Source organism: Blastococcus sp. SYSU D00669 (assembly GCF_054050715.1).
In genome coordinates, this window is record NZ_JBJGZV010000034.1 from 1 (window position 1) to 56,397 (window position 56,397).

55 protein-coding genes and 1 riboswitch (1 of these 56 only partly in view) are annotated in these 56,397 nt (G+C 75.1%); of the genes, 26 read left to right on the forward strand and 29 right to left on the reverse strand.

Translation table 11 applies throughout. From position 1 onward, the window contains the following. Positions 1–154 precede the first annotated feature (154 nt). Entirely contained in the window at positions 155–976 is an 822-nt protein-coding gene (locus tag ACI8AF_RS20525; protein ID WP_456541603.1) for an HAD family hydrolase, read from the reverse strand. Positions 977–1,035: 59 nt separating this feature from the next. Continuing rightward, positions 1,036–1,156: riboswitch (SAM riboswitch) on the forward strand. Positions 1,157–1,168: 12 nt separating this feature from the next. Between ACI8AF_RS20525 and thrC the strand changes: the two genes are divergently transcribed. The 3 genes from thrC (at position 1,169) to groL (ending at position 4,849) form a co-directional block, all read left to right on the forward strand. Then, positions 1,169–2,443: a threonine synthase gene (thrC, locus tag ACI8AF_RS20530; protein ID WP_456541604.1), complete on the forward strand. Its 1,275-nt coding sequence runs from the start codon at positions 1,169–1,171 to the stop codon at positions 2,441–2,443. A gap of 210 nt (positions 2,444–2,653) precedes the next feature. Continuing rightward, the gene (locus tag ACI8AF_RS20535) at positions 2,654–2,854 is read left to right on the forward strand and encodes a cold-shock protein (RefSeq protein ID WP_456541605.1); all 201 of its coding nucleotides are present in this window, start codon (positions 2,654–2,656) and stop codon (positions 2,852–2,854) included. 366 nt (positions 2,855–3,220) lie between these two features. Next, on the forward strand, positions 3,221–4,849 hold the full coding sequence (gene groL, locus ACI8AF_RS20540) for a chaperonin GroEL (protein ID WP_456541606.1): 1,629 nt from the start codon (positions 3,221–3,223) through the stop codon (positions 4,847–4,849). A 198-nt stretch (positions 4,850–5,047) separates the two neighbouring features. Here the strand turns inward: groL and ACI8AF_RS20545 are convergent, their stop codons facing one another. Then, positions 5,048–5,458 carry a VOC family protein gene (locus ACI8AF_RS20545; RefSeq protein ID WP_456541607.1) on the reverse strand — a complete coding sequence of 137 codons (411 nt, stop codon included), beginning with the start codon at positions 5,456–5,458 and terminating at the stop codon, positions 5,048–5,050. On the opposite strand from ACI8AF_RS20545, the gene ACI8AF_RS20550 reads away from it, so the two are divergent. Next, positions 5,445–6,236, forward strand: a complete 792-nt coding sequence (locus tag ACI8AF_RS20550) for a DUF72 domain-containing protein (protein ID WP_456541608.1) — start codon at positions 5,445–5,447, stop codon at positions 6,234–6,236. The two genes, ACI8AF_RS20545 and ACI8AF_RS20550, sit on opposite strands and share 14 nt — an antisense overlap. Before the next feature lie 3 nt (positions 6,237–6,239). Here the strand turns inward: ACI8AF_RS20550 and ACI8AF_RS20555 are convergent, their stop codons facing one another. Further along, entirely contained in the window at positions 6,240–7,235 is a 996-nt protein-coding gene (locus ACI8AF_RS20555; protein WP_456541609.1) for a Gfo/Idh/MocA family protein, read from the reverse strand. A gap of 33 nt (positions 7,236–7,268) precedes the next feature. Between ACI8AF_RS20555 and ACI8AF_RS20560 the strand changes: the two genes are divergently transcribed. Further along, positions 7,269–7,547, forward strand: coding sequence for a DUF4031 domain-containing protein (locus tag ACI8AF_RS20560; protein WP_456541610.1), 279 nt, complete (start codon positions 7,269–7,271; stop codon positions 7,545–7,547). Here the strand turns inward: ACI8AF_RS20560 and ACI8AF_RS20565 are convergent. After that, positions 7,486–8,142: an HD domain-containing protein gene (locus tag ACI8AF_RS20565; RefSeq protein ID WP_456541611.1), complete on the reverse strand. Its 657-nt coding sequence runs from the start codon at positions 8,140–8,142 to the stop codon at positions 7,486–7,488. The two genes, ACI8AF_RS20560 and ACI8AF_RS20565, sit on opposite strands and share 62 nt — an antisense overlap. Next, positions 8,139–9,410 (reverse strand): ArgE/DapE family deacylase, encoded by a 1,272-nt coding sequence (locus ACI8AF_RS20570; protein ID WP_456541612.1) that lies wholly within the window; start codon positions 9,408–9,410, stop codon positions 8,139–8,141. Before ACI8AF_RS20570 ends, ACI8AF_RS20565 begins: the two co-directional genes overlap by 4 nt. Before the next feature lie 61 nt (positions 9,411–9,471). Here ACI8AF_RS20570 and ACI8AF_RS20575 point away from each other — a divergent pair, with 61 nt between their 5' ends. Further along, entirely contained in the window at positions 9,472–10,305 is an 834-nt protein-coding gene (locus ACI8AF_RS20575) for an LURP-one-related/scramblase family protein (protein WP_456541613.1), read from the forward strand. A 236-nt stretch (positions 10,306–10,541) separates the two neighbouring features. Here the strand turns inward: ACI8AF_RS20575 and ACI8AF_RS20580 are convergent, their stop codons facing one another. Beyond that, positions 10,542–10,775 (reverse strand): DUF6458 family protein, encoded by a 234-nt coding sequence (locus ACI8AF_RS20580; protein ID WP_456541614.1) that lies wholly within the window; start codon positions 10,773–10,775, stop codon positions 10,542–10,544. Between the two features lie 233 nt (positions 10,776–11,008). On the opposite strand from ACI8AF_RS20580, the gene ACI8AF_RS20585 reads away from it, so the two are divergent. From ACI8AF_RS20585 to ACI8AF_RS20595, 3 genes are all read left to right on the forward strand, one after another. Beyond that, on the forward strand, positions 11,009–12,313 hold the full coding sequence (locus ACI8AF_RS20585) for an MFS transporter (RefSeq protein ID WP_456541615.1): 1,305 nt from the start codon (positions 11,009–11,011) through the stop codon (positions 12,311–12,313). A gap of 357 nt (positions 12,314–12,670) precedes the next feature. Then, a complete protein-coding gene (locus ACI8AF_RS20590; RefSeq protein WP_456541616.1) occupies positions 12,671–12,799 on the forward strand; it encodes a hypothetical protein in 129 nt (42 codons plus the stop codon). Between the two features lie 62 nt (positions 12,800–12,861). Further along, a complete protein-coding gene (locus ACI8AF_RS20595) occupies positions 12,862–15,846 on the forward strand; it encodes a helix-turn-helix transcriptional regulator (protein ID WP_456541617.1) in 2,985 nt (994 codons plus the stop codon). A 140-nt stretch (positions 15,847–15,986) separates the two neighbouring features. Here the strand turns inward: ACI8AF_RS20595 and ACI8AF_RS20600 are convergent, their stop codons facing one another. After that, positions 15,987–17,783, reverse strand: coding sequence for a DEAD/DEAH box helicase (locus tag ACI8AF_RS20600; protein ID WP_456541618.1), 1,797 nt, complete (start codon positions 17,781–17,783; stop codon positions 15,987–15,989). 350 nt (positions 17,784–18,133) lie between these two features. Here ACI8AF_RS20600 and ACI8AF_RS20605 point away from each other — a divergent pair, with 350 nt between their 5' ends. Continuing rightward, positions 18,134–19,330 (forward strand): aminotransferase-like domain-containing protein, encoded by a 1,197-nt coding sequence (locus ACI8AF_RS20605; protein WP_456541619.1) that lies wholly within the window; start codon positions 18,134–18,136, stop codon positions 19,328–19,330. A 40-nt stretch (positions 19,331–19,370) separates the two neighbouring features. Here the strand turns inward: ACI8AF_RS20605 and ACI8AF_RS20610 are convergent, their stop codons facing one another. From ACI8AF_RS20610 to ACI8AF_RS20625, 4 genes are all read right to left on the reverse strand, one after another. Continuing rightward, complete coding sequence (locus ACI8AF_RS20610; protein ID WP_456541620.1) at positions 19,371–21,044, reverse strand: DNA repair helicase XPB; 1,674 nt, start codon at positions 21,042–21,044, stop codon at positions 19,371–19,373. 104 nt (positions 21,045–21,148) lie between these two features. Continuing rightward, positions 21,149–21,532: a nuclear transport factor 2 family protein gene (locus ACI8AF_RS20615; RefSeq protein WP_456541621.1), complete on the reverse strand. Its 384-nt coding sequence runs from the start codon at positions 21,530–21,532 to the stop codon at positions 21,149–21,151. Between the two features lie 284 nt (positions 21,533–21,816). After that, positions 21,817–22,374, reverse strand: coding sequence for a dihydrofolate reductase family protein (locus ACI8AF_RS20620; RefSeq protein WP_456541622.1), 558 nt, complete (start codon positions 22,372–22,374; stop codon positions 21,817–21,819). Between the two features lie 103 nt (positions 22,375–22,477). Beyond that, the gene (locus tag ACI8AF_RS20625) at positions 22,478–24,736 is read right to left on the reverse strand and encodes a helicase-associated domain-containing protein (protein ID WP_456541623.1); all 2,259 of its coding nucleotides are present in this window, start codon (positions 24,734–24,736) and stop codon (positions 22,478–22,480) included. A gap of 171 nt (positions 24,737–24,907) precedes the next feature. Between ACI8AF_RS20625 and ACI8AF_RS20630 the strand changes: the two genes are divergently transcribed. Beyond that, positions 24,908–25,120 carry a hypothetical protein gene (locus ACI8AF_RS20630; protein WP_456541624.1) on the forward strand — a complete coding sequence of 71 codons (213 nt, stop codon included), beginning with the start codon at positions 24,908–24,910 and terminating at the stop codon, positions 25,118–25,120. 10 nt (positions 25,121–25,130) lie between these two features. Then, positions 25,131–26,786 carry an AMP-binding protein gene (locus ACI8AF_RS20635; protein WP_456541625.1) on the forward strand — a complete coding sequence of 552 codons (1,656 nt, stop codon included), beginning with the start codon at positions 25,131–25,133 and terminating at the stop codon, positions 26,784–26,786. A 51-nt stretch (positions 26,787–26,837) separates the two neighbouring features. Here ACI8AF_RS20635 and ACI8AF_RS20640 read toward each other — a convergent pair whose 3' ends face one another. Beyond that, the gene (locus ACI8AF_RS20640; protein ID WP_456541626.1) at positions 26,838–27,152 is read right to left on the reverse strand and encodes a hypothetical protein; all 315 of its coding nucleotides are present in this window, start codon (positions 27,150–27,152) and stop codon (positions 26,838–26,840) included. Between the two features lie 45 nt (positions 27,153–27,197). Next, the gene (locus tag ACI8AF_RS20645; RefSeq protein WP_456541627.1) at positions 27,198–27,965 is read right to left on the reverse strand and encodes an endonuclease/exonuclease/phosphatase family protein; all 768 of its coding nucleotides are present in this window, start codon (positions 27,963–27,965) and stop codon (positions 27,198–27,200) included. 74 nt (positions 27,966–28,039) lie between these two features. On the opposite strand from ACI8AF_RS20645, the gene ACI8AF_RS20650 reads away from it, so the two are divergent. From ACI8AF_RS20650 to ACI8AF_RS20660, 3 genes are all read left to right on the forward strand, one after another. Beyond that, complete coding sequence (locus ACI8AF_RS20650) at positions 28,040–28,606, forward strand: hypothetical protein (RefSeq protein ID WP_456541628.1); 567 nt, start codon at positions 28,040–28,042, stop codon at positions 28,604–28,606. A gap of 117 nt (positions 28,607–28,723) precedes the next feature. Next, positions 28,724–29,131, forward strand: coding sequence for a hypothetical protein (locus ACI8AF_RS20655; protein WP_456541629.1), 408 nt, complete (start codon positions 28,724–28,726; stop codon positions 29,129–29,131). A 140-nt stretch (positions 29,132–29,271) separates the two neighbouring features. Continuing rightward, positions 29,272–29,667 (forward strand): cold-shock protein, encoded by a 396-nt coding sequence (locus tag ACI8AF_RS20660; RefSeq protein ID WP_456541630.1) that lies wholly within the window; start codon positions 29,272–29,274, stop codon positions 29,665–29,667. Between the two features lie 7 nt (positions 29,668–29,674). Here ACI8AF_RS20660 and ACI8AF_RS20665 read toward each other — a convergent pair whose 3' ends face one another. Both ACI8AF_RS20665 and ACI8AF_RS20670 read right to left on the reverse strand, forming a co-directional pair. Beyond that, on the reverse strand, positions 29,675–30,163 hold the full coding sequence (locus ACI8AF_RS20665; protein WP_456541631.1) for a DUF2771 family protein: 489 nt from the start codon (positions 30,161–30,163) through the stop codon (positions 29,675–29,677). After that, complete coding sequence (locus tag ACI8AF_RS20670; RefSeq protein WP_456541632.1) at positions 30,154–31,878, reverse strand: MFS transporter; 1,725 nt, start codon at positions 31,876–31,878, stop codon at positions 30,154–30,156. The genes ACI8AF_RS20665 and ACI8AF_RS20670 overlap by 10 nt, the downstream gene beginning before the upstream one ends. A gap of 105 nt (positions 31,879–31,983) precedes the next feature. Here ACI8AF_RS20670 and ACI8AF_RS20675 point away from each other — a divergent pair, with 105 nt between their 5' ends. After that, complete coding sequence (locus tag ACI8AF_RS20675) at positions 31,984–32,778, forward strand: DUF3027 domain-containing protein (protein WP_456541633.1); 795 nt, start codon at positions 31,984–31,986, stop codon at positions 32,776–32,778. Between the two features lie 60 nt (positions 32,779–32,838). On the opposite strand, the gene ACI8AF_RS20680 is transcribed toward ACI8AF_RS20675, so the two are convergent. Further along, on the reverse strand, positions 32,839–33,060 hold the full coding sequence (locus ACI8AF_RS20680) for a DUF2530 domain-containing protein (RefSeq protein ID WP_456541634.1): 222 nt from the start codon (positions 33,058–33,060) through the stop codon (positions 32,839–32,841). A 96-nt stretch (positions 33,061–33,156) separates the two neighbouring features. Here ACI8AF_RS20680 and ACI8AF_RS20685 point away from each other — a divergent pair, with 96 nt between their 5' ends. Genes ACI8AF_RS20685 through ACI8AF_RS20695 form a run of 3 tightly spaced genes read left to right on the forward strand, consistent with a single transcriptional unit; the run spans position 33,157 to position 36,512 of the window. Further along, positions 33,157–34,698: an NCS2 family permease gene (locus tag ACI8AF_RS20685; protein ID WP_456541635.1), complete on the forward strand. Its 1,542-nt coding sequence runs from the start codon at positions 33,157–33,159 to the stop codon at positions 34,696–34,698. A 15-nt stretch (positions 34,699–34,713) separates the two neighbouring features. Next, positions 34,714–35,148, forward strand: coding sequence for a MarR family winged helix-turn-helix transcriptional regulator (locus tag ACI8AF_RS20690; RefSeq protein WP_456541636.1), 435 nt, complete (start codon positions 34,714–34,716; stop codon positions 35,146–35,148). A gap of 41 nt (positions 35,149–35,189) precedes the next feature. After that, the gene (locus ACI8AF_RS20695; protein ID WP_456541637.1) at positions 35,190–36,512 is read left to right on the forward strand and encodes an MFS transporter; all 1,323 of its coding nucleotides are present in this window, start codon (positions 35,190–35,192) and stop codon (positions 36,510–36,512) included. 4 nt (positions 36,513–36,516) lie between these two features. Here the strand turns inward: ACI8AF_RS20695 and ACI8AF_RS20700 are convergent, their stop codons facing one another. Next, a complete protein-coding gene (locus tag ACI8AF_RS20700) occupies positions 36,517–37,308 on the reverse strand; it encodes a VOC family protein (RefSeq protein ID WP_456541638.1) in 792 nt (263 codons plus the stop codon). A gap of 104 nt (positions 37,309–37,412) precedes the next feature. Here ACI8AF_RS20700 and ACI8AF_RS20705 point away from each other — a divergent pair, with 104 nt between their 5' ends. Both ACI8AF_RS20705 and thpR read left to right on the forward strand, forming a co-directional pair. Beyond that, the gene (locus ACI8AF_RS20705) at positions 37,413–37,835 is read left to right on the forward strand and encodes a hypothetical protein (RefSeq protein ID WP_456541639.1); all 423 of its coding nucleotides are present in this window, start codon (positions 37,413–37,415) and stop codon (positions 37,833–37,835) included. Further along, entirely contained in the window at positions 37,832–38,395 is a 564-nt protein-coding gene (thpR, locus tag ACI8AF_RS20710) for an RNA 2',3'-cyclic phosphodiesterase (RefSeq protein WP_456541658.1), read from the forward strand. Before ACI8AF_RS20705 ends, thpR begins: the two co-directional genes overlap by 4 nt. Before the next feature lie 28 nt (positions 38,396–38,423). On the opposite strand, the gene ACI8AF_RS20715 is transcribed toward thpR, so the two are convergent. Next, entirely contained in the window at positions 38,424–39,392 is a 969-nt protein-coding gene (locus tag ACI8AF_RS20715) for an aldo/keto reductase (protein WP_456541640.1), read from the reverse strand. A gap of 27 nt (positions 39,393–39,419) precedes the next feature. On the opposite strand from ACI8AF_RS20715, the gene ACI8AF_RS20720 reads away from it, so the two are divergent. Further along, positions 39,420–40,235, forward strand: a complete 816-nt coding sequence (locus ACI8AF_RS20720) for a thioesterase family protein (RefSeq protein WP_456541641.1) — start codon at positions 39,420–39,422, stop codon at positions 40,233–40,235. Between the two features lie 72 nt (positions 40,236–40,307). Here ACI8AF_RS20720 and ACI8AF_RS20725 read toward each other — a convergent pair whose 3' ends face one another. Genes ACI8AF_RS20725 through ACI8AF_RS20750 form a run of 6 tightly spaced genes read right to left on the reverse strand, consistent with a single transcriptional unit; the run spans position 40,308 to position 46,630 of the window. Beyond that, complete coding sequence (locus ACI8AF_RS20725) at positions 40,308–42,953, reverse strand: hypothetical protein (protein WP_456541642.1); 2,646 nt, start codon at positions 42,951–42,953, stop codon at positions 40,308–40,310. Next, a complete protein-coding gene (locus tag ACI8AF_RS20730; RefSeq protein ID WP_456541643.1) occupies positions 42,950–43,615 on the reverse strand; it encodes an ABC transporter ATP-binding protein in 666 nt (221 codons plus the stop codon). The genes ACI8AF_RS20725 and ACI8AF_RS20730 overlap by 4 nt, the downstream gene beginning before the upstream one ends. Continuing rightward, positions 43,612–44,367, reverse strand: coding sequence for an ABC transporter ATP-binding protein (locus ACI8AF_RS20735; protein ID WP_456541644.1), 756 nt, complete (start codon positions 44,365–44,367; stop codon positions 43,612–43,614). Before ACI8AF_RS20735 ends, ACI8AF_RS20730 begins: the two co-directional genes overlap by 4 nt. 12 nt (positions 44,368–44,379) lie before the next feature. Next, the gene (locus tag ACI8AF_RS20740; RefSeq protein ID WP_456541645.1) at positions 44,380–45,117 is read right to left on the reverse strand and encodes a TetR/AcrR family transcriptional regulator; all 738 of its coding nucleotides are present in this window, start codon (positions 45,115–45,117) and stop codon (positions 44,380–44,382) included. After that, positions 45,033–45,830, reverse strand: coding sequence for an ABC transporter permease (locus tag ACI8AF_RS20745; protein WP_456541646.1), 798 nt, complete (start codon positions 45,828–45,830; stop codon positions 45,033–45,035). The genes ACI8AF_RS20740 and ACI8AF_RS20745 overlap by 85 nt, the downstream gene beginning before the upstream one ends. Beyond that, positions 45,827–46,630: an ABC transporter ATP-binding protein gene (locus tag ACI8AF_RS20750; protein WP_456541647.1), complete on the reverse strand. Its 804-nt coding sequence runs from the start codon at positions 46,628–46,630 to the stop codon at positions 45,827–45,829. The genes ACI8AF_RS20745 and ACI8AF_RS20750 overlap by 4 nt, the downstream gene beginning before the upstream one ends. Positions 46,631–46,744: 114 nt before the next feature. Here ACI8AF_RS20750 and ACI8AF_RS20755 point away from each other — a divergent pair, with 114 nt between their 5' ends. Further along, on the forward strand, positions 46,745–47,545 hold the full coding sequence (locus ACI8AF_RS20755; protein WP_456541648.1) for a TrmH family RNA methyltransferase: 801 nt from the start codon (positions 46,745–46,747) through the stop codon (positions 47,543–47,545). Positions 47,546–47,642: 97 nt separating this feature from the next. Here ACI8AF_RS20755 and ACI8AF_RS20760 read toward each other — a convergent pair whose 3' ends face one another. After that, the gene (locus ACI8AF_RS20760; RefSeq protein WP_456541649.1) at positions 47,643–48,596 is read right to left on the reverse strand and encodes a helix-turn-helix domain-containing protein; all 954 of its coding nucleotides are present in this window, start codon (positions 48,594–48,596) and stop codon (positions 47,643–47,645) included. A gap of 190 nt (positions 48,597–48,786) precedes the next feature. Between ACI8AF_RS20760 and ACI8AF_RS20765 the strand changes: the two genes are divergently transcribed. Together ACI8AF_RS20765 and ACI8AF_RS20770 are read left to right on the forward strand one after the other, a co-directional pair. Then, positions 48,787–49,614 carry an alpha/beta hydrolase gene (locus ACI8AF_RS20765; protein WP_456541650.1) on the forward strand — a complete coding sequence of 276 codons (828 nt, stop codon included), beginning with the start codon at positions 48,787–48,789 and terminating at the stop codon, positions 49,612–49,614. Next, complete coding sequence (locus ACI8AF_RS20770; RefSeq protein WP_456541651.1) at positions 49,611–50,420, forward strand: MBL fold metallo-hydrolase; 810 nt, start codon at positions 49,611–49,613, stop codon at positions 50,418–50,420. The genes ACI8AF_RS20765 and ACI8AF_RS20770 overlap by 4 nt, the downstream gene beginning before the upstream one ends. Here the strand turns inward: ACI8AF_RS20770 and ACI8AF_RS20775 are convergent. From ACI8AF_RS20775 to sepH, 4 genes are all read right to left on the reverse strand, one after another. After that, positions 50,417–50,890: a general stress protein gene (locus tag ACI8AF_RS20775; RefSeq protein ID WP_456541652.1), complete on the reverse strand. Its 474-nt coding sequence runs from the start codon at positions 50,888–50,890 to the stop codon at positions 50,417–50,419. The two genes, ACI8AF_RS20770 and ACI8AF_RS20775, sit on opposite strands and share 4 nt — an antisense overlap. A 59-nt stretch (positions 50,891–50,949) precedes the next feature. Continuing rightward, the gene (locus ACI8AF_RS20780; protein WP_456541653.1) at positions 50,950–52,764 is read right to left on the reverse strand and encodes an ABC transporter ATP-binding protein; all 1,815 of its coding nucleotides are present in this window, start codon (positions 52,762–52,764) and stop codon (positions 50,950–50,952) included. Beyond that, positions 52,761–54,545 carry an ABC transporter ATP-binding protein gene (locus tag ACI8AF_RS20785; protein WP_456541654.1) on the reverse strand — a complete coding sequence of 595 codons (1,785 nt, stop codon included), beginning with the start codon at positions 54,543–54,545 and terminating at the stop codon, positions 52,761–52,763. The genes ACI8AF_RS20780 and ACI8AF_RS20785 overlap by 4 nt, the downstream gene beginning before the upstream one ends. Positions 54,546–54,689: 144 nt before the next feature. After that, positions 54,690–55,589, reverse strand: a complete 900-nt coding sequence (gene sepH / locus ACI8AF_RS20790) for a septation protein SepH (protein WP_456541655.1) — start codon at positions 55,587–55,589, stop codon at positions 54,690–54,692. A 266-nt stretch (positions 55,590–55,855) separates the two neighbouring features. Between sepH and ACI8AF_RS20795 the strand changes: the two genes are divergently transcribed. Beyond that, positions 55,856–56,397, forward strand: partial view of a prolyl oligopeptidase family serine peptidase gene (locus tag ACI8AF_RS20795; RefSeq protein WP_456541656.1) — the 5' portion only. Its footprint extends 1,348 nt past the window's final position; 542 of the gene's 1,890 nt are visible here — the first part of the coding sequence; the start codon lies at positions 55,856–55,858; its stop codon lies beyond the right edge, outside the window.

Below are 56,397 nucleotides of genomic sequence, written 5' to 3' on the forward strand. Positions count from 1 at the left end.
CTGCAGCGTGGCATCCAGCAGTTTCATGACTGCCGCTCGCTTCCCCACACCACCTCAACGGCGGCGTGATGATCAAGCGACACATGTCATGAGACTTCAGGACTGACACATCTCCTGAGACTGGACACGCGGGAAACGCCGTCGTGGGACTCCGCTAGAGCGACGCGCGGACGGCCTGGGCCCAGCCCTCGCCCATCGGGGCGGCGGTCACGGTCGCGTTGGGGACGGCGGCCACCAGCTCGTCCATGCCCTCGACCGCGGCGCCGTTCGCGGTGACCCACAGCCGGCCCACCGCGGGCGCCATCTCCAGGTCGCTGACGCTGTCGCCGATCGCGACGGCGTCGGCGGGGTCGATGCCGCGCCGCTCCAGGTCCCAGGCGATGGCCGCGCCCTTGGAGATGCCGCGCGGCATCAGGTGGTAGACCCGCGGCGGCAGCGCCTCCGCGGCCAGGGTCATCCGCGGGACGACGGGCAGCGCGCCGTTGTCCTTGATCGTCAGCCAGCCGGCGCCCTGCTCGGCCAGCCACGCGTCGACGGCGAGCGGGTCGACGCGGCCGCGGAGCATCGCGTCGGCGGTGTGGGTGGCGTGCCAGGGGGAGTGCCACTCCAGCCGGCCGGCGTGCTCGGCGAACAGCCGCTCGACGATCCCGAGCTCGGCCATGACCTCCATCGGCGCCCGCCCGGCGTAGCGCTCGGGGAACTCGCCGGGCAGCAGCTGCGTCGTCCGGCCGCCGTCCCAGCTGACCAGCGCACCCAGCTCGGCGATGGCGCCGTCGGCGGAGAACAGCCGCGCCGCCTCGACCAGCTGGGCGTGCGTCCGGCCGCTGACCAGCACCAGCGGGACGCCGGCGCGGTGCAGCTCCAGCAGGGCGGTGGCCGGTTCCGCGGTCAGCTCTCGGTCGGCGGTGTGCCAGAAGGAACCGCGCGGCCCGACCATCGTGCCGTCGAGGTCGGTGTAGACGATGCGGGCTGCCACGCCGTCCATCCTGGTCGGGCGCGGGCCGGCCGAGCGCACTGGGTACAGTCGGTCCCGTTCACTCATCCAGAGGGGCAGAGGGACACGGCCCGGTGAAGCCCCGGCAACCGCCGCCTGCGGGCGGGGAGGTGCCAATTCCGTCCCGCGCGGCTCGACGGCCCGACGCGGGGAAGATGAGGAGGTAGTCGTCGCATGACCCTGACCGCTCCCAGCCCCACGGTCGCCCAGAACCCCGCCAAGGGCCTCGTCTGCCGCAACTGCGGGGCGACCTTCGGGCTGGTCGCCCAGCACGCCTGCGCCGAGTGCTTCGGCCCGCTCGAGGTCGACTACGACCACGACCTGCTCAAGGCGGTCACCCGCGAGCAGATCGAGGCGGGCCCGCAGAACATCTGGCGCTACGCCGCGCTGCTGCCGGTCGGCCACGACCCGGCCGACCGCGTCTCCCTCGACCCGGGCATGACGCCGCTGATCCGCGCCGACCGGCTGGCCGAGGAGCTCGGCATCACCGGCGGGCTGTGGGTCAAGGACGACTCCGCCAACCCCACGCACTCGTTCAAGGACCGCGTCGTGAGCCTCGCCGCCACCGCGGCCAAGGGGCTGGGCTACCGCAAGATCGCCGCCGCGTCGACCGGCAATCTGGCGAACTCCGTGGCCGCGCACGCCGCGCGCGCCGGCATCCCGTCGTTCGTGTTCATCCCGAGCGACCTCGAGCCGGGCAAGGTCGTCCAGTCGGCCGTCTACGGCCAGACCCTCGTCGCCGTCGACGGCAACTACGACGACGTCAACCGGCTGACCAGCGAGCTCGGCGAGACCGACGAGTTCGAGGACACCGCCTTCGTCAACCAGAACGTGCGGCCGTACTACGCCGAGGGCTCCAAGACGATGGGCTACGAGATCGCCGAGCAGCTCGGCTGGCGGATCCCGGCCCAGGTGGTCATCCCGATGGCGTCGGGCTCGCTGCTCACCAAGGTCGACAAGGCGTGGCGCGAGCTGACCGCCGCCGGGATCGTCGCCGACACCGGCTGGACCGTCTTCGGCGCCCAGTCGGCCGGCTGCGACCCGATCGCCACCGCCTTCGACAACGGCTGGGACGTCGTCAAGCCGGTCAAGCCGACCGGCATCGCCAAGTCGCTGAACATCGGCAACCCGGCCGACGGCCCGTACGCCCTCGACGCGATCCGGCGCACCGGTGGCGCGGTGGGCCGGGTCGGGGACGACGCCATCGTCCAGGGCATCCGCGACCTCGCGCGCACGACCGGCGTCTTCGCCGAGACCGCGGGCGGGGTGACCGTCGCGGTGCTGCGGCAGCTGGTCGCCGACGGCCGGCTGGACCCGACCAGGGAGACCGTCGTCCTCAACACCGGCGAGGGGCTCAAGACCCTCGACCCGCTGGAGCCGGTCGTCGGCTTCACCCACCGGGTCGACCCCTCGCTGAGGTCGGTGCGGGCTGCGGGGCTCATCGGCTGAGGGCGTAGGCTGGGACCCGACCGGTCACCCGGGGGCGGGAATTCGCCCCGGAACCGGGAATCTGCCGTGCGTGGAGTTGCTGTCTCCACGCACTCTGTGCTGTACCTTTCTGCGCGGTTCGAGTTCCACGCACGTGTCCACGGGCGGAAGAGCTAGACCCGGTCCCTCCACAGGAGGGGTCGTCCGCACGCAGGAGACGTGGGAGCACACGTGGCACAGGGCACCGTGAAGTGGTTCAACGCCGAGAAGGGCTTCGGCTTCATCGCCGTCGACGGCGGCCAGGACGTCTTCGTCCACTACTCGGCCATCCAGATGGACGGGTACAAGACCCTCGACGAGGGCCAGCGGGTCACCTTCGAGGTCGTCCAGGGCGAGAAGGGTCCGCAGGCCGACGCGGTCCGCAGCGCCTGAGCACCACCTGAACACCGGCGGGGCCCGGTCCTCCTCTCGGAGGGCCGGGCCTCGCTGCGTCCGCAGCCCCGGGCTCGGGGGAGGCATAGGTACCTATACGGGCGTTCTGGGCCCTGGAACGCACGTATAGGTACCTATGCCACGACGGCCCACGCTCGGGGAACAGGCGCGGGATCGTGACCGTTCTTGCACTCGCATGGGTCGAGTGCCAGACTTCTGGTTGGCACTCGTACCATCCGAGTGCCAACTCAGGTCGGGCGGTGAGGCACCGTCCGCGGGCCGACGGAGTGCCCGTGGATCCGGTGTCGTCCGTCGCGGGCGCCGAACCCGGCCGTGCAGCGATCAACGCATGGAGGACATCGCCACATGGCCAAGATGATCGCCTTCGAGGAGGAGGCGCGCCGCGGCCTCGAGCGGGGCATGAACACCCTCGCCGACGCCGTCAAGGTGACCCTCGGCCCGAAGGGCCGCAACGTCGTCCTCGAGAAGAAGTGGGGCGCGCCGACCATCACCAACGATGGTGTGAGCATCGCCAAGGAGATCGAGCTCGAGGACCCGTGGGAGAAGATCGGCGCCGAGCTGGTCAAGGAGGTCGCGAAGAAGACCGACGACGTCGCGGGTGACGGCACCACCACCGCCACCGTGCTGGCCCAGGCGCTCGTCCGCGAGGGTCTGCGCAACGTCGCCGCCGGCGCCAACCCGATGTCCCTGAAGAAGGGCATCGAGAAGGCCGTCGAGTCGGTCACCGAGTACCTCCTCTCGACCGCCAAGGACGTCGAGACCAAGGAGCAGATCGCCGCGACCGCGTCGATCTCCGCCGCCGACACCGCCATCGGTGAGCTCATCGCCGAGGCGATGGACAAGGTCGGCAAGGAGGGCGTGATCACGGTCGAGGAGAGCAACACCTTCGGCCTGGAGCTCGAGCTCACCGAGGGCATGCGCTTCGACAAGGGCCACCTGTCGGCCTACTTCGTCACCGACCCCGAGCGCATGGAGACCGTGCTCGACGACCCGTACATCCTGGTCGTCAACAGCAAGATCAGCTCGGTCAAGGACCTGCTCCCGCTGCTGGAGAAGGTCATGCAGTCGGGCAAGCCGCTGGCCATCATCGCCGAGGACGTCGAGGGCGAGGCCCTGGCGACCCTGGTCGTGAACAAGATCCGCGGCACCTTCAAGTCCGTCGCCGTCAAGGCCCCGGGCTTCGGTGACCGCCGCAAGGCCATGCTGCAGGACATCGCGATCCTGACCGGTGGCCAGGTCATCAGCGAGGAGGTCGGTCTCAAGCTCGAGAACGCCGACCTGTCGCTGCTGGGCCGCGCGCGCAAGTTCGTCACCACCAAGGACGAGACGACGATCATCGAGGGTGCGGGTGACGCCGACCAGATCCAGGGTCGCGTCAACCAGATCCGCTCCGAGATCGAGAAGTCGGACTCCGACTACGACCGCGAGAAGCTGCAGGAGCGCCTCGCCAAGCTGGCCGGCGGCGTCGCCGTCATCAAGGCCGGCGCGGCCACCGAGGTCGAGCTCAAGGAGCGCAAGCACCGCATCGAGGACGCGGTGCGCAACGCCAAGGCCGCCGTCGAGGAGGGGATCGTCGCCGGTGGTGGCGTCGCCCTCGCGCAGGCCACGGCCGTCGCGTTCGACAAGCTCGAGCTCGAGGGTGACGAGGCCACCGGTGCCAACATCGTGCGCGTCGCGCTCGAGGCGCCGCTGAAGCAGATCGCCGTCAACGCCGGCCTCGAGGGCGGCGTCGTGGTGGAGAAGGTCCGCAACTCCGACACCGGCTGGGGCCTCAACGCCGCCAGCGGGGAGTACGTGGACATGGTCGGCAGCGGCATCATCGACCCGGCCAAGGTGACCCGGTCGGCGCTGCAGAACGCCGCCTCCATCGCGGGTCTGTTCCTCACCACCGAGGCCGTCGTCGCCGACAAGCCGGAGAAGGCCGCCCCGGCCATGCCCGGTGGCGACGGTGGCATGGGCGGCATGGACTTCTGATGAAGGACCCCGTCCTCCCCACCCCTCGCTAGCTCGGGGCGGGACCCGGGACGGGGCCGTTCCAGTCCGTCACCTGCAGGGGCGGTCCGCTTCGGCGGGCCGCCCCTGTCGGCGTCCCCGGCCTGTTCGCCCGCTTCCCACCCGCACCGCCCGCGCGGCAGCGCGGGCAACGGGCGTGGAGAGCGGGCAGGAGGGGTGTCAGTCCCCCGGCGGGAAGACGCAGAACTCGTTGCCCTCGGGGTCGGCGAGCACGTCCCAGTGGACGTCGTCGCGCCGGCGCAGCAGCGTGGCCCCCGCGGCGAGCAGCTCGTCGGTGTCGCCGTCCACGTCGAAGTGCACGCGGTTCTCGACCGTCTTCGGTTCCGGCACCTGGTTGAACCACAGCAGCGGCCCGCGCCCGGTCGGGTCCTCGATCGCCACGGGGTCGGACGGCGGACCGTCGGCGTCCCGGCGCACGTACCCGAGGGCGGCGCACCACCAGTCGGCCAGCGCCCGGTGGTCGCGGGCGTCGACGCAGATGTCCGTGATGCGGGCGGTCACCCGCTCAGCTGACCACGGCGAGCGGACCGGCGGCATCCGGGCGACGATCACGGTCGTGGCGGTGCTCATCGGGACGTCGGGGTGGCAGTACCGCGACTGGCGCGGCCGCTTCTACCCGCAGCGGCTGGCCCAGCGGCGGTGGCTGGAGCACTACGTCGAGCACTTCGCCACGGTCGAGAGCAACAACGCCTTCTACCGCCTGCCCGAGCTCGAGACGTTCGTGAAGTGGCGGGAACGCACCCCGCCCGACTTCCGGTGGGCGGTCAAGGCCAGCCGCTTCCTCACGCACATCAAGCGGCTGCGGGACCCGGAGGAGCCGGTGGCCCGGCTCATGGAGCGCGCGGCCGGGCTCGGCGCCAAGCTCGACGTGGTCCTGCTGCAGCTCCCACCCACGCTGCGGGCCGACGCCGACCTGCTGCGCGAGTGCCTGTCCCGGTTCCCGGCCGGTGTGCGGGTGGCGGTGGAGCCGCGGCACGACTCCTGGTGGACCGACGAGGTCCGGGCGCTGCTGGAGCGCTACGGCGCGGCGCTGTGCTGGGCCGACCGCGAGGAGCGGCCGATCGCCCCGCTGTGGCGCACCACCGACTGGGCGTACCTGCGCCTGCACACCGGTACCGCCGAGCCGTGGCCGCGCTACACCCCACAGACCCTGCAGCTGTGGGCCGAGCGGCTCGCCGCCACCTGGAGCGACGACGAGGACGTGCTCGTCTACTTCAACAACGACCCCGGCGGCGCGGCGGTCATCGACGCCGTCGCCTTCGCCGAGGCGGTCCACCGCACCGGGCGGACGACGACCCGGGTCCCCACGCCGGAGCAGGCGTCCGGGCTGGCCTGGGCCGCCGCGTGAGGGTCACAGCGCCGCCGGGTCCTCCGCGTGCCGCACGCCCAGCTGCCGGGCGGCCTCCTCCAGCACGGCCTGCACCGCCAGGGTGTCCGACAGCGGCATGACGCCGCTCTCCGTGGCCCCGGCCCGCAGGCAGGCGCCGACCTCGTCCAGCTCGTGCGCGTAGCCGCCGCCGCGGTGCGGCCGGGCGATGTGCTCGGGCTCCGAGCCGTTGCGGTGGAGCACGATCGTGTCGGGGTGGTGGAAGCGCGGCAGGACGTCGATCCAGCCCGCCGTCCCGAAGACGCGCGCCTGACCGGGCAGGCCGCAGCGCAGCGACGTCGTCAGCGTGGCGCTGCGGCCGTCGTCCCACCCCAGGAGCAGCGACGCCTCGGCGTCGGCACCCGAGTCGAACAGCGACCCCGTCGCGGTCACCGAGTCCGGCGCGCCGAGGAGCATCTGGGCGAAGCTGACCACGTAGACGCCGAGGTCGAGCAGCGCGCCGCCGCCGAGGGCCAGGTCGAACAGCCGGTCGCTCGGCTCGTACTCGCGCAGCACGCCCAGGTCGGCCTGCACCGAGCGGACCTCGCCGATGGCGCCGTCGGCCACCAGCTCGCGCAGCCGCACCACCGCCGGCTGGAAGCGGGTCCACATCGCCTCCATGACGAAGACGCCGTTCTCGCGGGCGGCGTCGACGACCTCCTGCGCGCCGGCCAGCGTCGCGGTGAACGCCTTCTCCACCAGCAGCGCCTTGCCGGCGCGCACGGCGCCGAGCGCGACCGCGTGGTGCTGCGGGTGCGGGGTGGCCAGGTACAGGACGTCGACGTCGGGGTCGGCGAGGATCGCCGCGTACGAGCCGTGCGCCCGCTCGATGCCGTGCCGGGCGGCGAAGTCCTCCGCCCGCGCCTGCGAGCGGGACGCGACCGCCACCGCCCGGGCTCCCTCGACGACCGCGAAGTCGCCGACCAGCTTCTCGGCGATGCGGCCCGGCCCGACGACGCCCCAGCGGATCTCCTCCGTCACGCAGCTGACGCTAGCGGGCGGCAGACTGCAGCCGTGACGGTGCTGATCGACACCCCCGTGTGGCCGTGGCGGGGGCGGAAGTGGTCGCACCTGGTCAGCGACGTCTCCTACGAGGAGCTGCACGACTTCGTCGCCGCCGAGCTCGGCATCCCGCGCCGCGCCTTCCAGGGCGACCACTACGACGTCCCCGAGGACCTGTACGACGTCGCGGTCGCGGCGGGCGCGCAGCCCGTGGGCGCGCGGGAGCTGCTCAGCCGGCTGCGGGCGGCGGGTCTGCGGCGGCCGAAGCCGCGCGCGACCTCAGCAGGCTGATCTCCGCCGTCAGGTTGGCCCGCGCGCGCCCGGTCAGCTGCTCGGCCACCTGCGGCAGCCGGTAGAGCCCGGGCAGGGCCAGCAGCTGCTCCAGGACGGCGATGCGGCCGGCGGTGAACACGTCGTCGGGCAGGTGCGCGTACTCCTCGCGGATCGCCGACGCGTACGCCGCGTAGGCCTCCGGCGGGCTGGCGAGGACGGCGAGGTCGGCGTCGCAGAGCACGGCGCCGTCGGCGTCGCCCGGCTCGGGGTCGTGCCCGGCGGTGAGCAGCACCAGCCGGACCACCTCCTCGACGCGGGCCTCGTCGACCAGGCCGCGCAGCCCGGCCCGGGCCCGCTCGGCGCTGACCGCCTCGTTGTCCCGGCGGGTCGGGTCGTAGACGACGTCGTGGTACCAGGCGGCCAGCCGGACGGCGTCGGGGTCGTCGGCCGCCGCCGCCAGCTCGCCGACGATGCCGAGGACGGCGGCCAGGTGCGCGAGATCGTGGTAGCGGCGGTGCGGCTCGCTCCAGGCCGCGACGAGGGCGGCCCACTCGGTGCGGGAGGTGGGGGAGTCGCCGGCCAGCGCGGCCCAGGCCTCGAAGGTGACGCTCACCGGACACCCGCCGTGCGCACCACCAGCAGCGCGAGGGCGCGGGCGGCGGTGACCAGCTCGGCCACCGGGACCCGTTCGGCGGGGCCGTGCGCCAGCCGCAGGTCGCCCGGTCCGTAGTGCAGCGTGGGGATCCCGGCCGCGGCGTAGAGCCGCAGGTCGGTGCCCGCCGCGAGCGCCCGCTCGGCCGGCGGCGCCCCGCCCGCGTCGACGACCGCCCGGCCCACGTCGTCGCGCAGCCGGTGCCCGGGCGGCAGCTGCCCGCTGGCGAAGCTGCCGCCGGTCCAGGTCACCCGCACCGGGTGCGCGGACAGCCACGGGTGCCCGGCGCAGAATCCCCCCACCCGCTCCTCGAACAGCCGGCGGGCGTCGTCGACCGGCTCGCCGACGGCGACGCCGTAGCGGCCCTCGGCGACCAGCCGGTCGGGCACCGAGCTGGCCCAGTCGCCGGCCCGCACGGTGCCGACGGAGAGCCCGTAGGGGAACCGCGCGCCGGCGAACCGCGGGTCGGCGCCCCGCTGCCGCTCCACCTCGAAGGCCCGCAGGTCGGCGTGCAGCTCGGCGAACAGCTCCACGGCGCTGACGCCCTCGTCGCGGCAGGCGGCGTGGGCCGCCCGGCCGGTCACCTCCAGCCGGAAGGTCAGCGCCCCGGCGCACGCCGTGACGACGGCGCCCGCGGTCGGCTCGGGGACGACGCACACGTCGCCGCGGTGCCCCCGCCGCAGCGCCGCCCACGCGCCGAGCCCGCCGTCCTCCTCCCCGACGACGCCGTGCACGGCGACCGGCCGCACCAGGCGGATCCCCGCCGCGCGGACCGCGGCCAGCGCGCCGAGGCAGGCGACGACGCCGGCCTTCATGTCGCATGCGCCGCGGCCGTGCACCGCCCCGTCGGCGACCCGCGGGTCGAACGGGTCGGCCGGCCAGAGGTCGCGGTCGCCCGGCGGGACGACGTCGGTGTGCCCGGCCAGGACCAGGGCGGGGGAGCCCTCCGTCGCACCGGGCAGCGTGCCGACGACCCCCCACGCCTCGGTGCGGACCACCTCCTGGCCCGGGGCGTCCGGCGCGCGGGCGGCCTCGTCGAGGTCGATCCGCCACCGGTCGACGTCGCAGCCGAGCTGCTCGAGCTCGTCGCCGAGCAGGTGCTGGACCTCGCTCTCGGCGGCGGTGCCGCCGATCGAGGGGACGGCGACCAGCGCCCGCAGGCGGTCGACCAGCCACGCCTCGTCGACGGCGTCGAGCACCGCGGTCTCCGCCGTCGTCAGGTCCGCCACGACGGCCGAGTCTGGCACGGGGTACCGCGGCGACCCGGGTCGGCGGGCTACCTTGGCCGCCGTGACGCAGCCGCCACCTCCGCCGGGCTGGTACCCGGACCCCGCCGGCAGCGGGGGCACCCGCTGGTGGAACGGCCAGGGCTGGACCGACCACGTCCAGGCGCCCGCCGCCCCACCGCCGCCCCCGCCACCGCCGGTCCAGCAGCAGGCCCCGCCGCCCCCGCCGCCGGTCCAGCCCCAGGTCCACCAGCAGGTCCCGCAGCAGCACGCGCCCGCGCCGCAGCAGACCGTCGCCGGGCCCTCGCTGTACGAGCAGTCGGTGCTCGTGGTCAGCCAGCGGACCAAGCTCATCGAGCTCACCAACGAGTACGCGGTGTACGACGGCCAGGGCCAGCAGATCGGCGCGGTCGTGCAGGTGGGGCAGAGCGCGGCCAAGAAGGCGCTGCGGTTCGTGTCGAACCTCGACCAGTTCCTCACCCACCGCCTGGAGGTGCGCGACTCCGGCGGGGTGCGGCTGGTGCTCACCCGGCCGGCCAAGCTGGTGAAGTCCCGGATCATCGTGCAGCGCCCCGACGGCACGCCGGTCGGCGAGATCGTCCAGGGCAACGTCTTCGGCAAGATCCGCTTCGACTTCGTGGTCGGTGGCCAGGTCGTCGGCGGCATCCAGGCGGAGAACTGGCGGGCGTGGAACTTCTCGGTCACCGACGCCGGCGGCACCGAGGTCGCGCGGATCACGAAGACCTGGGAGGGGCTGGCCCGGACGCTGTTCACGACGGCCGACAACTACGTCGTCCACGTGCACTTCCGGCTGCCCGAGCCGCTGGCCAGCCTGGTCATCGCCTCGGCGCTGACGGTCGACACCGCCCTCAAGCAGGACGACCGAGGATTCAATTAGCCGCTCGTCCGAGCATCGCCGGCCGGACCGCGGGTATGGTCGGAGACGTCCGGGCCGGGTGATCTGTGCCCCCGGGTGCCAATTGGTTACCGCCTCCGTGGACTACCGCCCCGACCTCGGTCGGGGGCCTGGAGCCACGTTGTGCAACTCGCCGCGAGGCGGCCAGCACCCGGTCCGGACCCGACGTGCGACGGCCCCCGTCCGGAGTGGACGGGGGCCGTTCGTCGTTGCTGCGGTCAGTACCGCTCTTCCCGCACCGTGGTGCTCTGACCGGGTGTGCCGTAGGCGTCGGTCCGGGTGACCCGGCGGCGCGGGCCCCAGACGGCCAGCTCGAGCACGATGCCGAGCGCGCCGACGGCCATGAGGATCCAGCCGACGACGTCCAGGTTGACCCCGCTCACCTGCACCTCGATCGCGAAGGTGAGGATCGCACCGAGCGCGAGCAGGACGATCGCTGTTCCGAGTCGCACGGTTGCTCCCTTCTCCGCGGCCGCACCCCCGAGTGGACGGACGGACCGCCCAGCGAGGCCGCAGCCCCACCGTGGGGCCGTCGGTGCGCTTACCCGGCGTGTCGGGCGGCCATGCCCACCCGATCGGGTGCTCCCCGGGCGGTACCGGACCGTTCCGCGTGAACAGGTGTGGAACGGGTCCTGACCGGCTACCGAGACCGGGCCAGCACCGCCGTCACGGAAGGCCGTGGACGATGGCCAGCACGCAGCACTCGGCCCCCTCCACCACCGGTACCGAGCGCCACCGGCTGCCGGTGAAGACGCTGGTCTCGGCCAGCATCGGCAACGCCGTCGAGTGGTTCGACTGGACGGTCTACGCCACCTTCGTCGTCTTCTTCGCCGGCCAGTTCTTCCCGGCGGACAACGAGGCGCTCGCGCTGATCGGCGCGACGTCGACCTACGCGCTCGCCTTCTTCTTCCGACCGCTGGGCGGGCTCCTGCTCGGCCGCTTCGCCGACCTGCGCGGCCGCAAGGCCGGGATGCTGCTGACCATCCTGCTGATGGCCGGCGGCTCGATGGTGATCGCGCTGCTGCCCACCTACGAGCAGGTGGGCTGGCTCGCCCCGATCCTGCTGCTCCTCGCCCGGGTGGCGCAGGGGATGTCGCTGGGCGGCGAGGTCTCCAACGCCTCGGCCTACCTGGGCGAGATCGCGCCGCCCGACCACCGCGGCCGGTACTCGTCCTTCTTCTACGTCTCCACCGGGTCGGCGCTGCTGGCCGCGTCGCTGCTCGGGGTGCTGCTCACCAACGTCCTCGACGAGAACCAGCTGGAGAGCTACGGCTGGCGGATCGCGTTCTTCATCGGCGGCCTGCTCGGCCTGATCGGCATGTGGCTGCGCCGCTCCCTGGTGGAGACCGAGCAGTTCGAGGAGAACGCGGAGAAGGCCCGCGCCACCAAGCACCCGCTGCTCCAGACCATCCGCCACCACCCGCGCGCGGTGGTCCAGCTCTGCGCCTTCACGCTGCTCTCGACGCTGTCGTACTACACGTTCTTCAGCGCCCTGACGCCGTTCGCGATCACCTTCCGCGACGCCGACGAGAGCGACGTCTTCCTCGCCCTCTCCCTCGGCACGGCCCTGTTCGTCGCGCTGTGCTACCCGTTCGGCGCGCTGTCGGACCGCTTCGGGCGCAAGCCCCAGCTGCTGATCTGGTCCGGCGCGATGGCCCTGCTCATCGTCCCGCTGTCGTTCCTGGTGCAGGACAACCTGTTCTCGCTCGTCGTCGTCTTCTGCGTCGGCCTGGGGCTCTACGCCCTCATGGCCTCGATCGCCCCGGCGATCATGAGCGAGCTGTTCCCGACGGAGCTGCGGGCCACCGGCATCGGTGCCTGGTACAACCTCACGGTCGCGGTCTTCGGCGGGACGGCGCCGCTGGTCATCACCGCGCTGTCGGAGGCGGGCCACCCGCTGTGGTTCTTCTGGTACGTCGCGATCGCCGCCGCCGTCGCCTTCGCGGTCATCCTCACGCTCCGCGAGACCAAGGGCACCGAGCTGCGCTGAGGCCCGGGTCAGGGCCGGTTGCAGCGCCGGATGGTGACGATCCCGGCGACGAGCAGCAACGGGAGGATCAAGCCCCACATGAGCCAGCCGTTCACGGTCGCCCCCTCCCGGTCGTGGACGAGCACGACGCCGTCCGCCGCACCTGCCCGTGACCGCCAGCGTGCTCCGGATACCCGGACACCACGTCACCCCGCGGGGACGGGCCCGGGCTCACCACCGGCGCCCTGAGGGGTGCCTGAGGCCCCCTCAGGCACCCCTTAGGCGCTCCCGGGGCCCGATCCTGCCCGGACGACCGATGCCGCGAGGCACCCCTCAGCACGAATCTCCTCCTCGTCCGAGACGAAAGAGGAGAAGACGATGTCGAACTACAGCAACCCGGCGCTCGAGGCCGAGCTGGCCTACCGGCGCGAGCAGCTGCAGGCGGCCGCGCACCGCAGCCGCCGGAGCAACCGGCGCTGGCTGGCCCGCCGCCGTCCGGCGCTCTGAGCACCGCGCCTCCGGTGGCCGCCGGGTCCGTCCTGTCGGGGTCTCGTGCCACGATCGTCGGCGTGCCGCGCTGGGACGACGGACCGCTGGTGGGCCGGGCCGAGGAGCTCGCCCACCTGCTCGCGCACGTCGACCGCGCCGTCGACGGGCGCGGCTCCGCGCTGCTCGTCGCCGGCGACGCCGGGGTCGGCAAGACCCGCCTGCTCGACGAGCTGGCCGCCGGCGCCGCCGAGCGCGGGGTCCGGGTGCTCGTGGGGCACTGCGTCGACCTCGGCGACGTCGGCCTGCCCTACCTGCCCTTCGTCGACCTGCTGCGGCCGGTCGCCGCCGAGCGCGGCGCCGCCGCCGCGGCCCGCCACCCGGCGCTGGCCGGGCTGCTGGCCGGCCGGTTCGACAGCGCCGCCGAGGCCCCGGTCAGCGACCCCACCGACCTCGGGTCGATGGCGCACCGGGCGCTGCGGCCGCCGCCGGACGACGGCCGGCTGCAGCTGTTCGAGTCGGTCGCCGCCCTGCTCGCCGAGCTGGCCGCCGCCGAGCCGCTGCTCGTCGTCCTGGAGGACGTGCACTGGGCCGACCGCTCCAGCCGCGACCTGCTGCGCTACCTGCTGGCCCGCCTGGCCGACGAGCCGGTCCTCGTCGTGGCCTCCTACCGCTCCGACGACCTGCACCGCCGGCACCCCCTGCGGCCGCTGCTCGCCGAGCTGGTCCGCCTGCCCGGCGTCGAGCGGATCGAGCTGGAGCCGCTGCCCGCCCCGGCGGTGGCCGAGCTGGTCCGCGGGCTGGCCGCGTCGGCCGGCGGCGTGCCGGAGCAGACGCTCGACGACGTCGTCGCCCGGGCCGAGGGCAACGCCTTCTACGCCGAGGAGCTGCTGGCCGCCGGGCTGCAGGGCGAGACGCTGCCGCTGGGGCTCACCGACGTGCTGCTCACCCGCGTGGAGGCGCTCACGCCCGCCGCCCAGCAGGTGCTGCGGGTCGCCGCCGTCGCCGGCCGGCGGGTGCGCCACGAGCTGGTCGCCGCGGTGAGCGGGCTGGCCGACGCCGAGCTCGACCAGGCCCTCGCCGAGGCCGTGCACCGCCACCTGCTGGTCGTCTCCGACGACGGGCGCTACCGCTTCCGCCACGCCCTGCTGCGCGAGGCGGTCCTCGCCGACCTGCTGCCCGGCGAGCGGGTCCGGCTGCACGCGGCGGTGGCCGCCTACCTCGCGGCCGACCCCGCCGCGGGCACCGCCGCCGAGCGCGCTCACCACGCGCGTGAGAGCAACGACCTGCCGGGCGCGTTCTCCGCCTCGCTCGACGCCGCCGAGCAGGCCCGCCGCCTCGGCGCCCCGGCCGAGCAGCTGCAGCACCTCGAGGCGGCGCTGGCGCTGTGGTCCGCCGTCCCCGACGCCGCCGAGCGGTGCGGCCGCGCGCACGCCGAGCTGCTGTTCGACGCCGCGTCGGCCGCGCGGGCCGGCGGCGAGCTGGTGCGGGCCGTCGGGCTGCTGCGCTCGGCGCTGGACGTCCTCGGCCCCGACGGCGAGCCGGCCGCCCGGGCGCGGGTGCACTACACGCTGGCGCAGGTGCTGGCCCGCATCGAGGACCAGAACGCCGCCCTGCGCGAGAGCGCCGCGGCGATGGCGCTGGTGCCGGCCGAGCCGCGGTCGGCGGTGCGCACGTGGGCGGCGGCCACGCACGCCCGGGTCGCCTTCGGCATCGGCCGGATCGACGAGGGCCAGGCGGCGGCGGAGGAGGCGTTGGCGGCCGCGGCCGAGCTCGGGATCGACAGCGCGTGGTCCGACACCGCGGTGACCCTCGCCCGGGCGCACGGCGACGGCGACCGCGCGGCGGTGCGCACCCGGCTGGAGGAGGCGCTGGGCCGCGCCCGCCGGTCGGGCGACGCCGACGTGGAGATGCGGGTGTACTTCAACCTCGCGATCGTCGCGTGGGAGGTCGGCGACGTCGAGGAGACCCTGGCGTGGACCGGCCGCGGCATCCGGCGGGCGGCCGAGCTGGGCGTCGAGTGGGCGTTCTACGCCGCGGAGCTGCGGCACCTGGAGGTGCACGCCCGGTACGTCACCGGCGACTGGGACGGCAGCCTGCGGCTGGCCGACGAGCTGGCGCGGGTGCCCGAGATGGTGGCCCATGTGCGGGCCGCCGCGCTGCTGGTCGAGGTCGGCCGCGGGCTGCCGGCGGCGCGCGACCGGCTGGCGTGGGCGCGCGGCCTGACCGCCCGCCTCGACGCGCACGTGCTGCTCCTGCTGTCCACCGCGAACGCCGAGATCGACCTCGCGGCGTGGGCCGGCGACCCGGAGACGGCGGTGACGCGCGCCGAGCACGCCGCCCGGCGGCTGGCGGAGCTGTGGGAGGTCGACCGGCTCGCCGTGCTGCGGATGGTCGCCGGCGCGCTGGCGCCGGTCGGCGACGCCGCCGCGGCCGCTCGCCTGGTCGGCGACGGGACCACCGAGAAGCGCTGGGTGGCCGCGGGGGAGGGGCTGCTGCGGCTGGCCCGCGACGCCGTGGCCGACTACCGGGAGGCCTTCGGCGAGCACGGCGTCGAGGCGGCGGCCTGGCTGGCGCGGGTCGAGGCCGAGGGGGCGCGCCTCGAGGGGCGGGCCGCGCCGGAGCTGTGGCGGGCCGCCGTCGACGCGTTCGGCTACGGCAACGTCTACGAGCAGGCGCGCTCGCGCTGGCGGCTGGCCGAGGCGCTGCTGGGGGTCGACGACCGCGAGGCGGCGGGCGCCGAGCTCGAGGCGGCGCACGAGGTCGCGGTGCGGCTCGACGCGGCACCGCTGCGGGCGGCGGTCGAGGCGCTGGCCCGCCGGGCCCGGCTGGAGCTCGCCGGCGCCGGACGGGTCGTCGACCCGTCCGCGGTGTTCACGCCGCGGGAGCTGGAGGTGCTCGGGCTGCTGGCGCAGGGCCGGACCAACCGGCAGATCGGCCAGGCCCTGTTCATCAGCGAGAAGACGGCGAGCGTGCACGTCAGCAACATCCTGGCCAAGCTCGACGCCGGCAGCCGCACCGAGGCCGTCGCCCTCGCCGCCCAGCGCGGACTGCTGCCGACGAGCTGATCGCAGCGGTGAGGCGCCCTGCGAGGCGACCCGACGAGCGGGGCCCAGGGCCCGGAGGGTCCCCAGAGGAGGGGCGGAGGGGGCTCAGCGCAGCAGGGGGACGGCACGTGGCCGCGGTGCCGCCCGGTAGGACGGCGATGTCAGAGCATCGTGCGGAGGCGTTCCCGGCGGGCGCGGAGGACGTCGACCGAGGCCGACGCCGACGGCGGGCCGGGGACGTGCTTGCGCAGCTCGGTGTGCACGACGGCGTGCGGCTTCGACGTCTTCGCCGACACGCGGCTGACGAGCCGGTTGATCTCCCGGCGCAGCTCGGCGGCGTCGCGCCACGACCGGCCGGCGTCGTCCTCGTCGGGGTGGTCCTCGACGAGCATGAAGTGGTCGTCGTCGTCGGCGATCCGCCGGGCGGCCTCGACCCGCTCGCGCAGCGCGTCGTCCCGCTTGGCCAGCAGCGACGCCATCTGCTCGGGCGAGAGCAGCCCGGGGATGCCGAGGAACTCCTCCTCGTCGTCGCCCAGCGGCACCGCGGCCGGGCGGCCGTCGCCGGTGTGCGCCGTCCCGCTGTGCAGCACGTGCGCGAACCGGGCGTCGGCCTCCAGCGCCTCCCACTCCTTGGCGCCGCCCTCCTTGGGCTCGCGCGGCGGCAGGTCCAGCGCCTCCAGCTCCTCCTCGGGCTGCTGGCGCGGCGGCGGCATGACGTGGTTGCGCTGCTCCTCCATGGAGGCGGCCAGCGTCAGCAGCGGGCGGACGGCGGGGAGGAACACCGTCGCCGTCTCGTGCGCCGCCCGCGAGCGGACCACGCGGCCGACGGCCTGGGCGAAGAACAGCGGCGTGCGGTAGGAGGTCATCCAGGCGAGGACGGCGGCCCGCGGCACGTCGACGCCCTCGGAGATCATCCGCACGCAGACGGCGATCCGGGCCGAGCCGGTGGCGAAGCGCTCGATCTTCTTCGACGCCTTGGGGTCGTCGGAGAGGATCACCTCCGGCGCCTTGCCGGTGACCCGCCGGACGATCTTGGCGTAGGCGCGGGCGTCGTCCTGGTCGCTGGCCAGGATCAGCCCCGCGGCGTCGGGCATCCCGCCGTGCTCGCGCAGGTGCGTGATCCGGTCGTCCATCGCCGCGATGACGTGCGGCACCCACTGGCCCTTGGGGTCCAGGGCGGTGCGCCAGGCGGCCATCTCCACCGAGCGGGTACCGGCCTCCGACAGCGAGGCGGCGACCACCTCGCCGGCGGAGTTCCGCCAGCGCGAGGTGCCGGTGTAGGCGGCGAAGACGACGGGGCGGACGACGTCGTCGGCCAGCGCCTCCTTGTAGCCGTAGGTGTAGTCGGCGCGGCTGACCAGGCCGACGCCGTTCTCGCCGTCGTCGCCCTCGAACGTGTCCTCCTCGTAGCGCACGAAGGGGATGCGCTCGTCGGGCTTGGTGCGGAACGGCGTACCGGTCAGGCAGAGGCGGCGCGCGGACCGGCCGAAGGCCTCCTCGACCGCCTCGCCCCAGGAGAGGCCGTCGCCGGCGTGGTGGACCTCGTCGAGGACCACCAGCGTCTTGACGGCCGTGGCCCGGGCGGCGTGCAGCATCGGCTTGCCGGCCACCTGCGCGTACGTGGTCACGTAGCCCTGGGTGCCGGCGCGCACCGGGCCGACGGCGTTGGTCAGGTTGGGGTCGAGGACGATGCCCATGCGGTCGGCGGCCTCGGCCCACTGCAGCCGCAGGTGGTCGGTCGGGCAGACCACGACCACCCGGGCCACCTCGCGCCGGGACAGCAGCCGCGCGGCCAGCGTCAGCGCGAAGGTGGTCTTGCCGGCGCCGGGGGTCGCGGTGACGAGGAAGTCCTTGGGCGACTGCTCCTCGTACTGGTCCAGGGCGGCCTGCTGCCAGGCCCGGAGCGGACGGCTGGTGGTCTGCGGGCCGTAGGCCTCCGCTCGCGCTGCACTCCCCATGTCGGGAGCCATTCTGCGGGGCCGGGAGGAGACACGCCCAACCGGTCGTCGCTTGCGTGCCTGCCTCGCCGCGACGTATAGCGGCGCGGCGGCGCGCCTCTGACCTGCACGTCCTGCGCAGCACCCGCCCGCGGTGTGGGCATTCCCACGCGTGGGCCGGACCGGCCCGTCACGCCCCGGCGGTCCCGTCGTCCCCACCCGTCCCGGTGGACCGCTCGGCCGCGGCGGGCACCGGTCGTAGGCTGCCGGGTGGCTCCTCGACCAGGCAGCCTCCCCGGCGCCGGGCGCCGCGGCACACCCCGCCGCCACCGCCGCGCCGTCCCCCGCCGGACCGCCGCCTGGAGCCCGCCGTGACGTCCCTCGCCGACCCCGTCCGCCCCGCCCTCGCCCGCCGCCTCAGCGGCGTCGCCAGCTCGCCCGTCCGCGACCTGCTGGCGCTGCTCGAGCGGCCCGAGGTCATCTCCTTCGCCGGCGGCCTGCCGGCGCCCGAGCTGTTCGACCTCGACGGCCTGCGCGCCGCGTTCGACCGGGTGCTCACCTCACCGGCCGCGCGCCGGGCGCTGCAGTACGCCCCGACCGAGGGCGACCCGGCGCTGCGCGAGCTCGTCGCGGCGCGGATGACCGCTCGGGGCCTGCCCACGTCGGCGCGGGACCTGCTGGTCACCACCGGCTCGCAGCAGGCGCTCACCCTGGTGACGACGGCGCTGCTCGACCCGGGCGCCGTCGTCGCCGTCGAGGAGCCGACCTACCTGGCCGCGCTGCAGTGCTTCGGCCTGGCCGGGGCGCGCGTCGTCCCGGTGGCGTCGGACGCCGACGGGCTGGTGCCGGAGGCGCTGGAGGACGTCGTCGTCCGGGAGCGGCCGGCGCTGCTCTACCTCGTGCCGACGTTCGCCAACCCGTCCGGGCGCACGCTGCCGGCCGAGCGGCGGGCGGCCGTCGCGGCGCTCGCCGAGCGGCACGGGTTCCGGGTGGTCGAGGACGACCCGTACGGCGAGCTGCGCTACCGCGGCGCCCCGGTGCCGGCGCTGGCGAGCTTCCCCGGCGCCGAGGGGCGGGTGCTGCACCTCGGCAGCTTCAGCAAGGTCGCCGCGCCCGGCCTGCGGCTGGGCTGGCTGCGCGCGCCGGCGGAGCTGCTGCCGGCGCTGACGGTCGCCAAGCAGGCCGCCGACCTGCACACCTCGACCATCGACCAGGCGGCCGCCGCGGCGTGGCTGGCGTCGACCGACCTCGACGCGCACGTGCGGCGGCTGTGCGCGGCCTACCGCGAGCGGCGCGACGCGATGGTGGCCGCGCTGCCGTCCGCGCTGCCCCCGGGCAGCACCTGGAGCGACCCCGACGGCGGCATGTTCACCTGGGTGCGGCTGCCCGGCGGCGTCGACACCGCCGCGCTGCTGCACGAGGCGCTGGCGCACGACGTCGCGTTCGTGCCCGGCGCCCCCTTCTACGCGGGCGCCCCGGACCCCGCGACGCTGCGGCTGTCGTTCACCACGAACACCCCCGAGGTGGTCACCGAGGGGATGGCACGGCTGGGCCGGGCGCTGCGCTGAGCGCCACGGGGCGAGGACCGCGCCGTGGCACTCCGCACGGTCACTCCGCCCAGTCGGGACCGTTCACCTCGCCGAGACCGGCCAGGTCGGCGGCGTCGACGATCGTGTACGCGTAGCCCTGCTCGGCGAGGAACCGCTGCCGGTGCGCGGCGTACTCGCTGTCGAGGGTGTCGCGGCTGACCACGGTGTAGAAGTGCGCCTGCCGGCCGTCGGCCTTGGGCCGCAGCACCCGGCCGAGCCGCTGCGCCTCCTCCTGCCGCGAGCCGAAGGTGCCGGACACCTGGACCGCCACCGCCGCCTCGGGCAGGTCGATCGAGAAGTTCGCGACCTTGGAGACCACGAGGGTCTTGACCTCGCCGTTGCGGAACTGGTCGAACAGCTTCTCCCGCTCGCGGTTGGTGGTCGACCCCTGGATCACCGGGGCGTCGAGCGCCGTGCCGAGCTCCTCGAGCTGGTCGAGGTAGGCGCCGATGACGAGCTTCTGCTCCTCGGGGTGCCGCTCGAGGATCCGGCGGATCACCGGCATCTTGGACGACGCCGTGGCCGCGATCCGGTAGCGCTCCTCGGGCTCGGCGACGGCGTAGGTCATCCGCTCGTCGTCGTCCAGGCTGACCCGCACCTCGATGCACTCGGCCGGGGCGATGTAGCCCTGCGACTCGATGTCCTTCCAGGGCGCGTCGTAGCGCTTGGGCCCGATGAGCGAGAAGACGTCGTCCTCCCGGCCGTCCTCGCGCACCAGGGTCGCGGTCAGGCCCAGCCGGCGGCGCGACTGCAGGTCGGCGGTGAGCCGGAAGATCGGGGCGGGCAGCAGGTGCACCTCGTCGTAGACGATCAGGCCCCAGTCCTGCGCGTCGAACAGGTCCAGGTGCCGGTACTCGCCCTTCCGGCGGGTGGTCATCACCTGGTAGGTGGCGATGGTGACCGGGCGGATCTCCTTGCGCTCGCCCGAGTACTCGCCGATCTCCTCCTCGGTCAGCGAGGTGCGGGCGATCAGCTCGCGCTTCCACTGCCGCCCGGCGACCGTGTTGGTCACCAGGATCAGCGTGGTCGCCTTGGCCTCGGCCATCGCCGCGGCGCCGACCAGCGTCTTGCCGGCCCCGCAGGGGAGGACGACGACGCCGGACCCGCCGGACCAGAAGCCCTCGACGGCCTCCCGCTGGTAGTCGCGCAGGTGCCAGCCGTCCTCGGCGAGCTCGATGGGGTGGGCCTGGCCGTCGACGTAGCCGGCGAGGTCCTCGGCCGGCCAGCCGACCTTGAGCAGCGCCTGCTTGAGCCGCCCGCGCTCGGAGGGGTGGACGACGACGGTGTCGTCGTCGATGCGCTGCCCGATCATCGGCGCCACCCGCTTGGAGCGGACGACCTCCTCGAGCACCGCGCGGTCGGTGGTGGTCAGCACCAGCCCGTGCACCGGGTTGTTCTGCAGCGTCAGCCGGCCGAACCGGTCCATCGTGTCGGCGACGTCGACCAGCAGCGCGTGCGGCACCGGGTAGCGCGAGTAGCGCACCAGCGCGTCGACCACCTGCTCGGCGTCGTGGCCCGCGGCGCGCGCGTTCCACAGCGCCAGCGGCGTCACCCGGTAGGTGTGCACGTGCTCGGGGGAGCGCTCCAGCTCGGCGAACGGCGCGATGGCCGCCCGGCACTCGCGGGCCAGCGGGTGGTCGACCTCGAGCAGCAGCGTCTTGTCGGACTGGACGATGAGCGGACCGTCGGTCACGCGGGAACCTCTCTGGAGGACACGGGAGGGCGCCGGGGGAACCGGACTCCCCAAGGTAACGCCGGACGGGGACGACCCCTTCCGCCCCCGAGGACGGGACGGGGCTACCGCAGGAGGGCCGCCATGCGCTCGCGCAGGGCGGTCGCGGCGGAGTACGGCCGCACCATGACCGTGAGCTCGGTGAGGACCCCGTCGGCGGCCCGCAGGAGGTCGACGCCCTCCAGGTCCCGGTCGCCGACCCGGGCGGCGAACCGCAGGACGTGCCCGTCGTCCCCGCCGTAGGAGGCGGTGTACCGGAAGTCCTCGAAGACGGTGGTGACCGCCCGCAGGACCGCGCGCAGCGGCTCCCGCCCGACGTAGGGCCGGTGCACCACCGGCGAGTGGAAGACGACGTCCTCGGCGAACAGCGCCACGGCCGCGTCGACGTCGTCGGCCTCCACGGCCGCCCGGAAGGCGGCGAAGGGATCGGTTCCGCGGTCCGTCGTCACCGGTCGATCGTGCCAGCCGGGGCCTCGAGGTGCGGACTGCCCGGTCCTGGGCCATCCTCGGGCGCTTCAGGACCCACCGGGGGATGAGTCATGACGGTGCTCGACGGATCCACCCACACGGCGGTGCCCTGCCGGCAGCCGGGATGCGGGCACGGGTTCCCCGAGCACGGACCGGGCGGTGGGCGCTGCGCCTCCCCGTGCCCGTGCCCGGGGTTCCGGTGGGTGCCGGTGCGGGGGCCGGCGGTCGGCTACCACCGGCCCCCGCAGTGGCCGGACGCGCTCGATCAGCCGGCGGCCGGGCCGTAGGTCAGGTGCGCCACCCCGTTGCTCAGCCGCTCGGTGTCGAGGAGCGACAGCGGGGTCTTCGGGCTGCCGTCGGGGAACAGGCGGATGCCCGTGCCGACCGCCACCGGGTAGACGTACAGGTGGAGCTCGTCGACCAGCCCGTCGGCGATCAGCGCCCGCACCAGGGTGGCGCTGCCGCTGACGTACAGGGCGCCGTCCACCTCTCCCTTGAGCGCGCGGATGCGATCGGCGTCGTAGCCGCCCACCACGGTCGAGTTCGACCACACCGCCTCGGCGTCGGAGAGGGTCGAGGAGACGACGTACTTGGTGGTGTCGTTGAAGAACGGGGCGCCCGGGTCGTCCTCGACGGTCCGGGTGGACCACGCCGGCGCGAACATCTCGAAGGTGGTGCGGCCGAGGAGGATGCCCGACGCCGAGCCGGTCAGCGCACCGATGGAGGCGGACAGGTCGTCGGGGAACCCGTAGTCGATCGTCCACATCGGGGCGTCGACCACGCCGTCGACGGTGGTGAACTCGTGGACCTTGATGGCGCCCAAGGCGTGCTCCTCAGCTCGTCGTCCCGGCGCCGCCTCCGGCGCCGGGGGTGCATCTGTCGTGGGGGAGACGATGCCGGACGCCGCTTCTCATCGGTGGGGCACCCTAGGGCGCGTCGTCCCCGTCGTCGTCGACCAGGGCGACCGACGTGATCCGGTGGACGGCGAAGGTGCGCGCCTCGCCGCGGCGCTCGTCGAAGCCCTGGAGGAAGCCGCCGGCCAGCGAGACCGGGCGCACGACCCGCTGGCTGCCCGAGCCCTGGGCGTCGACGTAGCCGAGCCACACCGGCACCCCCTCGCGCACGGCGCGGGAGAGCAGCTCCAGTGTCCCGGCCGTGGTCACGCCCGGCACCTGGCGCACTGCCTCGGTCCGGCGGGCCGACAGCGCCGCGTCGCCGGCGCGGATCTCCCGCACCACCGTCGCCAGCTCGGGCGGCGTCAGCGGACGGCCGGCGACGGCCGCCTCCGACCCGCTGCGCCGACCGGCCGCGCGTGGCCGGCCCGGCGGCCGGGTGAGCACCGCGCCGCCGGGTGACTCCCCGGCCGGGGCGTACCCGGCGTCGCGCAGGACGGCGAGCACCTCCTCGGCCGGCAGCGGGCTGATCAGCACCCCGGGCGCCAGCCGCCGCAGCTCCGCGTTCGCGGTCCGGCGGTCGTTGAGCACCTGGGAGAGCAGCCCGGTGTCGTCGGAGCGGACGTAGCACTCGATCGCGCCCACCCGGAGCTTGCCGTGCTGCCGCGCGACGTCGTCGACGAGGTAGTCCAGCGCCTGGGGGACCGGGGTCCGCGACGCGCGGGCGAAGAAGCCGTGCAGGTCGGTGGCCGACCACCCGGCGTCCAGGGCCCGGCGGACGCTGGCCTCCGACACCCGGAACACCGTCGCGCCGCCCGAGGACTCGACGTCGGCGACGACCGACAGCGTGTCGGCGAGGTCGGCGACCAGCGGCCCGGGGGCGACCAGCGAGAGGTCGGGCTGGGCCAGCACGTGGTCGACCGGGTCGGGCAGCAGGCCGCGCATGCCGTCGGCGGCGCCGTCCTCCCCGTCGGCGAGCAGGCCGCGGCCGGCGGTGGAGAGCACCCCGCCGACGACGACGCCGAGCCGCGCGGCCTCGGCGAGCATGTCCGGGACCGGCGCCAGCCGGTCGGCCCGGCGCGGCGTGCGCCAGCGCAGCAGCTGCACGAGCTCGTCGGGCGCCAGCCCGGCGCCCGGCGGGTACTCCGCGAGCACCGCCAGGGCCGGCCGGCGGATCGCCGGCGCCGTGTGCCGCACGAGGTCGGGGGAGAGGGCGTTGACCGCCTTGCCGGCGACGTCGCGCTGCCCTGCCAGCGACGGCAGCCGGATGCTGGTCAGCCAGCCGGCGGCCAGCGCCGCCCAGCGGGCCGGCAGGTCCAGGTCGCGCCAGAGGTCGTACGCGCGGGTGGGCAGCCACTCGTCGCGGTGCGGACCACCGACGTCGAGCAGCCCGGCCGCGTGCGCCAGCTCCAGCAGCCACCCCGCGTCGGGCTCGCCCGCCTTGAGCACCCGGGCCAGCCGCTTCTGGTCGCGCACGCCGATGCCGCCGCTGCGCAGCAGCCCGGCCGGCTCCTCCTCCAGGGCGGTCAGCAGCTCGCCGATCCGGCCGATCGTCTCCAGCGCCGCCCCCGCGGCCTGCCGGTCGACGACGGCGACGTCGCGGGTCGTGGCCGCGGGCTCGGGCCGCAGCCGCGGCGGCCCGTACGGCAGCGCCCCGCGCAGGGCCAGGCCGATCTCCCGCGGCAGCTCGACGTTGAGCGCGTCGATCCGCGCCAGCAGGCCCTTCTGCAGCAGCCGCCGGGCCGGGGTGACCTGGCCGTCGCCCGGGGTGTCGGGCAGGTGGCCCACGGGGCGGTCGCCGGCCAGCCGCTCGAGCACGGCCAGCTCATCGGCCGGCAGCCCGGCCAGCACCTCCGGCAGGTCCGCGGGCAGCGTCAGCCGGATGTCGGCCGCCGGCCGGCCCAGGCCCGCCGGGTGCCGGACCGCCCGGCGCACCGGCTCCGGTGCGCGCAGGACGTCGTCCCCCCACAGCAGGGCGCGGTCGGTGAGCGCGCGGACGCCGGACTCGAGCACGCCGTCGGGGACCTCGGGCAGCCGGGCGGGCAGCTCGCCGGCGGGCACGCCGTCGGTCGGGGCCAGCAGGACGACGTCGAGCACCTGCAGGGTGGCGGCGTCCAGCTCGTCGAGCGCGCGGTCGACCGACACCGGGACGGCGAGGCGGCTGGCCAGGGCCACGACGTCGCTGGGCGCGGGACGGGCGACGTCGGGCCGGGCCGCGAGCAGGGCCGCGAGCTGGTCGTCGCTGCGGGTGCGCAGCCACGCGGCGAGCGTGGCGGGGCCTTCCGTGGACATCCGCTCCACGCTACGTCGCCGTCGCAAGGCGGGATCCGGCGCTCGGGAGCGGGCAGCGTTACACGGATGTTGCAGGGGACTACCGGTCCCTCCTGCGGTTGTGGTGCGCTGCGCGGGAAGATGTGCCCGAGCGCGCACCGCCCGAGGGGCGCCGGACACATGGAGGAGAACGTGGCGAGGAAGGCCCGCAACCCCGAGCTGGTGGAGCCCACCTGGGAGCACACCGCCGACGGTGGTCCGCCGGTCAGCGAGTTCACGGCCGAGTCGGCCGGCCCGCTGTCCCCCTTCGGCGAGGACCACAGCTTCCCGCTGCCGCCGAGCGCCCTCCGCTACGCGCACCCGACCGACAAGCCCAACCGCGCCGGACTGATGGCAGGGGAATAGGGGAGAAGCCATGACCGCACCCGCGTTGCCGTCCTACTCGAGCGGGACCTCCACGGTCCCCCTGCTCGGGGACACCATCGGGGCCAACCTCGACCGGACGGCAGCGCGGGTGGGCGACCACGAAGCGCTGGTGGAGTGCGCCACCGGCCGGCGCTGGACCTATCCCGAGCTGGTCGCCGAGGTCGACGCGTGCGCCCTCGGCCTGGACGCGCTCGGCGTGGGCAAGGGCGACCGGGTCGGCATCTGGGCGCCCAACTGCGCCGAGTGGGTGTTCGTCCAGTACGGCACCGCCAAGCTCGGGGCGATCCTGGTCAACATCAACCCGGCCTACCGCACGCACGAGCTGGCCTACGTGCTCGAGCAGGCCGGCATCTCGGTGCTGGTCAGCGCGCCGTCGTTCAAGACCAGCGACTACCGCGCGATGGTGGCCGAGGTCCGCGGCGACACCCCCGACCTGCGCGAGGTCGTCTTCCTCGGCGACCCGGAGTGGGAGCGGCTCATGGCGACCGGCCGCGCCGCCGACCGGTCGCTGCTGGCCCGCCGCGAGGAGCAGCTGTCGGCCGACGACCCGATCAACATCCAGTACACGTCGGGGACGACGGGCTTCCCCAAGGGCGCCACGCTCACCCACCACAACCTGCTCAACAACGGCTTCTTCGTGGGCGAGGGCTGCGGCTACACCGAGGCCGACCGGGTGTGCATCCCGGTGCCCTACTACCACTGCTTCGGCATGGGCATGGGCAACCTGGGCGCCACCAGCCACGGCGCCACGATGGTCATCCCCGCGCCCGGCTTCGACCCCGCGCTCACCCTGCAGGCCGTCCAGGACGAGCGGTGCACCTCGCTGTACGGCGTCCCCACCATGTTCATCGCCGAGCTCGGGCTGCCGAACTTCGCCGACTACGACCTCTCCAGCCTGCGGACCGGGATCATGGCCGGCTCGCCGTGCCCGGTCGAGGTGATGAAGCGGGTGGTCGACGAGATGGGCATGGCCGAGGTGACCATCTGCTACGGGATGACCGAGACCTCGCCGGTCTCGACGCAGACCGGCGCCGACGACGACCTCGACCGGCGCACCTCCACCGTCGGGCGGGTGCACCCGCACCTCGAGGTGAAGGTCGTCGACCCCGAGACCGGGCTGACCGTGCCGCGCGGGACGCCGGGGGAGTTCTGCACCCGCGGCTACTCGGTGATGCTCGGCTACTGGAACGAGCCGGAGAAGACGGCCGAGGTCGTCGACGCCGCCCGCTGGATGCACACCGGTGACCTGGCGACCATGGACGCCGAGGGCTACCTCAACATCGTCGGCCGGATCAAGGACATGGTCATCCGCGGCGGGGAGAACGTGTACCCGCGGGAGATCGAGGAGTTCCTCTACACCCACCCCGACGTCGTCGACGCCCAGGTGATCGGCGTCCCCGACGAGCGCTACGGCGAGGAGCTGATGGCCTGGGTGCGGCTGCGCCCGGGGGCCGAGCCGCTCACCGCCGAGGGCCTGCGCGAGTTCTGCAGCGGCAAGCTGGCCCACTACAAGATCCCGCGCTACGTCAAGATCGTCGAGGAGTTCCCGATGACGGTCACCGGCAAGATCCGCAAGGTCGAGATGCGGCAGGTGTCGGTCGAGGAGCTCGGCCTGCAGTCGGCGGCAGCGGTCAGGAACGCCTGAACCGGTGCTCCATCGCGATCGAGCACCCGTGCCCGATCGCGATGGAGCACGTCAGGACGACGACTTGGCGGGCTTCTGCGCGGGGGCCAGCCGGACGATCAGCTTCGAGACCAGGTTGCCCAGGACCACGTAGATCAGCGCGGCCAGCGCGTCGTTGATCGCCTCGCCGAACTTCGGGTCGGTCGTGGTGAACAGGTCCTCGGTGAACCAGCCGAAGTTGTCCCGCCAGTCCGTCGTGAACTGCACCAGCGTGTTGGCCGGGTTCGCCCCGAACAGCACGAACACGGCGTGCACGAGGATCACCGCCCCGATGACACCGCCGATGAGGCGGACCGCGGCGGCTGCCAGGCTGAACCATCGGGCCATGCCGTCATGATCCACCCCGCGGCCGGGCGGCGCGACCGGTGCCTGTTACCCGGCGTCGACATCCACGACCAGCGCACGGTGGTCCGACAGGGGCAGCCGCAGCGCGGTGGCGGGGCCGTTCCCCCGCCCCGGTCCGCGCACCAGGACGTGGTCGAGCTGGCGGCGCGGACCGTCCGCCGGGAAGGTGTCCGCCGTCGCGATCGGGCGCATCCCGCTGACCGCCGCGGCCTGCCGCTGCTCCATGTTGAGGTCGCCGATCACGACCAGCGGCTCGCGGGTGCCCTCCAGCGACCGCACCAGCCGGCGCAGCTGCAGCGCGTTCCAGCCCGGCATGAACGACAGGTGGGTGTTGGCCACCGTGAGCTGCCCCCGCGGCCCCTCCAGGACGGCGGCGACCGCCACCCGGGGCTCGTCGCTGACCATGATCGGGCGGCGCCGTCCCTTGAACCACATGGGCACGCGGGCGCGCAGCGCCGGCAGCCGCACCACCCGCCACGACACCACCGGCAGCCGGGACAGCAGGGCGATGCCGTAGCTCGCCGACCCCGGCTGCTCGTCGCCGGTCGCGGCGGTCCAGATGCCGCCGGGCGTGCCCGACAGGGCGGCCACGAACTGCGAGTCGACGGCGCCCATCGCCTCGGCCGCGACCGCGGTGAGGTCGGCGTTCAGCGAGCGGGGCTGGTCGCGGTCGACCTCCTGGAGGCCGAGCACGTCGGCGTCGAGGGTCTTGACCGCGTCGGCGAGGCGGTCGCAGTCGACCTGCCCGTCCTCCAAGGAGCGCCCGTGCAGGATGTTGAAGGTCGCGATGCGCACGACTCGGCAGTTCCCCGGATCGGCGTCGGGGAACACGGTGCGTGCAGTGGGGGAGAGCGGGTAGCAGGTCTGCTGTGGAGCCATCGGAGCGGGACGAGATCCGCGACCTTCTCAAGCGAACGGCCGTCGCGCTCAAGCAGGAGGGCGTCCCCTTCGCGCTGTGCGGCGGGTACGCCGCCTGGGTGCGCGGCGCCCCGGAGCCCGACCACGACGCCGACTTCCTCGTGCCCGAGGTCGACTCCGAGCGCGCGGCCAAGGCGCTGGCCGACGCCGGTCTGAACGTCGTCCCGCCGGCGGAGGACTGGCTCACCAAGGTGGTCGGCGAGCACGCCTTCGTCGACGTCCTCTGGCGCACGTGCGGCCACCCGGTCGAGACAGACCTCATCGACCGGGCCGAGGAGCTGTCCGTGCTGTCGGTGCACATGCCGGTGCTCGCGGCCACCGACATCCTCACCACCAAGCTGATGGCGCTCGACGAGCACTACTGCGACTTCGGCCGGATCATCCCGGTCGCCCGCGCCATGCGCGAGCAGGTCGACTGGGACGCCGTCCGCCGCGGGGTCACCGAGAACGACTTCGCCGTCGTCTTCCTCGTCCTGCTGGAGCGGCTGGGGATCATCGAGCCCGGCGACGCGGAGTAGCGTTCGCGCCAGCCGGCGTCCGGACGCCGGTCAGGCCCTGACGGTTCGAGCACACGGCCCGGAGGGGCTGCCCCGTGCCGCAGCCCCTGCGCGGCCGGGGACTCGAACGGAGGCACGGTGCCGATCGACCACCAGGCCGGCTGGGTGCGCGACCAGGCGGCGGACCGGCGGGACCGCGAGGCCGAGCAGCGCGACCAGGACGCCGAGCAGCGCCACGACGCCGCCGAGGAACGCCTCCGCCGGGCACGGGACAGCGCGTCCGCGGCGGAGCAGGCGCCGGTCGACCCGGACGCCGAGACCGAGCAGGCGGCCATCGACCGGGAGGTGCGGGCGACCGTGCGGGAGCAGGCGGACGACGACCACCGGCGGGCCCTCGCCGACCGGGCCGCCGACGCCGCCGACCGCGCAGCCGCGGAGCGCGACCGGCGGGCCGCGGCCGAGGACCGGGCCGCCGCGCACGACGACCGCCTCGCGGCCGCGGCCGACCGCGAGCAGGCGGCGGTCGACCAGGCCCGGTGGTCCTAGCGCGCGGCCCGCGACGGGGAGGCGGCGGGCGCGGCGGCCGGGCGCGCGGACGCGGCGACTAACCTGGTGGCTGCGGCCGAGGAGCGCCGTCCGCCGGCCCCCCGGGCCGGACCGCCAGCGAGTGACCGAGGGATCCCACCGTGCCCACCGGAAGAGTCAAGTGGTTCAACCCCGACAAGGGGTTCGGCTTCCTCTCCCGTGAGGACGGGCCGGACGTCTTCGTGCACAAGGACGCCCTGCCGACGGGCACCACCGAGCTGAAGCCCGGCCAGCGGGTCGAGTTCGGCATCGTCGCCGGACGGCGGGGCGACCAGGCGCTGCAGGTGCGCGTCCTCGACCCGCTGCCGTCGGTCGCCGCGACGCACGCGGCGGCGTCCCGCAAGAAGCCCGACGAGCTGGTGCCGATCATCGAGGACCTGATCAAGCTCCTCGACGACGTCTCGAACAGCCTGCGCCGGGGCCGCCACCCCGACCGCGCCGAGTCGCGCAAGGTCGCGGCGGTGCTGCGGGCGGTCGCGACCGACCTGGAGTCCTGAGCTCCCGTCAGCCGGCGGGGGCGCTGGTGCTGCCGGCCGCCTCGCCGCCGGCGCGGATGAAGCCGACCGGCCAGGCGCCCGAGAACGCCCCGCACGGCCCGCCCTTGTCCTCCACGACCACCAGGTAGAACGCGGCGGGGACGACGTCGGAGCTGGTGATCTCGTCGAAGACGGCCTCGCCCTCGTCGACGGCCACCTCGCCGAGCTTCTCCTGGAGCTGCTCGTCGAAGACCTGCACGGCCCAGCCCTGCTCGGCGACGTCGTCGGGCACGGTGAGGGTGATCCGGGCGTCGGGGGCGACCTCGATGATCGGCGGGACGACGTCGGCGTAGCGCTGGCCGTCGCCGTCCTGGCAGTACTGGGTCGGCCGCAGGTCGACCTCCTGGCCGCCGACGGCCACGCTGACGCCGGGCGGCGCTGCGGCCTCGTCGGATCCGCAGCCGGCGAGCAGTGCGAGGAGCAGGGTGCCGGCCGCCGTGGTGCGCCTCAGCTCCACTGCTCGCCCAGGGGCGTGGTGGCGGCCTCGGGGGACACCGGCTGCCGCGCCGAGCGGCCCCGCTGCAGGGTCCACAGCAGCAGCCCGACCGCGATCACCAGCAGGGCCGCCGCGACGGTGAAGCCGAGCCAGCCGATCGGCGGGAGCGCGATGCCGATCGCCCCGCCGAACACCCAGGACAGCTGCAGCCAGGTCTCGGAGCGGGCGAAGGCCGACGCGCGCAGCGACTCGGGCACCTCGCGCTGGATGATCGCGTCGAGCGCGACCTTGCCGAGGGCGTTGGTCACCGCGGCGACGCCGGCGACGAGGGCGGCCATCGGCAGGGTGAAGAAGAAGGCGGCGACCGCGGTGACGGCGGCGGCGATGCCGGCGGAGATGAGCACCAGCCGGTCGGGGTCGACCGCGTGCAGCCGCGAGCCGATGCCGGTGCCCAGGACGCTGCCCGCGCCGGCCGCCGCGGCGATCCCGCCGAGGGCCAGCGTCGCCGGCCAGCCGCCGTCGACGGTGCCCTGGACGAGGAACGCCGAGAAGATCGTGAGGAACCCGCCGAGGAACCGCAGCGCCGCGTTGGCGCGCAGCCCGAGCACGACGTGCGGGCTGACGGGGCGCTTGCGCCGGCCGGGGGTGACCGGCCCGGTGGTGAGGACGTCGGCCTGCTGCTCGCCGGTGGGGACGTCGACGTGCTTGGGCAGCCGGAAGGCGAGCACGCAGCCCACCGCGAAGACGACCGCGGTGACCCACAGCTCGATCTCGAACCCGAACAGGTGCGCGAGGCCGGCCGCGATGCCGCCGAAGACACCGGCCGTGACCAGCCCGAACACCGACTGGCGGGCGTTGGCCGAGGTGAGCGACATCTGCGCCGGCAGCACCCGGGGGACCACGGCCGCGCGCAGCACGTTGTGCGCCTTGGACAGCACGAGGACGCCGAGCGCCGCCGGGTAGAGCCAGAAGTCGTCGAAGTGCCGGGCCATGACCAGCGCCAGCAGCGCGCGGCCCAGCGCGCTCGCCGCGATCGCCCACCGGCGCCCGGTCTGCAGCCGGTCGAGCACCGGGCCGATGACCGGGGCCAGGACGGCGAACGGCGCCATCGTCACCAGCAGGTAGAGCGCGACGTTGCCGCGCTGCGCATCGGTGGTCGCGGCGAAGAACAGGGTGCCGGCCAGGGAGACGGCGATCATCGCGTCGCCGGCCATGTGCAGGGCGTTGACCCACAGCAGCTGGGTGAGCCCGCTCTCGGCGGCGCCGTCGGCCCGGCTGGCCGCCTGCACCCGGCGCACGGCCGCGCCGGTCAGCTCCCTGGTGCGGGCGGCGGCGACGCGGGTGACCGTCGCGCGGGGCGGCGGCGGGAGCGCGGCGTCGGGCACCGTCGGCGACGGCGGGGGAGCGCCCCCGAACCCGCCGGCCGCGTAAGCGTCCGGCGGCGGTCCGGCGACGTGTGCGGGAGGTGGGCCCGCCGCGTAGCCCGGGGGCGGGCCGGCCGCGTAGCCCGGGGGCGGGTACCCGTAGCCCGGGGGCGGGTACCCGTAGCCCGGGGGACCGGGCGGGGGACCGGCCGGGACCGATCCGTCGCCCGCCCACCCGGCGGGCGGTCCCTGCTGGGTCGCCCACTGCGGCAGCGGCAGCGGCGTGGTGTCCATCCGCTCCACCGGCTCGCCCTCGTCGCGTCGGCGCAGGCCGCCGCGCCGACGCGGGCCGGAGGGGCGGTTCGAGGGCACGTTCCCATCGTGCCCCACGACGCCGGGCCCCGGCGGTGATCCCCCACCGCGACCGGCCGAGGCGTCGGACGACGATCCCCGGGGCGCGTCAGGGACAATGGCTGCGTGCCCGACTCCTCCCCGACCGACTCCTCCGCCGAGGACGTGCTGCTGACCGCGGTCGAGCGCGCCCGCAGCGTGGCCGCCGAGACCGCCGGCGACCCGCAGCTGGTGGGGGAGCACCTCGGCGCCGTCCGGGAGACGCCCGACCCCGGCGACCCCGAGCTGCTGGGCGAGGTCGTCACCCACTCCTTCGCCAGCCGGCTGCCCGGCTACGCCGGGTGGCACTGGGCCGTCACCCTCGCCCGGGTCCCCGGCTCGCCCGAGGTGACCGTCGACGAGGTCGTGCTGCTGCCCGGCGACTCCGCCCTGCTCGCCCCGGCGTGGGTGCCGTGGCACGAGCGGCTGCGCCCCGGCGACCTCTCCGTCGGCGACGTGCTGCCCTCCACCGAGGACGACCCGCGCCTCGTGCCCGCCTACGCCGTGGAGGACGACGCCGCCGCCGACCCCGAGGCCCAGGCGGTGGCGGCCGAGCTCGGGCTGGGGCGGGAGCGGGTCATGTCCGCCGAGGGCCGCAGCGAGGCGGCGTCGCGCTGGGCGGCCGGCGACTTCGGGCCGCGGTCACCGATGGCGCGGCACGCGCCCGGACCGTGCGGCACCTGCGGCTTCTGGCTCCCGCTCGCGGGCTCCCTGCGCGGCCGGCTCGGCGCCTGCGGCAACGCCTACTCGCCGGCCGACGGCCGCGTCGTCACCGTCGACTACGGCTGCGGCGCGCACAGCCAGGCCACGCTCGTCCCGGTCGACGTGACCGAGGTCGTCACCAGCGCCCGCTACGACACCGCCGACTTCGACGTGCTGTGACACCGTCGGCCCACCGGCCGGCACCGCGGCCGGGTGCCGTCCCCCAGCTGCGCCGAGCGCTCAGTCCCTGCGCCCCCACTGGCCCTGCCAGCGCATGATGCCGAGGCCGATGAAGGCCAGGCCGATGCCGGCGATGCAGGTCCAGGTCCACATGCGGTCGACCCGGTCGCCGAGCAGCAGCAGCACGACGAGCGCCAGCGCCCACAGCGCCGTCCCGGCGAGCACCACGCGGACCGTGTCGACCCGGAGCGGCGGCGGGGCCTGCTTCTGGGGACCGGACACGGGCGCACCCTAGGCCCTCCGGGCCGGCGTGCGCGGCAGGGGGCGGCCCGTGTGGCACGCTGTCGCCGCTCGTCCCCAGCCTCCAGGAGTACGTCCATGGCCGAGAAGTCCCGCCCGACCCGGGGTGCCAGCGCCTCGAACGCCGACGAGGGCACCCCCGCGGACGTCGTCGCCGGGACGGCGAGGGCGCCGCGGCGCAGCGAGGGCCCACGGGCCAGGCCGAAGAACGGGCTCGACCGCTTCTTCGAGATCAGCGCGCGCCGCTCCACCGTGGGCCGCGAGCTGCGGGGCGGGCTGACGACCTTCTTCACGATGGCCTACATCGTGGTGCTCAACCCGATCATCCTGTCCGGCGCCGACGTGAACGGGAACACGCTGCCGTTCGGGGCGGTCGCCGCGGTCACGGCGCTCGTCGCCGGCGTGATGACGATCCTCATGGGCGTCGTCGGCCGGTACCCCTTCGCGCTCGCCACGGGCCTGGGGATCAACGCCGTCGTCGCGGTCTACGCGGCGACCCAGCTCACCTGGCCCGAGATCATGGGCCTGGTCGTCCTCGAGGGCCTGCTGATCACCGTGCTGGTGCTCACCGGGTTCCGGAAGGCCGTCTTCGAGGCCATCCCCGCGCAGCTCAAGACGGCGATCGCGGTCGGCATCGGCTTCTTCCTGACGATCATCGGGCTGGCCGACGCGGGCGTCATCCGCCCCGGCAACCCGCTGATCAGCTTCGGCATCAACGGCCAGCTCGCCGGCTGGCCGCTGCTGGTCTTCGTCGTCGGCCTGCTGCTCACCGCCGTCCTCGTCGTCCGCCGCGTCAAGGGCGCGCTGCTGATCGGCATCGTGGTGGCGACCGTGCTGGCGATCGTCATCGAGGCCGTCGCCGGGATCGGGCCGCGCTTCGGCGAGGACGGCGCCGTCAACGACCGCGGCTGGGCGCTGCAGGTGCCCGAGCTGCCCGACCAGGTGGTCGGCACCCCCGACCTGTCCCTGATCGGCCAGTTCTCGCTCTTCGGCGGGTTCGAGCGCATCGGCGTCATCGCCGCGCTGCTGATCGTCTTCTCGATCATGATCGCCGACTTCTTCGACACCGTCGGCACCGTCACCGCCGTGGGCGCCGAGGGCAACCTGCTCGACGAGGACCGCAACCTGCCCAAGTCGCAGCCGGTCCTGCTGGTCGACTCGCTCGCCGCCGCGGCCGGCGGCGCGGCCAGCGTCTCGTCCAACACGACGTACATCGAGAGCGCCTCGGGCGTCGCCGACGGCGCCCGCACGGGGCTGGCCAGCATCGCGACCGGCGTGCTGTTCCTCATCGCCACGTTCTTCAGCCCGCTCGTGCAGGTCGTCCCCTCCGAGGCCGCCGCGCCGGCGCTGGTCGTCGTCGGCGCGCTGATGATCAGCCAGCTGCGGCACCTGGTCTGGGACGACCTCTCCCTGGTCATCCCGGCGTTCCTCACGATCGCCCTGATGCCGTTCACGTACTCGATCACCAACGGCATCGGCGCCGGCGTCATCAGCTACGTGCTGCTGCGCGTCGCCGTCGGCCGGCGGCGCGACGTGCACCCGCTGATGTGGGTGATCGCGGCGCTGTTCCTGGTCTACTTCGCCCTCGAACCGCTGCAGCAGCTCTTCGGACTTTCCTGAGTTAGGCTAAAGACCGTGAGTCGGACGACGCTGGACACCGCAGCGCTCGCCCACGACCTGCGGCTGGCCGTCATGCGGTTCTCCCGGCGGCTGCGCAACCAGCGCGTCGACACGTCGGTCACGCTCACCCACCTGGCCGCGCTCTCCACCCTCAAGCGGCACGGGCCGATGAGCCCGGGCGAGCTCGCCGCGCACGAGCGCGTGCAGCCGCCGTCCATGACCCGTGTCGTCGTGGCGCTGGAGGGTATGGGCCTGGTCACCCGGACGCCGCACCCCACCGACGGCCGCCAGGTCGTCATCGGGCTCACCCCGGCGGCCGACGAGCTGCTCGCGAGCGAGGCGCGGGCCCGCGAGGCGTGGCTGTCCGGGCAGCTGCAGCAGCTGACCGCCGAGGAGCGGGACGTGCTGCGCGAGGCCGCGGTGATCATGGACAAGCTGGCCAGTGGGTGAGGTGGACGAGCGCTGACCGACCGCGCGGGCGGGGGACCGGGATGTTCCGCTCCCTCCGGGTCCGCAACTACCGGCTGTTCGCCTCGGCGAACCTGGTCAGCAACACCGGCACCTGGATGCAGCGCATCGGCCAGGACTGGCTGGTGCTGCAGCTCTCCGGCGACAGCGGCATCGCGCTCGGCCTGGTCACCGCCCTCCAGTTCGGCCCGTCGCTGCTGCTGAGCATGTACGGCGGGGTGCTCGGCGACCGCTACGACAAGCGCCGGGTGCTGCTGGTGACGCAGGCCCTCATGGGCGTGCTGGCGCTCGCGCTCGGCCTGCTGGTCGCCACCGACGGCATCGCGCTGTGGCACGTCTTCGTCCTGGCCCTGCTGCTCGGCGCCGTCTCGGCGATCGACGCACCCGTCCGCCAGGCGTTCGTGTCCGAGATGGTGGGCCCGGAGCTGCTGCCCAACGCGGTCAGCCTCAACTCCACGATCTTCAACGGCGCCCGGCTCGTCGGCCCGGCGGTGGCCGGCGTGCTCATCGGCGCGTCCGGCGGCGACACCGCGCCGGCGTTCTTCGTCAACGCGGCGAGCTTCGCGTTCACCATCGCCGCCCTGGTGGTCATGCGCGGCGGGGAGCTGCGCCGCAGCACGCCGACCGGGCGCGCGAAGGGGCAGCTGCGGGAGGGACTGCGCTACACCGCGGCGCACCGCGACCTCGTGCTGGCCATGGCCCTGGTGTTCGTCGTCGGCACCTTCGGCTTCAACTACCAGGTCACCATCGCGCTCATGGCCCGCGAGCAGTTCGGGCTCGGCGCGCAGGACTTCGGCCTGCTGTCCACCGCGTTCGCCGTCGGGTCGCTGTCGGGGGCGCTGCTGTCCACCCGGCGCAGCACCCGCCCGCGGCAGCGGTTCCTGGTGATCTCCTCGATCGTCTTCGGCCTGCTCACCGTCGTCTCGGGCCTGATGCCGACCTACGCGTCGTTCGCCGCCCTGCTCGTGCCCACCGGTGCCTCGGCGCTGGTGTTCAGCGTGGCGGCGAACAGCTACGTGCAACTGGGCGCCGACCCGGCGGTGCGCGGCCGCGTCATGGCGCTGTACTTCATGTGCTTCATGGGCGGCACCCCGGTCGGGGCGCCGCTGATCGGCTGGATCGCCGAGCACCTGGGCGCCCCGTGGGGCCTGGTCGTCGGCGGGGTCGTCGTGGCCGTGGCGGGCGCCGCGGCCGGCCTGCACCTCGCCCGCGGCCGCCGGGTCCGGCTGGAGGCGCACGTCGCCCCGCCGAGCCTGCAGCTCCACGTGAGCCCGCCGCGGGGCGCCGCGGCCGTGGCGTCCCCGCCGCTGCGGGCCGCGGAGGAGGCCGCCACCGGCGGCGGCTGAGCGCTCACCCACCCCGGTCGGGCATCTGCGCGGCGTCGGTCCGCGCGATCCAGAAGGCGGCGCCTGCGGGATCGGCGAGCGCCGCCATCCGCCCGTACGGCGTGTCGAAGGGCCGGGCCAGGACGGCGCCGCCGGCCCGCTCCGCCGAGGCGACCGCGGCGTCGGCGTCGCCGAAGTACACCAGCCAGTGCGACGGCGTCCCCTCGGGAGCGCCCATCATGCCGCCGATGCCGCCCATCGGCGCCGGGTCGCCCGGCCGGTGGAACAGGGCGTAGTCCGGGCCGGCCATCTCCAGCGGCTGCGTCGTCCAACCGAAGACGGTGGCGTAGAAGGCGGTCGCCGCGGTGGGGTCGGTGGAGCGCAGGTCGTCCCAGCTCAGCGCGCCGGGCTCGTTCACGACGCCGGCGCCGATGTGCGTCCCGTGCTCCCACACGCCGAAGACCGCGCCGGAGGGGTCGGCCGCCACGCACAGCCGCCCGAGCGGTCCGACGTCGCCCGGCGGGAGCAGCAGGGTGCCGCCGGCGGCCGTGATCGCGGCGGCGGTCGCGTCGACGTCGTCGCTGGCCAGGTACAGCGTCCAGGCGGGCGGGACCCCGGGCTGCTGCTGCGGTCCGACGCCCGCGGCGGCGGCGCCCCCGACCTGGCCGATCACGTACCCGCCGAACTCCGCGGACGGCTCGTCGAACGACCACCCGAGGACGGCGCCGTAGAACGCGGTGGCGGCCGGGACGTCGGGCACGGTGAGGTCTGCCCAGCACGGCATGCCGGCCGGCCACGGGCTGGTGCGGGTGCTCATGCGGCGCATCCCAGCGCTCCGCGGCCGCCGCTGTCCACCCCCGCGCCGGGGGTGGGCGGAGTACCGTGTCCCGCAAGTCTCTCGAGCCGTACCGGGGAGCGACCGTGTCCGCCGTCCTCCTGCCCCTCGGGGTCGTCGCGCTCCTCGTGCTGTTCTGGTTCGAACTCCCGCTGCTCGACCGCTACGTCTTCCGCGGCCGCCGGGAGCGCCCCGAGCGCCGTCGTCGTCGGTACGTGGTGCGCGGCAACCGGGCGCAGCGCACGCCGCAGCCGACGCGCCGTCCGCTGCAGGTGGTCGCGGCCGACCTGCGCCGCCTCTCGCGGCAGCTCGCCCTCGTGCCGGCCGGCGCGCCGCTGGTGCGCTGGCGCGCGCTCTGGTCGGCCTACGACGCGGTGCTGACCGAGGCGGCCGAGGCGCTGGAGGTGCCGCACACGCTGCCGGACACCCCGGTCGGCATGGCCCGCGACATCGAGCGGCTGCGCCTGCTGGCCGCCCTGGAGGGTGCCGGTCTGGTGGTGCGGGGCTGACCTCCGCCGACCCCCGGCTCTTCTTCGCCGTCGACCCCTCCCCGGAGGCACGCGCCCACCTCGTGGCCGCCCTCGAGCCGTTGCGCGGCGCGCCGGGGGAGCCGCGGTGGACCGCGCCGGAGCGCTGGCACCTCACCCTGCTGTTCCTGGGCGACGTGCCGGCCCGCAAGGTGCCCGCGCTCGTCGAGGCGGCGGGGGGCGCGGTCGCCTGCGCGCCCGCGATGACGTTGCGGCTGGCCGGGGGCGGGCGGTTCGGCACGCGACGCCGTCCGCAGGTGGCCTGGGCCGGGCTGGACGGCGACGTCCCGGCGCTGACCGCGCTGGCCGGACGGCTGGCCGGTGTGGCCCGGTCGCTGCGGCTGGCGGTCGAGGAGCGGCCCTACAAGCCGCACCTGACCCTCGGCCGCTGGCGGCCGGGCCGGCCGGCCGACGGCTCGCTGACCGACCGGCTGGCCGGGTACGAGGGGCCGGCGTGGCCGGTGACCGAGGTGCTCCTGCTGCGCAGCCACCTCGGCCCCGCACCCCGCTACGAGACCGTCGCCACCTGGCCGGTGGGCTGACCCCCGCTTTCGGCGCCGAAAGCGGAAGTCACCAGGCGTAGTCCACGGGGGCGGGCTTGTAGCCGGGGAAGATCTCGTCGAGCCGCACGAGCGCGTCGTCGTCCAGGACGACGTCGAGGGCGTGCAGCGAGCCCTCCAGGTGCGCCATCGTGCGCGGGCCGACGATCGGCGCGGTCACCGCCGGCTGGTGCAGCAACCAGGCCAGGCCGACGTCGGCCGGGCTCTCGCCGAGCTCCCGGCAGAGCTGCTCGTACTGCTCGAGCGCGGCGCGGTTCTCCTCGAGGTCCTGCTTGGCGCGGCCCTCGTGGCGGCGCTGGCCCTCCGACTTCTCCAGCGCCCCGGCGAGCAGGCCGCCGTGCAAGGGGCTCCACGGGATGATGCCCACCCCGTAGTGCTGGGCGGCGGGGATCACCTCGAGCTCGATCTGCCGGGTGAGCAGGTTGTAGATGGACTGCTCGCTGACCAGGCCCTGGAAGTGCCGGCGGGCGGCGGCCTCGTTGGCCGCGGCGAGCTGCCAGCCGGCGTGGTTGGACGAGCCGACGTAGAGCACCTTGCCCTGGGCGACGAGCGTCTCGCAGGCCTGCCAGATCTCCTCCCACGGCGTGCGCAGGTCGACGTGGTGGAACTGGTAGAGGTCGATCCAGTCGGTCTGCAGCCGGCGCAGCGACGCCTCGCAGGCGCGGGTGATGTTGCGGGCCGACAGGAAGGTGTCGTTCGGCCAGTCGCTCATCGAGCCGTACACCTTGGTGGCCAGCACGGTCTTCTCCCGGCGCTCGCCGCCCTGGGCGAACCAGGTGCCGAGCACCTCCTCGGTGCGGCCCTTGCCCTCGGAGAAGCCGTAGACGTTGGCCGTGTCGAAGAAGTTGATCCCCTCCTGCAGGGCCCGGTCCATGATGGCGTGGCTGTCCTCCTCGGCGGTCTGCCAGCCGAAGTTCATGGTGCCCAGGCACAGCCGGGAGACCGACAGGCCGCTGCGGCCCAGGTGCGTGTAACGCATGCCGCCCACCCTGGCACCCTGGTCGACGTGCCGCAGAGCGACTTCGACGCCGCCACGACCGTGACCCGCGCCGAGGGCGGCGGGCTGGTGGCGCAGCTCGACCCGGGGTGGGACGTGGGCGGCGGCATCCTCAACGGCGGCTACCTGCTGGCGACAGCGGCGCGGGCGGCGGTGCTCGACAGCCCGCACCCGCACCCGGTGGCGCTGGCGGCCAGCTACCTGCGCGCCACCGGTCCGGGGCCGGCGTCGCTCACCGTCACGCCGGGTCCGGCCGGGCGCACGCTGGCGCACTCCACCGTCGTCCTGGCCACCGCCGACGGGCCGACCCTCGCCGTCCAGGCGACGACGGCGACCCTCGGCGACGACGAGCCCGACCACGCCGACGCGCCGCCGGACGTCCCGCCGGCCGAGGAGTGCCTGCCGCACGACGCCTTCATGGCCATCGCCGGCCGGCCGACGCTGGAGGTGGGCCTGCGCCAGCGGGTGCTCACCCGGCTGGACCCGGCCACCGCGGGCTGGGCGCAGGGCCGGCCCTCGGGGGAGCCGCTCATGCGGGCGTGGGTGCGGCTGGCCGACGGCAGCGAGCCCGACCCGTTCTCGCTGGTGCTCTTCGCCGACGTCCTGCCGCCCACCACCTGGGGCATCGGGCGGTACGGCTGGGCGCCGACGGTGCAGCTGCAGGTGCTGGTGCGCGCCCTGCCGGCGCCGGGGTGGTGCCTGGCCGAGGCGCGGGCGTCGGAGATCGCCGGCGGCTGGCTCGACGAGGACTACCGCATCTGGGACTCCACCGGCCGCCTGGTCGCGCAGAGCCGCCAGCTCGCCCGCGCCCCGCGCCCGCGCTGACCCCCCGCGATCATGGCGCCCCCGACCGCGCGGACCGGCAGATCGCTGGTCGGGGCGCCATGATCACGTCGTTCAGGCGTCCTCGCGCAGGACGCTGGCGGGGTCGGCGCGGTCGGCGGCCCGCTGGGCGTACAGCGCGGCCAGGACGGCGACGACCACCGCGGCCAGCCCGGTGAGGCCCACCGCCAGCCAGGGGACGTCGAGCAGCGGCGTGGGCGGCCGGAGCAGGTCGACGTCGAGCCGCCGGTAGACGACGGCCACCGCGACCGCCGCGAGCGCCGAGCCCAGCACCAGGCCGGCCACGGCGACGCCGCCCAGCTCGACGACCAGCGAGCGCAGGTGCGCGGCCTCGGACAGCCCCAGCCGGCGGGCCATCACGTAGCCCGAGACCCGGGTGCGGCTGCGCGCCTCCAGGTAGAGCAGCAGCCCGCCGACGGCGATCACCCCGACGAAGACGGCCAGCGCCGACAGGTAGCCGAACGTCCACGTGATGCCGAGGAAGTTGGCGGTGGTGAAGACGTCGTCCGGCTCGACCACCCGCGGGCTGATGGCTCCTCCCGCGATCGCGGCGTCGACCGCCTCGGCGCGCGGCGCGTCGGTCCACAGCTCCGAGACGCGGTCGGCGCCCGCCGCGCGCGGGATCTCGGGCAGCCGCTCGGCGGAGACGAGCAGCAGCGGCACCGCCGCCCGCCGCCCGGGCAGGACGCGGGCGGTGTCCACCACCTCGGCGGGCACCTCGCTGGTGCCGATCCGCAGGCCGGCGTCCCCCTCGGGCAGGCCCGCGGCGACCACCGGCACGCGGCCGTCGACCTCCGGCCCGGACAGCGCCGCCACCAGGTCGTCCAGCGACGCGTCGGCGAAGCTGTCCTCCCAGAAGGCGGAGCGGGCGAACGTGGCCGGGTCGACCGCCAGCACCTGGACGTCGACCCGTTCGCCGTCGGGCGTCGCGGCGGTGCCGTTGTACCGGTCGACCACCGTGCCCACGGCCGACGTGGCGCCGTCGCGCGGCAGCCGGGTGACGGTGACGACGGAGCGCTCCGCGCCGATCTGCACGCCGACCTTCGCGTCCAGCGTCGCCTGGGCGCTGGAGGTCAGCGTCGCGGTGTAGCCGAGGACGGCGACCGGCAGGGTGACCGCGACCAGCAGCGTGGCGGTGGCCAGCCGGGCCGCGGCCAGCCGGTTCACGGCGAGGTAGACGGCGGGGGAGCGGCGGGCCGCGGACCGGCGCAGCGCGGGGAGCAGCCGGGTGAGCAGCCGCGTCAGCAGCACGGCCGCGCCGGCGAGGCCGAGCAGCGGGAACGCCACCAGCAGGCCGTTGACCTGCGCGACGCCGCCGTCGGCGACGATCGCGTCGCGGCCCTCCAGCAGCACCCAGCACCAGGCGGCGGCGGCCAGCAGCGCCAGCTCCCACGGCACGGCCGCCGGCCAGCGCGGCGCGGCCCCCAGCGGGCGCTCGGCGGTGCCGCGGGCGCGCAGCCCGGCGACGACCGCGGCGCACGCCAGGCCGACGACGAACGCCGCGACGCCGGCCCAGAGCGCGGTCGTGGTCGCCGCGGGGTCGAGCTCGTCGGCCGGGCCCAGGCCGGCGATGAGCAGCCGGGCGACCCCCCAGCCGAGCGCCGCGCCGGCGAGCGCGGGCAGCCCCAGCTCCAGCGCCGCCTTGCCCGCCAGCGGACCGGGCCCGACGCCGCGGGCGGCGAGCAGGCGCACCTCGTTGGCCCGGCGGTCGGCCCAGAAGCTGCCCGCCGACGCGACCAGCACCAGCGCCAGCAGCCCGCCGGCCACCGCGACCGGCAGCACCGGGCCCTGCAGCCCGCGCTCGATCGTCTCGGCGCGGGCGAGGGCCTCGGGCAGCTCCTGGTTGACCTCCGAGTTCTCGGGGTCGGCGGAGGGCGTGGCCGCCTGCGCGCGGTCCTGCCGCTCGATCCACCGCCGCGCGTCGGCCGTCGACAGCGTCTCGGCGTCCACCGGCACCTGCTCGCGCACGACCACCGCGCCCGCGGCCGCGGCCAGCTGGTCGAAGGTCTCCTCGTCGCTGGTGAGCACCAGCGCCGGCGGCGGCACGTTGGCCGAGGTGAGGTTGAGGTACAGCTCGCCGTAGTCGCACCAGTAGGCGCCGGGGTCGGTCTCGAACAGGTCGGTGTAGATGCCCGCGACCGGCACCGCGAGGCTGCCCATGGTGATCGTGTCGCCCACCGAGGCCCGGGCGGCCTCGGCGTAGGAGGCGGGCAGCCACACCCCGCGGGCGTCGGAGGCCTCGACGGCCTCGACGTGCTGGGTGATGTCGGGCCGCCAGATGACGTTCGCCGGCTGCGTCAGCCGCTCGCCGGCGGGGTCGCGGACGATCATGCCGTTCTGGAAGTTGCCCGCCGAGCCGACCGCCCGCGTCACCAGGAGCACCCGCTCGCTGGAGTGGCCGAGGTCGGCCCAGGCCTGGCGGTAGCCGTCGACGAACTCGGCGACACCGGCGGCGTCGGCCGGCTCGCCGAAGCCGACGGCCGCGCCGATCTGCGGCCAGGAGGCCTCGGCGCACTGCGGGGCCAGCTGCTCCTGCAGCGCGGCCGAGCGGGCGGAGGAGAGGAACAGCGGCGCGGAGGCGACCGCGCAGGCCAGGATCGCCGTCGTCACCAGGACGGCGACGACGGCGGCGGGGGAGCGCAGCCCGAGCCACGGCGCGCGCGACCACGGGGGCAGCCGCCACAGCGGCGGGCGGCTCATGCCGGCGCCCCCTCGGTGAGCCGGCCGTCGCGCATCGACAGCACCCGGTCGGCGCGGGCCCACGCGATCTCGTCGTGGGTGGCGACGAGCACCGCCGAGCCGTCGCGGGCCTGGGCGGTGAGCGCGTCGAGCAGGGCGTCGGCGTGCCCGCGGTCCTGGTGGGCGGTGGGTTCGTCGGCGAGCAGGACGGCGGGGCGCAGCAGCAGCGCCCGGGCGACCGCGACCCGCTGCTGCTCGCCGAGCGACGCCTGGTGCGGGTAGCGGTCGGCCAGGTGGGCGATGCCGAAGTCGGCCAGCAGCTGCCCGGCCCGCTCGGTCGCGTCGGCGGTCCCGCCGCGCAGCCGCGCGGGCAGGAGGACGTTGTCGGCCAGCGACAGGTCGGGCACCAGGCCCAGCGCCTGCGGCACCAGCGCCAGCTCCGGCCAGCCCAGCGTCGCCGGCGGCCGGTCGGCCAGCGCGCCACCGTAGGTCAGGGTGCCCGAGTCGGCGCTCTCCCAGCCGCACAGCAGGGCCAGCAGCGTGCTCTTGCCCGACCCGGACGGGCCGACCAGCGCCACCAGCTCGCCGCCGGCCACCCCGAGGTCGACGCCGTCGAGCGCGTGCACCGACTCGCTGCCCCGGTGGAAGCTCTTGCGCAGCGCCGTGCCCCGGAAACCGGTCACGCGGCCACCACCCGGCCGTGGTCGAGGCGGACGAAGCCGTCGGCGATGGCCATCACGCGCGGGTCGTGCGAGGAGATGACGAACCCGACCCCCGACGCCGAGAGCTCCTCCATCGCGACCAGCACCCGCTCGGCGGCGGCGGTGTCCAGCTCGGCGGTCGGCTCGTCGGCCACCACGAGCGCGGGGTCGCCCACGACGCCGCAGGCGACCGCCAGCCGCTGCTGCTCGCCGCCGGAGAGCTGGGCCGGCCGGTGGTCGGCGCGGGCGCCCAGGCCGAGGCGGTCGAGCAGCGCGTGCACGTCGGCGTCGCTCACCCGCGCGCCGCGCAGCTGGGCGGCCAGCCGCACCTGCCCGGCGGCGTCGAGGTAGGGCAGCAGGTTCTCGCCGGGCCGCTGGAAGAGGTAGGAGACCTGGCGTTGCCGCAGCTTGCGGCGGGCCCGGGTGCGCAGCGCGTCGACCCGCTGCCCGGCCACCCGCACCTCGCCGGAGTCGGGCCGGTCCACGCACGCCAGCAGCCGCAGCAGCGACGACTTGCCCGACCCCGACGGCCCGACCACCACCGTCACCCGCGCCCGCGGGATCGCCAGCGTCACGCCGTCCAGGGCCGTCACCGACTCCGTCGCCGTCCGGTAGGTCTTCACGACGTCGCGGCACACGGCCGCGGGACCGTCGGGCGCCGTCGCGTCCGCGGCGCGGAAGACGGGGTCGGCCAACGGGTCCTCGGTGAACCGGAACCCCTCCTGCCCACTCATCGAGGCGGGAGCTTAGGGGGCTTCGGGCGCAGAAGGCCCCTGACCCACCCCCGGGAGGACGACGTCGCCGGTCAGGTAGCGCTGCAGCGTGGGCGCGTAGGCCTCGACCAGGGAGTCCCGCGACGCCGACGCGATCGGCTCGAGCTTGAGCACGTACCGGGTCATGACCAGGCCGACCAGCTGCGACCCCACCAGGGCGCCGCGGGCGTCGCGCTCGGCGGGGGAGTAGCCCAGCGTGCCGACGACGCGGCGCAGCACCCGGGCGACGAGGAACTCCCGCAGCAGCCGGGCGGTCCACTCGCTGCCCACGGCCGACCGGACCAGGGCCAGCCCGCCGGCGCGGGCGGGGCCGTCCCAGACCCGGAGGAACATCGTGAGGAGGTTGCGGCCCAGCTCCTCGCGGCCGCCGGCGAGCACCTCGGGGATCAGCTCGTCGGGATCGGCCGGCGCCTCGACCGCGGCGAGGAAGAGCTTGTCCTTGCCGCCGAAGTAGTGGTGGACCAGGGCGGGGTCCACGCCCGCGACGGCGGCGATGCCGCGGATCGTGGCGCCGTCGAAGCCCTTCTCCGCGAACAGCGCGCGGGCGGCGGCCAGGACCGCCTCCCGCGTGCCGGAGTTGCCCGGGCGCCGGCCGGTGGGCCGGAGCGGGCGGCGCTGCGGTGCGCTCAGCTGGTCCTCCTCCGCAGGGTGGCCGCCGCGAGGGCCAGCGCGACGAGCGCGGCCCCGGCGACGATCAGGACGTCCCGCCACATCGTGCCGGTCTCCGTCGCCGAGCGTCCCACCTCCTGCAGGGCCTCGACCGCGTAGGTGAGCGGGAGGACGTCGCTGATCGCCTGCAGCCACCCGGCCATCTGCGCGCGCGGGACGAGCAGGCCGCAGAGGAAGAACTGCGGGAGGACGACGATCGGCATGAACTGCACCGCCTGGAACTCGCTGCGCGCGAAGGCGCTGGCCAGCAGTCCGAGCGCGACGCCGAGCACCGCGTCGACGACGGCGATGAGCCCCACCAGCCACAGCGAGCCGGCGACGTCGAGGTCGTACAGCGTGGTGGCGACGGTGACCGTGACCGCCGCCTGCAGGGCCGCCACCAGGCCGAACGCCGCGCCGTAGCCCAGCAGCAGGTCGAGCCGGGCGAGCGGGGTGGTGAGCAGCCGCTCGAGCGTGCCGCTGGTGCGCTCGCGCAGCATCGCGATGCTGGTGACCAGGAACATCACGACGAACGGGAAGATCCCGAGCATCGTCAGGCCGACCCGGTCGAAGATCCCCGGCTGCCCCGGCAGCGCCGGCACGTCCTTCCACAGCAGGTAGAGCAGGCCGAGCAGCAGGCTGGGCAGCACCAGCAGCATCGCGATGGTGCGGTGGTCGTGCCGCAGCTGGCGCAGCACGCGGGCGGCGGTGACGCCGGTCAGCCGCGGGGAGAACGGCGCCGGGCGGACCTCGGAGCGGGTCAGGGTGGTGCTCACGCCCGGCTCTCCTGTCCGCTCCCGCGGGGCGCTCCGCTCCGCGCTCGTTCCTCGCTGCGATGCTCGCGCCCCTGTCCGCTCACACCCACCTCCAGGCGGTCGCGCACGAGGGTCAGGAAGGCCTCTTCGAGGTCGTCGGTGCCGGACTCGGCGCGCAGCCGGGCCGGCGTGGCGTCGGCGAGCAGCTCGCCGTCGCGCAGCAGCAGCAGCCGGTCGCAGCGGCCGGCCTCGTCCATGACGTGGCTCGAGACGACCAGCGTCGTCCCGACCGCGGCGAGGGCGTGGAACTGGTCCCACAGCTCGACCCGCAGCACGGGGTCGAGCCCCACCGTGGGCTCGTCGAGCACCAGCAGTTCGGGGGCGGCGACGAGCGCGCAGGCCAGCGAGGCGCGGCCCGTCTGGCCGCCGGAGAGGTCGCGGACGAGCTGGCCGGCCGCGTCGGTCAGCCCGACGTCGCGGACGGCCGCGTCGGCCTCGCGGGCGCCCATGCCGTAGAGGGCGGCGAAGTAGCGGACGTTCTCCCGCACCGTGAGGTCGGGGTACACGCTCGGCGACTGGGTGACGTAGCCGACGCGGGTGCGCAGCCCGGCCGAGCCGGCCGCCTCGCCGAGGACGGTCACCTCGCCGGAGCGGATGCGCTGCACGCCGACGACGGCGCGCATGAGGGTCGTCTTGCCGCTGCCGCTCGGGCCGAGCAGCCCCGTCACCTGCCCGGTGGGGACGGCGAACGAGAGCCCCTTCAGCACGGGGCGGCCCCCGCGGTCGACGACGAGGTCGGTGACGGTGACGGCGCTGTCCATGGACGCCTCCGGCAGAATTCAACGGCTGATGAACTCAACGCTAGATGAGTTTCTCCGCGGGCGTCAACGGAGTCCTTGGTCCCTGCCGCCAGGGCGTGCCGGAGGATCGGCGGCGTGCCGACGCCGATCACCGACCCCGCCGACCCGCGGGTCGCCGACTTCCGCGACCTGGTCGCCGGCGACCGCCGGCCCGGCACGCAGCGGGGGACCGGGCCGGTCATCGTCGAGGGCGTGCCGGCGGTGCAGCGGCTGCTCGCCTCGCCCTACCGCGTGCGGGCGGTGTTCGGTGTGGCCGGCCGCGTGGCCGAGCTCGGCCTGCCCGACGACGTGCCCGCCTACGAGGCGGACAAGTGGCTGCTCAGCGACGTCGTCGGCTTCCGGCTGACCCGCGGCGTGCTGGCCTCGGCCGACCGTCGTCCCCCGGCCGACCTGGGCGCGCTGCTGGCGGGGCCGGACCCGGCGGCGCCGCGCCGGCTGGCCGTGCTCGAGGCGCTCAACGACGCCGAGAACCTGGGCTCGATCGCCCGGTCGGCGGTCGCGCTGGGCATCGACGGGCTGCTGCTCGACCCGCGCTGCGCCGACCCGCTCTACCGCCGTTCCGTGCGGGTGTCGATGGGCCACGTGCTCGCGCTGCCCTTCGCCGTGCTGCCCGACTGGCCGGCCGGGCTGGAGCGGCTGCACGACGCCGGCTACCTGACCGTCGCGCTCACCCCGGCGGCGGACGCCGTCGACCTGACCGCGCTCGACCCGCGCGAGCACCCGCGCACGGCGGTGCTGCTCGGCGCGGAGGGTCCGGGCCTCACCGCGGAGGCCCAGCGGGCGGCGCGGGTCCGGGCGCGGATCCCCATGCGGCACGGCGTCGACTCCCTCGGGGTGGCCGCCGCGGCCGCGGTCGCCTTCGACCGGCTGCGCTGAGGTGCTCGCCGGACGCCGGGAGTGCAATCCGTGCACGCCGCTCCGGCGGGTCCGCGCGTGTCCCGTGCACGGAGTGCCCTCTCGGCCGGAGGACCGCTTAGTCCTCCGTCGCCATCCGCTGCCACTCGCGCGGGGTGACGCCGTAGGCCCGCCGGAACCGCCGGGTGAAGTGGCTGGGGTCGCTGAACCCGCAGGCCCGCGCCGTGGCGGCGATCGTCCGGTGCAGCCCCGCCGGTGAGACCAGCGCCGTCCGCGCCGCCTCCAGCCGCTGGTCGATGATCCACTGCTCGAGGCTGAGCCCGGCCTCGGCCCAGGTGCGGTAGAGCCGGCGGACCGACACGTTGTGCGCGCCTGCGATCGCCTCGACGGTGAGGCCCGGGTCGTGCAGCCGCTGCCGGACGTAGGCCCGCACGCGGGCCAGCAGCGAGTCGTGGCGGACCGCGGCCAGCCGCCGGCCGTCGCCGGCGGCCGAGACGATCAGCGCCCGCACCAGCTCCACCGTCGCGGTCCCCAGGGCGGCCGCGCCGGGGTCGGCGGAGAGGCGGTCGGCCGCGGCGGCCACCTCCTCGAGGTGGCGGCGGACGAGGTCGTGCAGCGGGCTGGCGCGCAGCCGCGGCGCCGCGGCCCGGACGACGTCCTCGGGCAGGCCCAGCACCTCGCCGGGGACGAGGAAGACCCGCGCACCGCCGCCGATCGCGCAGCCGAAGGAGTACGGCGAGGCCATGTCGACGAGCATCAGGTCGTCGTCGCGGACCAGCTGCTCGTGCCCGTGCTGCGCGAACTCGCCGTGCCCCCGCGCCTGGAAGGACAGGCCTACGACCGGTGCGCCGTCCATGCGCACGTGCCGGGCCGAGCGGACGAGGCGGAAGCGCGTCGCGTCGGTGGCCAGCAGCGCGGAGGCGCCGTACTGCCACAGCTGCATCCGGATGCGCATCTCGTCCTGCGGGTCGCGGTGCTCGACCCGGCAGGCGGAGGCCAGCTCCTGCATCGCCCCGGCGAACGCGTCGGCGCGGTCGCGCCGCGGGACGTCGGAGGTGTCGAGCAGCAGCATCAGCGGTCCCTCACCGGCCGTCCCCGTGGCGCGGCCGAGCCTGTCAGCGCCGTCCGGCCGGGCGGAAGGTCCAGGTCGGGACGGCGCGCGGGTCGTGCACGGAGGGACCAGAGGCGTGCACGCACAGGCCATCGGCGGCCGGAGCCCGCTGCCAGGCTGCCGCGCATCCGCCGCCGAGAGGAGCGCAGCCGTGACCGCCCCCGACACGATCGTCCTGATCCACGGGTTCTGGGTGACCCCCCGCAGCTGGGAGGACTGGAAGACCCACTACGAGAGCCGCGGCTTCCGCGTGCTCACCCCCACCTACCCGGGCTTCGAGGTCGAGGTGGAGGCGCTCAACGCCGACCCCACCCCGATCGCGGAGGTCACGCTGCCGCAGATCGTCGAGCACATGGAGGGCGTCATCGGCGCCCTGGAGAAGCCGCCCGTCCTGATCGGGCACTCGGCCGGCGGCACCATCACCCAGCTGCTGCTCGACCACGGGCACGGCGCCGTCGGGGTGGTGCTCAACTCGGCACCGACCGAGGGGGTGAAGGTGACGCCGCTGTCGCAGATCCGCTCGACCTGGGCGGTGCTGAAGAACCCGGCCAACCGGCACCGCGCCGTCGGGCTCACCGAGGAGCAGTGGCACTACGCCTTCTGCAACACCTGGGACGAGGAGGGCTCCCGCCGGCTGTACGAGCGCTACCACATCCCGGCCTCGGGCCGGATCCTGTGGAACTCGGTGCTGGCCAACCTCATGCCGGGCCCGCAGGACGCCCACGTCGACTACGGCAACGACGCGCGGCCGCCGCTGCTGTTCGTCTCCGGCGGCGAGGACCACATCATGCCGCCGTCGGTGCAGCGGTCGAACGCGAAGCACTACCACGGCAGCACGGTCACCGAGGTCCGCGAGTACCCGGGCTACGCGCACCTGCTGCCGGCCCAGGAGGGCTGGCAGACGATCGCCGACGAGGTGCTCGAGTGGGCGCTCGCGCACGCGACCGCGACGCGGCCGCAGGTGGCCGGGGCGTCGTGACCCGGACCCGGGTGGGTCTGAGCCTGACCCACGTCGGCGGGCCGACCCTGCTCGTCGAGTACGGCGGCTGGCGGCTGCTGACCGACCCGACCTTCGACCGGCCGGGACGGCGGTACTCGTTCGGCTGGGGCAGCAGCTCCCGCAAGGTGACCGGGCCGGCGCTGCCGCCGGAGGAGCTGCTGCCCGTCGACGCGGTGCTGCTCACCCACGACCACCACGCCGACAACCTCGACGACGCCGGCCGCGCGCTGCTGCCGTCGGTCCCGGTCGTCGTCACCACGGCGCCGGGGGCCGTGCGGCTCGGCGGCGGGGCGCGCGGCCTGCGCCCGTGGGCGTCGACGACGCTGGAGGTCGAGGGGCGGCCCCCGCTGGAGGTGACGGCCACCCCGGCGAGGCACGGCCCACCGCTGTCCCGCCCCGTCGTGGGGGACGTCGTCGGCTTCGCGCTGCGGCTCGACGACGGGAACGGCGACGACGGCGTGCTGTGGATCTCCGGCGACACCGTGCTGTTCGACGGCCTGCGCCAGGTCGCCGACCGGCTGCGGGTCGACACCGCCGTGGTCCACCTGGGCCGGGTGCGCTTCCCGGTCACCGGGCCGCTGCGGTACTCGATGACCGGCCGGGAGGCGGTCGAGGTCTGCCGGCTCACGGGGGCGCGCACCGTCGTCCCGGTGCACTACGAGGGGTGGAGCCACTTCACGCAGGGGCGGGACGGCGTCGACCGCGACCTCGCCGGCGCCCCTGCGGAGGTCCGCTCCCGGTTCCGCTGGCTGCCGATCGGGGAGCGGACCGAACTCGACCTCTAGTTCCGCAGGGAGAAGCGGGCCAGCATGGCGCGCGCCTCCTCGGCGTGCGCCGGGTTGCACATGACGTCGTAGCGGCCGGCCACGATCTGGCTGGTGCTGGTGAAGTCGCGCCGTCCCCGCGTGGCCGCGTACCCCATGGCGCCGAACGCGGCGCCGAAGGCCAGGCCGATGAGCAGGCCGCCGATCACCGAGCCGATCCACTGGGTGCCGTCGGAGGCGAAGATCCCCAGCAGCAGACCGACGAACAGACCCCACCAGGCACCGCCGGCGGCACCGGCGGTGATCGCGCGGCCCCACGACAGCCGGCCGGTCACCCGCTCGACCATGCGCAGGTCGGAGCCGATGATCGTGACGTTCTCGACGGCGAACTTCTCGTCGGAGAGGTAGTCGACCGCGGCCTGCGCCTGCTCGTAGCTGTCGTAGGACCCGACCTGGACGCCGCCCAGCGGCATCGACACCGACGCTGACATGCCCGCTCCAACTCCCTCGCTCCGGACGGCGTTCCCGCCTACCCGTCAGTGTGGCCCTCTCACACCAGGCTGTCGGCCCAGGCGCGGTGCAGGTCGGCGAACCGGCCCACGCCCTCCACCAGCTCGGCGGGGGAGCCGTCCTCGACGATCCGCCCGCCCTCCATGACCAGCACGCGGTCGGCGATCTCCACCGTCGACAGGCGGTGGGCGATGATCAGCGCCGTCCGGTCGGCCAGCAGGGTGCGCAGCGCGTGCTGGACCAGCCGCTCGCTCGGCACGTCGAGGGAGCTGGTCGCCTCGTCGAGGATGAGCAGCGCCGGGTCGGCGAGGAAGGCGCGGGCGAAGCCGACCAGCTGCCGCTGCCCGGCCGACAGCCGCCCGCCGCGCTTGCTCACGTCGGTGTCGTAGCCCTCGGGCAGCGCCGCGATGAACGCGTGCGCGCCGATCGCCCGCGCGGCGGCCTCGATCTCGGCCTGCGTCGCCCCCGGCCGGCCGAACGCGATGTTGTCCCGCACCGACCCGGAGAACAGGAAGCTCTCCTGGGTCACCATCACCACGGCGCGGCGCAGGTCGGCGTCGGAGAGCCGGCGCAGCGGGACGCCGTCCAGCCGCACCTCGCCCTCGACCGGGTCGTAGAACCGCGCGGCCAGCCGGGCCAGCGTCGACTTGCCCGCGCCGGTGGCGCCGACCAGCGCGACCGTCTGGCCGGCGGGGACGCGCAGGTCCAGGCGCGGCAGCACGGACCGCTCCGTGTAGCCGAACGCGACGCCGTCCAGCACCAGCTCGCCGTGCGGTTCGGCCAGCGCGACCGGGGCCGCCGGCTCCGGGACGGTCGGTTCCTCCTCGAGCACCCCGCTGAGCTTCTCCAGCGCCGCGGTCGCCGACTGGTAGGCGTTGTAGAACATCGCGACGTCCTGCAGCGGGTCGAAGAACCGGCGCAGGTAGAGCAGGAAGCTCACCAGCGTGCCGACGGCGAGGTCGCCGTCGAGCACCCGGAAGGAGCCGTAGCCCAGGACGGCGACGGTGACCAGGTTGCCGATCAGCGTCACCGCGGGCACGAAGACGGCCAGCAGCCAGAACGCGCGGTCCAGCCCCAGCCGGTTGTCCTCGTTGAGCTGCGCGTGCAGCCGGTCGTTGCGCGGCTCCCGGCGGAACGCCTGGACCGCGCGGATGCCGCCGAACGTCTCGGTGAACTGGACGATCAGCGCGGCGATCGTCTCGCGGGTGCGCCGGTAGGCCGCCGTCGAGTGCCGCTGGAACCAGCGCACCACCCAGTAGAGCGGCACGAAGCCGAGCAGCACGACCAGGCCGAGCGGCGGGTCGAGGACGACCAGGACGACGCCGATGGCGACCAGGCTGAAGATCGCCGACAGCAGGTTGTCCAGGCCCTCGTCGAGCAGCTCCTCCAGCGCCTCGACGTCGCTGGTGAGCCGGCTGATCGTCCGGCCCGAGGTGTAGCGCTCGTGGAACGCCAGCGGCAGCCGCTGCACGTGCCGGAACACCCGCCGGCGCAGCTCGAGCAGCACCGACTGGCCGACCCGGCCGGACCAGGTGATGAACAAGAACCGCAGGGCGGCGTCGAGCACCGCCGCGGCCACCATGGCGCCCGCGATGAGCGCCAGCGGCCACGGATCCCCCTCGACCAGCGCCGGGACGGCGACGTCGATGCCGACGCCGATGAGGAACGGCCCGGCCAGCCAGGCGAGGTTCTGCGCGGTGATGGTGACCAGCAGGCCCCACAGCGACCGCCGGTGCGGGCGCGCCAGCTCGCCGAGCAGCCGCCGCGAGCGGGCGCGCAGGAAGACGCCGGCGTCGGCGGTCAGGTCGTCGCGGTCCTCGGCGGCGACGCCCCGCCAGTCCTGGGCGGCGCTCACGGCAGGGCCTCGGCCAGCTCGCTGTCCTGGGCCAGCAGGTCGCGGTAGGCGGGCACCTCGGCCAGCAGCTCGGAGTGGGTGCCGACGGCGGCGATCCGCCCGTCCTGCAGCAGCGCCACCCGGTCGGCGAGCAGCACCGTCGAGGCGCGGTGGGCGACGACGAGCGCCGTCGTCCCCCCGAGGACCTCGCGCAGCGCCGCCTCGACCAGCGCCTCGGTGTGCACGTCGAGGGCCGACAGCGGGTCGTCCAGCACCAGCACCGACGGCCGGCCGAGCACCGCCCGGGCCAGGGCCAGCCGCTGCCGCTGGCCGCCGGAGAGCGACAGCCCCTGCTCGCCGATCCGCGTGTGGAGCCCCCACGGCAGGTCGTGCACGAAGCCCGCCTGGGCCACGCGCAGCGCCTCCTCGACGTCGTCGTCCCCGGCGTCCGGGCGGCCGAGGGTGAGGTTCTCGCGGACGCTCATCGAGAACAGCGTGGCGTCCTCGAACGCGGTGGCCACGACGCTGCGCAACTGGTCGAGCGGCAGGTCGCGGACGTCGACGCCGTCCACCGTGACGCGGCCGGCGGTGACGTCGTACAGCCGGGGGACCAGCGCGGTGAGCGTCGTCTTGCCCGACCCGGTGGCCCCGACCAGCGCGACGGTCCCGCCCGGCGCGAGGTCGAGGTCGACGCCGTCCAGGACCGGCTCGCGGGAGCCCGGGTAGGTGAACCCGACGCCCTCGAACCGCAGGCGGGCCGGGGTGCCGACGGCGGCCGGCCGCACGCCGGGCCGGTCGGCGATCCCGAACGGCTCGGCGAGCAGCTCGCCGACCCGGTCGCACGCGCTGGCCGCCTCCTGCGCCTGCGCGAAGAGGAAGCCCAGCGACAGGATGGGCCACAGCAGCACGGTGAACAGCGCGACGAAGCCGACCAGGCCGCCGACGGTCATCGCGCCGCCGCTGACCGCGAACGCCCCGCCGACCAGGATCAGCGCGAGGGTCACCTGCGGGTGGAACTCGAAGACGCACCACAGCAGCGCGAGGGTGCGCACCTTGCCCAGCTGGCGCCGGCACAGCTCCCGCGCCTTGGTGTCGTACCTGTCGAACACCAGCCCGCTGCGGCCCAGCGACTTCACGACGCGGATGCCCTGGACGGCCTCCTCGACGTCGGTGGCCAGCTCGCCCTGCTGGTCCTGCACCGCCCGCGACTGCACGTTGTACCGCTTCTCCCAGCGCAGCCCGACCAGCGTGAGCGGGACGGTGGTGAGCAGCACGGCGAGGCCCAGCGGCCAGTAGGAGAGCAGCAGCAGGACCAGGACGACGGCGCAGGTGATCAGGTTGACGGCGAGGAAGACCGCGCCGAAGCCGACGAAGCGCCGGATGGTGGTCATGTCGCTGGTCGCGCGGGAGAGCAGCTGACCCGACGCCCACCGGTCGTGGAAGGCGACGGGCAGCCGCTGCAGCCGCTCGTAGAGGGCCTGCCGCAGGTCGCGCTCGATCTGCAGGCAGCTCTTGCCCATCGCCCAGCGGCGGAGGAAGAACAACGCCGCCTCGGCGACGCCGAAGACCAGCGCCAGGGTCAGCAGCGGCCACAGGCCCGCGCGGTCGCCCCGGGCGAGCGGCCCGTCGACGACGGCCTCGGTGACCAGCGGGACGGTCAGCTGCGCCAGCGTGGCCAGCAGCGCGGCGGTGAAGGTGAGCGCGACCAGGCCGCGGTAGGGCCGGGTGTAGGGCAGCAGCAGGCGCAGCGCGGAGATCCGCCCCCGCTCGGGTGCGCGACCGGGCGGGGAGGTCTCAGGCATGGCCACCTGAGGCTAGGCGCCGGTCATTTCCCTGGCGAACGAGTTTCGAGGCGGCGCCACACCCCCTGCCGAGATCGCGCGATCTCGCCGCTTCGGGGCCGCTGAGGGGGCGAGATCACGGGATCTCGGCGAGGTGGGTCGGCGTCAGCGGTGGCGGCGGACGCCGAAGACGATGTCCTCCCACGCCGGGATGCGGGCGCGGGGGTCCTCGGGCTCCTCGCCGGTGCGGCCCAGGACGACGGTGTCGTGCTCGGCGAGCTCGGGGTTCTCGGCGAACGGGTCGACGTCCTCGGGGGTGCCGGCGGGCGGGGCGACGTCGCGGACGTGCTCCTCCTCGTCGGGCTCGGGCTCGGGCTCGGCCTCGGCGACGGGTTCGTCGTCGTCCTCGGCCACGACGGCGACCGGGCGGACGGTGGGCACGGGGCCCGAGCCGCCGGGCACGTGCGGGACGACGCGGACCAGGCGGGTGCCCTCGGCGAAGTCCATCGTCGCGGCGTCGAGCGGGGTGACCGTGCGGGCCGGGATGTCGTAGCTCCACAGCGTCGTGCCCGACTTGCCGCCGGCCCGCCAGCCGGCGGTGACGACCCAGCCGCCGTCGTCGGCGCGGTAGGCGTCCCAGCGGACGGCGTCCGGGTCGCCGCCGATGAGCCGCAGCCGGCCGGTCATGAACGGGTCCAGCGAGGTGTTCGTCGTCCCCTCGGAGAGGCGCACGCGGCAGTCACGGGCCTGCTCGGCCACCCGCGCTCGCTCCTGCAGCACCGGGTGGGCGAAGCGCATGATCCGCTCGACCCGCGTGCCGGAGGCCTCGGCCACCTGCTCGGGGGTCTCGCCGGCGCGGATGCGGGCCTGGATCACCCGCGGCGGCAGGGTGTTGCCGAGGTCCTCGATCGCGCCGAGGCGGGCGTCGCCGCGGGCGGCGGCCCGCACGCGCTCGTCGATGGGCAGCTCGAAGCGCTCGGGCTCGTCGGAGCCGTCGCCGGCCTCCGCGGTGAGGATGAGGCTGCGGCCGTCGTCGGAGAGCGCCACGACGCGCAGTCTGCGCATGACGACCTCCTGTGGGGTGCGGCGGTACGGCCCCGGAGAGAGACCTGGGGTCCGAGGCTATCCGCGCGGAGGGAACCCGGCCGGGAAGGCACGCCCGGAGCGCCGCACGTGTCATCTGCCGGAAACGTGCGCGGGGGACAGTGAGGCCGCTGGGACGACGGGAGGTGCGCGACGCCCGGGGTGAGCCGCTTCACCCGTCCGACGTGGAATCCTGCCGCTCGCCCGCCCGCTTGCCGCGGGCGGGAACTCCGAGCCGAGGAGGTGCGATGGCCAGCCCCCTGACCGAACCGCGGACGACCACCGCGCCTGTTGTGGGCGGGACCCCTGCCGCGGTCCTGCCCACCGACGTCCGCCTCGCCGTCACCGAGATCGCCGGCACCGCCGGCGCCTGGTGCCCCGCCCTGTCGCCGGAGGGCGACCGCGTCGCCTACGTCAGCGACCGCTCGGGCCTGCCGCGGCTGGAGGTGGCGCACCTCGACCAGGGGACCCCGCCGGCCGTGCTGTCCGGGCCGGCCGAGGAGGTCGTCTCGGTCGCCTGGTCGCCGGACGGCGGGTGGCTCGCCTACCTGGTCAGCCCCGGCGGCTCCATCTGCGCCGAGCTGCACGTGGTGCGCCCCGACGGCACCGGCCACCGCGTCGTGGCCGGCGCCGACCCGTTCGCCACCGTCTTCGCCGGCGGCTGGACCCGGCCCGGCCACTACGTCTGCTCGATCGCCCCCGGGGACGGGCCGGACGCCGACGTCGTCCTCGTCGACGCGGCGACCGGCGCGCACCGCACGCTGGCCCGCGGCGGCTTCCTCGCCGTCAC

Coding starts and splice junctions, on each gene's coding strand:
- thrC (WP_456541604.1), top strand. CDS start 1,169: ATGACCCTGACCGCTCCCAGCCCCACGGTCGCCCAGAACCCCGCCAAG.
- groL (WP_456541606.1), top strand. CDS start 3,221: ATGGCCAAGATGATCGCCTTCGAGGAGGAGGCGCGCCGCGGCCTCGAG.
- ACI8AF_RS20545 (WP_456541607.1), bottom strand. CDS start 5,458: ATGAGCACCGCCACGACCGTGATCGTCGCCCGGATGCCGCCGGTCCGC.
- ACI8AF_RS20585 (WP_456541615.1), top strand. CDS start 11,009: ATGGCCAGCACGCAGCACTCGGCCCCCTCCACCACCGGTACCGAGCGC.
- ACI8AF_RS20590 (WP_456541616.1), top strand. CDS start 12,671: ATGTCGAACTACAGCAACCCGGCGCTCGAGGCCGAGCTGGCCTACCGG.
- ACI8AF_RS20600 (WP_456541618.1), bottom strand. CDS start 17,783: ATGGGGAGTGCAGCGCGAGCGGAGGCCTACGGCCCGCAGACCACCAGC.
- ACI8AF_RS20625 (WP_456541623.1), bottom strand. CDS start 24,736: ATGTCCACGGAAGGCCCCGCCACGCTCGCCGCGTGGCTGCGCACCCGC.
- ACI8AF_RS20635 (WP_456541625.1), top strand. CDS start 25,131: ATGACCGCACCCGCGTTGCCGTCCTACTCGAGCGGGACCTCCACGGTC.
- ACI8AF_RS20640 (WP_456541626.1), bottom strand. CDS start 27,152: ATGGCCCGATGGTTCAGCCTGGCAGCCGCCGCGGTCCGCCTCATCGGC.
- ACI8AF_RS20685 (WP_456541635.1), top strand. CDS start 33,157: ATGGCCGAGAAGTCCCGCCCGACCCGGGGTGCCAGCGCCTCGAACGCC.
- ACI8AF_RS20695 (WP_456541637.1), top strand. CDS start 35,190: ATGTTCCGCTCCCTCCGGGTCCGCAACTACCGGCTGTTCGCCTCGGCG.
- ACI8AF_RS20700 (WP_456541638.1), bottom strand. CDS start 37,308: ATGAGCACCCGCACCAGCCCGTGGCCGGCCGGCATGCCGTGCTGGGCA.
- ACI8AF_RS20715 (WP_456541640.1), bottom strand. CDS start 39,392: ATGCGTTACACGCACCTGGGCCGCAGCGGCCTGTCGGTCTCCCGGCTG.
- ACI8AF_RS20725 (WP_456541642.1), bottom strand. CDS start 42,953: ATGAGCCGCCCGCCGCTGTGGCGGCTGCCCCCGTGGTCGCGCGCGCCG.
- ACI8AF_RS20735 (WP_456541644.1), bottom strand. CDS start 44,367: ATGAGTGGGCAGGAGGGGTTCCGGTTCACCGAGGACCCGTTGGCCGAC.
- ACI8AF_RS20750 (WP_456541647.1), bottom strand. CDS start 46,630: ATGGACAGCGCCGTCACCGTCACCGACCTCGTCGTCGACCGCGGGGGC.
- ACI8AF_RS20760 (WP_456541649.1), bottom strand. CDS start 48,596: ATGCTGCTGCTCGACACCTCCGACGTCCCGCGGCGCGACCGCGCCGAC.
- ACI8AF_RS20775 (WP_456541652.1), bottom strand. CDS start 50,890: ATGTCAGCGTCGGTGTCGATGCCGCTGGGCGGCGTCCAGGTCGGGTCC.
- ACI8AF_RS20785 (WP_456541654.1), bottom strand. CDS start 54,545: ATGCCTGAGACCTCCCCGCCCGGTCGCGCACCCGAGCGGGGGCGGATC.
- sepH (WP_456541655.1), bottom strand. CDS start 55,589: ATGCGCAGACTGCGCGTCGTGGCGCTCTCCGACGACGGCCGCAGCCTC.